The following is a 57,671-nucleotide window of genomic DNA, read 5'->3' on the forward strand; positions in this document are numbered from 1 at the left end:
TCTGAGAGGCTTTCTGTGCGGGCGAAAGGACTTCCCTCGACTGCGCTCGGGATAAACTTCTCGCCCTTTCGCCCGAAAAATCTTTTGAAAATAACTGAAAATAAAAAAGCCTCTCATTTCTGAGAGGCTTTCTGTGCGGGCGAAAGGACTTCCCTCGACTGCGCTCGGGATAAACTTCTCGCCCTTTCGCCCGAAGAATCTTTTGAAATAACTGAAAATAAAAAAGCCTCTCATTTCTGAGAGGCTTTCTGTGCGGGCGAAAGGACTCGAACCTTCACACCTTGCGGCACTAGATCCTAAGTCTAGCGTGTCTACCAATTCCACCACGCCCGCGTTGGTAATTTCAATATGTTTGCTTGTTGTAAGCGGATGCAAATATAAGTATAAGTTTGAATTTGCAAATAGGAAAAGGAAATTTTTTTCCTGTCAACAGCAAAAAAATTTCTTCTCAGATTTGAGATCCAAGATATGAGGATTGAAAGCTTCTCTCCGGTCTCACCCTCATTATCTAAAATCTATTTTTTACCTTTACTTATAACCAAAAGACACAACATGCAAGAAATAAAAGACTACGTTGAAAACAATAAGGAGCGCTTTATTGATGAGTTGATACAATTACTAAAAATTCCTTCTATAAGTGCCGATTCCAAGTATAAAAAGGATCTTTTAAATACTGCCGAAGCTGTTAAACAAAGCTTACTAGATGCCGGTTGCGATGTAGCAGAGCTGCATGAAACCCCGGGACACCCTGTAGTTTATGGAGAAAAGATCATCGACAAAAATCTTCCTACGGTCCTGGTCTATGGTCATTACGATGTTCAACCCCCAGATCCTGTGGAGCTATGGGAGAGCCCACCGTTTGAGCCGGTAATTAAGGAAACTAAAATCCATCCCGAAGGTGCCATTTTTGCCCGGGGAGCCTGTGACGATAAAGGCCAGATGTACATGCACGTCAAAGCACTGGAGTATATGACCAAAAACGATAAGCTTCCGTGCAATGTGAAGTTCATGATCGAAGGAGAAGAAGAAGTTGGAAGTGAAAACCTGGGCTGGTTCATTGAAAAGAACAGGGAAAAGCTGCAGAATGATGTAATTCTAATTAGCGATACCGGGATGATCGCTAAAGACACTCCTTCCATTACTACAGGATTACGGGGATTAAGTTATATGGAGGTCGCAGTCACCGGTCCTAACCGGGATCTTCACAGCGGACTTTACGGAGGCGCCGTGGCCAATCCTATAAATGTGCTGGCAAAGATGATCGCCTCCCTGCAGGATGAGAACAACCGCATCACCATTCCCGGATTCTATGATAAAGTACTTGAATACAGTGAAGAGGAGCGTACCAAAATGGCCGAAGCACCTTTTGACCTTAAGGAATATAAAGAAAAGCTAAATATTGATGATGTTCATGGCGAGGCAGGCTACTCCACGCTGGAACGTGCTTCTATCCGTCCAACTTTGGATGTAAACGGGATTTGGGGCGGATACACGGGCGAAGGTGCTAAAACTGTGTTGCCTTCAAAAGCGTATGCCAAAATCTCTATGAGACTGGTTTCAGATCAGGACTGGAAAGAGATCAGCGCTCTGTTCAAAGCGCATTTTGAAAAAATCGCACCAAAAAGTGTAAAAGTAGAGGTGAATACCCACCATGGTGGCCAGGCTTACGTAACTCCTATTGATACCCTGGAATATCAGGCTGCAAATGACGCTTATGCTGAAGCCTTCGGGAAAGATCCAATTCCGCAGCACAGTGGAGGAAGCATTCCCATAGTTGCCCTTTTTGAGAAGGAATTAAAGAGCAAGACCATCCTGATGGGCTTCGGACTTGACACAGATGCCATTCACTCTCCAAATGAACACTTCGGAATATGGAATTATTTAAGGGGAATTGAAACTATTCCGCTTTTCTACAAGCATTTCACAAAGCTAAAACAAGCGGAAAAGTAGTGATCAGTGGTCGGTGATCAATGATCAGTTTTTATAAAAACTAAATTCAAACCTAACAGGTCTCAGAGACCTGTTAGGTTTTTTTATTAAAGTTTTTCTACTATTCCTAATAAACCCTGTCAGCGGCTTGATGCACCGACAGGGTTTCTATTTTTTTTCATACCTCACCTGCAAGATCTTATTTAAGCCTTCAGAGCTTTATGTTACAGCCTGATAAACATTAGACTAGGAAAATATCGCAGATCATTCTTCGAAAATTTCACCTTCTATGTTTGTAGAATTAAATATTTATTCTACATTTGTAGATATACATCTAAAGTTGTAGAACAAATGCAGTTATCAAAGGCTGAAGAACAACTCATGCAGATCCTCTGGAAACAGGACAAAGCTTTTATGAAGGATCTCATTGAAGCTTATCCTCATCCAAAACCGGCACAGACCACAGTCGCCACCCTCCTCAAGCGAATGCAGGATAAAAATTTTGTAGATTACAAGCAATATGGCAGGTCCAGAGAGTATTTTCCTTTGGTAAGGAAGAAAGACTACTTTTCCAAACAAGTCAACGGGATGATCAAGAATTTCTTCAACAATTCTGCTTCACAATTTGCCTCATTCTTCACCCAGGAGACCGATCTTACCAAGAAAGAACTTGAGGAATTACGAAGCCTTATTGACCGGGAAATTAAAAACAAATAGTCATGGAAATCTATTTTTTAAAAGCTGTCGCCTGCCTCTCAATATTGCTTCTGTTCTACAAGCTATTATTGGAAAAGGAAAACATGCACAATTTTAAGAGATTTTTCCTTCTTATGGTACCAGTTATTTCCTTTGGAATTCCGGCCATTAGCTTTCCCGAATATGTAATAATTTCTTCGAGAGGTACGGCCTCCCTTAGCGAAGTCTCCATTTCTACAGCAGCAGCCAATTTCCCACTTTTTGAAATACTGCTTAGCAGTTTCTATATAATGGGTCTCATTTTCTTCGGAAGCAGATTCCTTATAAATCTGAACTCTCTTCTGAAAAGGGCAAGAAACAATCCAAAAGTTGAAACTTTAGAGGCCACTCATGTCCTTCTAAAAGATGATATAAGTCCGCACACTTTCTGGAGCTATATCTATCTCAACCGGAACAAATTCGAGAACGATCAAATTCCGCAGGAAGTAATGGATCACGAATTGGCCCATGTGAGGCAAAAACATACTGCCGATATTCTGTTCATGGAATTACTGCAGGTATTGCTATGGTTCCTCCCTCTGGTTTATCTGCTAAAAAAGGCTGTGAGGCTTAATCATGAATTTCTTGCCGATAGTGCAGCATTACAGAAAGCAGAGAATATAGGTCTTTATCAGGAAATCCTGCTTTCATTTTCATCGGGAGAGCAGAACAATCTTGTCAATTCAATCAATTATCAGTCAATCAAAAAACGATTTACAGTTATGAAAAAACAACCCTCTCAAAAAGCCATTTTGGTGCGGACAATTATTTTCCTGCCTCTCCTTGCTATTTTGCTCTACAGTTTTAGTAGCCGCGAAACAATAATGTTAGAAGAATATAAACCGAACGACGAATTATTTCAGGAAAAAGCCACGCCCGAAATGGTGACAGATTACAACAAGTGGGCGAAGCATAACAATGAAAATAAAAATGCCTTCGTGAAAGTTGAGGTTTGGAAAAGAATGAAATACATCTACAGTATCATGACTCCTGCACAAAAAAAAGAAGCTGAAGAATTCCCTGACCTTAATCCTAATTATATCATAACTATTGAGGAGGTTGAAAATCACTCCAAAAACAAAACTTCCAGAGAAAGGAATGGAGAAGTTCCGTCTCCACCTCCACCACCTCCCGCTCCACCCGTTTCCGAAGATGGGCAAATACCTCCTCCTCCACCACCTCCTGCACAAGAAATAAAAGATTTACCTGTTCCCCATCCACCCCCGCCATCTCCCGAGGAGGCCATTAAAAAATGGATGAACGAGGACGCTGAATTTTTCTATAACGGAAAGAAAGTTTCAGGAAAAGAAGCTCTAAAAGTAGTACAGGAAAATGATGGAAGGAATCTCAAGGTTAATGTGAAGGATGATGGTTCCAAAAAAACTGTAAGAATATCCGATAATAAGAAATAAAAAAAAGTAGACCTTACCGTCCCTATAGCTATTGGGACTGTAAGACAATAAAAAATAAAAAGCAGACCTCACAGGTTTTGGAAACCTATGAGGTCTTTTCTTATCAAGAACCTAAAGCTCTGTTTTCATCAACCTGAACTTGTATCAGGTTCCAGGAGAAATGAAAATTAAACATGTAAGAACCTGAAATAAATTCAGAAGGACGGGTAAAGGCTTTCCATCCTAAACTTTCTTTACAAACTTCGTAAGGATAACGATCTGTTGACCTTCCACCTTACCTTCGATCTGTTCGGGGTTGTCGTGAACCAGGGAGACTCTTCTTACCGAAGTTCCTCTTTTAGCCACAAGACTGGAGCCCCGCACCGGAAGATCTTTGATCAAAACAACAGTATCCCCTGCTTCGATAGTAACACCATTACTGTCTTTGTGTTCCACACCCCCGGAAGTTTCTCCGGTTGCCTGTCCCGCTTTGGCCCACGCCAGTTGATCCTCCTCCATGTACATCATGTCCAGTAGATCCTGCGGCCAGCCTTCACCTTTCAACCTGTTGAGCATTCTCCAAGCCATCACCTGTACTGCCGGCACAGAACTCCACATACTGTCATTCAGGCAACGCCAGTGTTTGGGATCTGTTTTCTCGGGCTCTTCTATCTGTTCTTTGCAGATACCGCAAATAAGAATGTGATTTTCAAGTCCATCTGGAGAATCTGGAACTGCGTATACTTGTAGATCATCTTTTGAACCGCAAAGTTCACACTGGGATCCGCTTCTTTGAAATAAATCTTGCTCTAGGCTCATGGAATAACGATTTGTGCAAAAGTAAACTTTAAAATGGTTTCACGGCATGGATCACAGATCCGCGCCAACTCTATTTCCAAATTACGATAGCGCGGATTTGCAATCCGTGCTGAGTACAACAAAATAATAATAACTCGTCACGGATCACAGATCCGCGCCAACCCTGTAGTTCGACTCAAGGATAGCGCGGATTTGTAATCCGTGCTGAGCATTCTAATAAATAAAATTGAAAATACAACAAAAGGCAACGTCACGGATCACAGATCCGCGCCAGCTCTGTTCCCAAATTTTGATAGCGTGAATTTTAGTCTTGGTTCTTGATTCTAGCAGCGCAGCGATCTCCTGTCTTAACTATTTTAAACTCCTCTCAATATAAGCCTCAACCATTTCCTCCATAATAGGTAAAGTAACAGTTCCCTGCTCCAGGATCACTTCATGAAATTCCCTGATATTAAAGTCAGTTTCCAAAGCGGCTTCAGCCTTTTTTCTCAGCTCCTTTATTTTCATTTCACCAATCTTATAAGAAACTGCCTGTCCCGGCCAGGAGATATAGCGGTCCACTTCTGTATTAATATTGTGCATGGAAAGGGCAGTGTTTGAACGAAGGAATTCCACCGCCTGTTCTCTGGTCCAGCCCATGGCGTGAATTCCTGTATCAACCACCAGTCGGCCGGCACGCCACTGCTCATAAGTGAGTTTCCCAAAACGCTCATAAGGAGTCCTGTAGATACCCATTTCTTCGGCTAGAGCTTCAGAATATAAACCCCAACCTTCTCCAAAAGCCGATAAATAGAAGTTCCTTCTGAATTTTGGAATACTATCTCCCAATTCCTTGTTCAGTGAGATTTGAAGGTGGTGACCCGGTACTGCTTCATGTGCGGTCAATGCCGGAAGCACGTATAGCGGCCGGTTCGGGAGGTTATAAGTGTTCACCCAATAATATCCCGGTTGCGTATCATCTCCCCCGCCAATATAACGCCCGGTGGTATATTTTGGTGCAATAGCATCGGGAACCGGGGCCACTCCATAAGGTCTTCTGGGGAGCGTTTTAAAGTAGGCGGGCAGCTGCGCGTCAATTCGTTTTGAAATATCCCTGGCTTCCTTTAACAGCTCTTCTCCTGTCTCCGCATAGAACCGTTTATCTGTCCGCAGAAAGTGAATAAAATCCTCAAAGCTGCCTTCAAATTCTACCTCTGCAATGATCTTCTTCATTTCGGCATTGATCCTGGCCACTTCTTCAAGACCCCTCTGGTGGATCTCTTCTGCGGAAAGATTTAATGTAGTATAATAATTCAGGCGGTTTTGATAAAATTCCCTGCCGCGAGGAGCTTCTGAAACTCCGATACTCTTCCTGGCTGCCGGAAGGTATTCCTCTTCAAAAAAGGCTTTTATACGCCTAAATTGTGGGATTACATTATTTGAAACAGCGATTTCTGCTGCCTTTAATACAGAATCCTTTTGCTGCCGACTCAATATTGGCGGAAGGTTTAGAAATGGAGAATAATAATAGCTTTCTTTGGGATCATCAACGAGCTGGTCGTTGTAAGTTGATTCATAACCCTCGAATATTACAGCTGGCTGCAAAATACCTTTTTTGATCCCTTTTCTAAGCAACCCAAGATGTTGATCTACGTACGCAGGAATTGCATTTAGCTTATCCAGGTATTCTTTCACCTGTTTATAATTACTAAAATCCCTCACATGATAAGGTAAGCTCACATGAAATCCGGCATCTGATAACAGCGGATTTAAATACGCCTCATACTCATAAAAATCCACAGCTTCCTGAAGCTTATATCGTAAAAGTTCAGCAGAGATCTTTTCGGTTTCAGATAATTCCTCTCTATTGATCTTTCCCAGCTCTTTAAGCCGCTCTGCCGCAAATTCTGCTTCGTTTTTATAATATTCTTCAGTATACAGGCCCAGCGGATAAGCTTTTTGATCATAACCCTCGTGCTCATCCACCTTTTCGATAACCTGATCAAGGGCTTTGGAAGGATTTTGACTAAAGACCTGAAAATTTAAAAAGACAAAAAGTATGAGGCTCCAAAAAGGGTATTTCATAATCAAATTTTTTAGAAGATTAAATACAACCTATTGCATTTGCAGTTACTTAAATTTAATTACCCTTGATCCTTTCCCAAAGATCAAGAAGGATCTGTTTTCCATCGTCGGGACTTTTTGGTTCTTCTTCGGCCCTTATAGTCCCTTCCTCCGGAATTAGCTTATAGCTAAAGGCGAAGTTCGAATCTTCGTCTGAAGGATTCAGCTTTCCGAAACGCAGGTCATTAAAATATAAAAATCCGTCCTTTTCTGAAATGGTGTACCAGCCTTTTGAGATTTCAATTAAACGTTGCACATTTTTATCCTTTTTGAGACTCCCAAGATAATGCCAGTTCTTTGGCACCGCCTCAAACCTTATCATCTCCTCATCAAAAAAAGAATAATAGCCAATGAGAAAATCGTTCTCTGCTTCGGCATTGGCTGCCCATAAAATGGTATTAAGAGGCGTGGGACGTGTATCAAGCCGGGAATAAAACATTCCCTGCTGCTCCAGGCTTTCTTTAAACTGTTGATGAGCCGTGAATTTCAAAACCAGGGTAAGCATTAAATAACCCGTACTTACTATTAAACCAAGACGATTGAATTTTGCCCTTTTTGGATCCTCTTTTTTCCTGCGCATGGCCAGAATGAGAAAAGTAAGAAAGGGAAGGGTGTATAAAGGGTCAATTACAAAGATGCTTTTAAATGCAAGCCTTATGTCCAGCGGCCAGAATAGCTGCGTTCCCCAGGTCGTGAATGAATCGAGTATAGGGTGTGTGAACAGTCCCCAGAACATAAGCCATGACCAGTCCTTCCAGCCTAAGCCGCTCTTCCTTTCGATCCTGGAGATAAGGTAACCAAAAACAGGCGATGCCAGTACTGCAAAAACTATGGAATGTGAAAATCCTCTATGGACCTCGATCGCAGTAATAGTGTCTGTAAAATTTCCTGCAAGTGCATCGAGATCGGGGATGGTACCGGCAATGGCTCCATACAACATCGCTTTATTCCCCACTTTACGTCCAAGAACTGCTTCGCCTACTGCCGTACCGAGTACTATTTGAGTTAAACTATCCATCTTTTAATTCAAGGTTCAAAATTCAAGGTTCAAGATTATTCCAGAGGTCTCGATTTCGCTCGACCTGACAAAATTAGGCGGCACGGATTGCAAATCCGCGCAAAACTTTTGAGACCTCTCGACTCCGCTCGAGGTGACAACCACTTCTAATTTCGCAATTCTAAAATCTAACTTCAGTCAACAATTTCCATCTTTTTCAGCAGGAAAGAAGCATTCATATTTTGGCAAACTCCTTCCTTAAAGCGGTAGTCGAAATTAAGTTCGTCGTTGATGATCTCGGCATCAAAATAGTAGTTTTTTACCTGCGGCAGCTCTTCTGTCACTTCACAAAGGCTAAGGTCATGAGTAGCGATAATTCCCGTGGAATTGGAGCGAACAAGCTTTTCTATAAATTTTCGGGACCCGATTGCCTTATCGGTGCTGTTAGTTCCCTTAAGGATCTCGTCGAGAATAATAAAATATTTATCGGTTTTGATCTCGTCCACTACAAACTTGAGCCGCTTTAATTCAGAAAAGAAATAGGATTCATCATCTGTAAGCGAGTCTGTTGTGCGCATACTGGTGATAAGCTTTATAGGTGTGTAATGACAGGAAGTGGCACAAACCGGAAGACCGACATTTCCCATAAGGATCTGCAAACTTACAGTTCTCAAAAAGGTGCTTTTCCCGGCCATGTTCGCACCGGTGATGATAAAAAATTGCTCTTTTTCTATAGAAAAGTTATTGGCAATCCGCTTTTCGGGATCCAATAAAGGGTGTGCGAGTTGAGTGGCATCAGAAATATGGGAGTCGTGATGCAGTTCGGGAAAAACATAAACGGGATGATTGAAGGCAAAATTCCCAAGGGAATTATAGGCATCCAGAAATTCTATCGCGCGGAACCATTTTTGGACCACCTGTCCATGTTCCTGGATCCACTTTTCCAGTTTCCAGGAATAACGCAGGTCCCACAGCAAAAAACCATTCCCAAGAACTCCAAAGATCATGTTGTTGCGTTGGTCCAAAGAATCTATAGCTTTGGAAAATTTCTTAAGGATGGCAGAAGCCTTCTGTTTTTCGGAAGCTATCTCATCCTTGTTCTTCCGTAGCAATTCAGATTCAAAAGTGGTGTTTTCAATAAGGCCGAGCAATTGGTAATACTGGTGAAAAGTATCCTGCACCTTGCTTACACTGGAAGAGAGCAGGTTAATGCGCTTTAGGAAAAATCCTGTGATGAGCAGGCCTGCAAAAAACCATAACGCCAGTTCAATTCCCCCAATCAAATCAAGAAAATAAGCAGCTATGACAACCCCCGAAATGGTAGAGAAAAGTAAAGGAAGCCACTTCATAAAGCCGGGAACAAAACCTTTGTAGTTGTTAAGCCAGCCCGTTATTACAGCTGTTCTGGATTCAGTTTTTACAAGCGTAGCCAGGGCAGAGAAATTCTGTCGCCAGTCGGCTTTTTCAGCCAGCTCTTTTACAGCATCCTGCTTCAGGTTGATATTATCAATATCATTTGAAAGCAGCAACTGTGCGAGCTTATCATTTCCTTCCAGCAGCGTTGTACGGTTCAAATACTGAAAAAAAGAACCTTTCCCGAAAAGATCGATATCCTGACTGTATGGATGTAATGGATCGGCGAACTCAGTTCCTGTGGGTAATTGATGAAAATTCCTCTTAAGGACCTCCAGTTCGGTCTCATTGATCCTTATTAACTCCCGGAATTTATCCCGCTCGTACCGCAGATCGGAATGCCTGGAAACAAGTAGTATGAAGATCGCGATCCCAACAAGAATGGAAGCAATAACAGCAGTAGAATTTCCCCAAAAGGCGTAAACAGCATAGGCCACCGCCAAAAAAATAAGGAGTCGCAATAAACTGGATAAACCCAGTTTGCGGGAAGCAGCATGAAGCTGAGTACGATATTTCTCTATCTGGGCATTATAAAAAATTGCGGGATCCTGCATCTAAATCTATAAATTTTGTAATTCCTGCTGAAGTTTCTTTGAAAGACCGGAGACCACCAGCGAGTAAGAATGATCAATAAGTTCTTTGACTAATTTTGGCGGAAGGCTCTCTGTTTGTAAGCTATTCCAATGTTTTTTACTCATGTGATAGGCGCCTTCAATATGATCTGGATATTCATCCCTAAGTGAGAGCGCTTTTTCGGGATCACATTTAAGACTTACCCGAAAAGGAATCGTCTCCAGGGCTGCCAGTGCAAACATTTTCCCCGCCACTTTGAATACCAGAGCATCGGGACCAAAAGGCAACTCTTCGGTCACGCCCCGTTTAGCTAAACAATAAGTTCTAACGGCCTCAATATCCATAGCCCAAAGATAAGAACTTCAGGACAGTTGAGGACCCTGTTCCTTCTTTGTCATTTTCTCTTTTCCAATTTCCCCCAGGTGGGTATATTTAAAGCCTTTTTTGTACTTAAGTCCGTAGCCCAGCATTCTGTCAAAAGCAGCGTGGGAGAACAAAATGACACCAGCCAACTGCAACACCGGAATAAGAAAAAAGGCACCCGCGAGAAAGATAAGAATAGCCAATCCCCTGTGATGAAAAAGATTGTATAAAACTGCTCCGGCTTTATTCCCAAAGGCATAACCAATCATCCCGAGATCTGGTCCCAGGAACAACACCAAAAACCACCACCATTCGTAATGCAGAAATCCAAAGACATAGATTCCCAGAAGGAGCATTGTAAGCTCTTCAAGTTTTAAAGTTGTTTTCATTTTAATTCAGGTTTATAAAGTACAGGTTTGGAAGGCGCAGCATCATTTTCAAAAGATGCGGGTTGGAGGTTGAGGAAATAGAATCCGTCCTCAATTCTTGAAGGAGCGTAAACAAGTTCTGTTATAGTCGCATTAAGTCGGACATTTTTTGGATAATTCCAAAAAGCTTTATGCGCCAGCAGCTTTCCGCCGTCTTCTTCTCTGTCAACAGAAGGCAGATCGATCAATAAATGCTCCACGCCGCATTCCCGGATGTAAATTGCCGCTTCTTCCTGCAAGTAAGGCCAGTTGGAATGGGAATAGTGTTTGCTGCGCTTGGCAATGCTGTTAGGAAGCGTACGAATGATAAGCGCCTGGGCTTCCTCTTTACTAAAATGTGCTTTTATTTGCTCTTTAGTGATCACCTCATCCCCGTTAATCTTAACAGGCTCCACTGAGATCAGTTTAGCGGCAAAAAAGAAGGTTTTGAGACTTTCGTTGATGCTGTGGAACTCGGGGGTGATATGCCCCACGCATTCGGTGTGGGTAGTATGCCCGTGCGGATTGAAATAGATATTATTGAAGTTGACAGATCCACCTTTGCTCACTTTCCCAATCCAGTTTCCTTCCTGTACAGGTGCAATTCTTGGTGCTTTAAGATACCAGGCAACGGGATTTTTGTCGTCTCCCCGTAAACTCAGGGAAATATCCAGGGGTTTGGAGAGGTCAATTTGGTATTGTTGCTGATTGTATATTATTAGGGCCTGCATATTGAAATCCTATAGTTGAATCAAAGATAATGGGATTAATTTTTTGGTGATAGAAGAAGACCCTGAAAATAAATTCAGGGTGACGGATGTCTTTTCTGTCGTCATGCTAAACTCGTTTCAGCATCTCTTTCACATTCCAATTCAAATGGACCCTTAAATAAATTCAGGGTGACGGGTTCTTTGTACCACGTCATGCTGAACTCGTTTCAGCATCTCTTACCGACATTCCATTTCAAAAGGACCCTGAAATAAATTCAGGGTGACGGAGGCCTTTTCTGTCGTCATGCTGAACTCGTTTCAGCATCTCTTTCACATTCCAATTCAAATGGACCCTGAAATGAATTCAGGGTGACGGGTTCTTTGTACCACGTCATGCTGAACTCGTTTCAGCATCTCTTAAGGCCCGATCTGGTGAAAAAGATCTTCTAATTCTGGATTTAACTGCTTTATCAAGTTCCACTTCCATTCTTTATGCCAGTTCTTCAACTGCTTTTCTCTTGCTATTGCCTGATAAATTGCAGAAAACTCTTCAAAATAAACAAGAACTTTTAAGTTGTACTTTTTTGTAAAAATAGAACCTTTACGCGATTTGTGCTCAACTACTCGCTTATAAAGATCTGTAGTAACGCCAATGTATAGCATGGATCTCCTCTCATTCGAAAGGATGTAAACAAAGCTGTTTTTCATAACCAGATCATAGTTTACAAGGACCCTAAAACAAGTTCAGGGTGACGGGTTCATTGTACCACGTCATGCAAACTTGTTTCAGCATCTCTTACCAAGATTCCATTTCAAAAGGATCCTGAAAATAAATTCAGGGTGACAGATTAGTTACTTTACTCCTCCACCCAAAATAGCTCCGAGGCAATACCATCACTCAAAAATTTCCCTTTTTTGGAAACCTGCAACCTCTCCTGATCCCACTCCAGCATTCCGTCATCAACTAAAGCGGCAGCTTCCCGAAGCAGGTAATCTTTATATTTTTTCCCAAAGCTCCTTTCCACCTCATCTACTAAAATCCCCCACCTGGTTCGCAGGCGGGTCATTACGAGCTCATTGTACCTGTCGGTAATGGAAAGCTTCTCAACCTCTGCCGGGATTTCCCCTTTTTGAAGCGCCTTGATGTAGAGTGTATTATTACTAACATTCCATTTTCTGTGAAATCCATCAAAAGAATGTGCCGATGGCCCTATCCCCAAATAAGGTTTCCCAAACCAGTATGCGGTATTGTTCCGGGAAAAGTAGCCGGGCTTTCCAAAGTTGGAAAACTCATAATTATCAAAGCCGGCAGTTGCTAATTTGTCAATCATGATCTCATACTGCTCTTTTGCAGCCTCTTCCTCTACCGGCGCTATCTTCCCTTTTTCTATCATGCTTTTCAAGGCGGTACGCGGTTCAACGGTGAGAGCATAACTGGAAATATGTGGCACTCCAAGCTCAAGGGCAATATCAAGATTTTCCTTCCAGCGGTCGTTGCTCATCCCGGGGATACCGTAAATGAGATCAATGGAGATATTCTCAAAATGCTTTTTTGCCATTTTGATTGATTCCAAAGCTTCAGCTGAATTATGTGCACGGTTCATCAGCTTAAGGTCTTCTTCAAAAAAAGATTGCACTCCAATACTCAGCCGGTTCACAGGAGAAGCTGCCAGCATCTTCAGTTTTTCTTCAGTAAGATCATCGGGGTTAGCTTCCAAAGTTATTTCCGGATCTTTGGTGACTTTATAGTAGTCATGAATAACAGTGAAGATCTGCTGTAATTCTTCGGCAGAAAGTAACGACGGAGTCCCGCCTCCAAAGTAGATAGTCTCTACCTCATCTTTTATTTCATCCTTTCGCAGCTCCAGCTCTTTGCAGATCGCCTTCACCATCTCCGGCTTCTTCTTTACCGAAGTCGAAAAATGAAAGTCACAGTAGTGACAGGCTTGTTTACAAAAAGGTATGTGAATATAAATTCCAGCCATTGTTCAATTTGAAGATTCGAAAATTTGAAGATTTGAAGATGAAATGGAATTTTCTAATTCTCAAATCCTCTAATTTTCAAATTATTTTATTTTCCCCGGATTTTGCTTTACAAAAGCTGCCCAGCCCGAATAATTTTTCCCGATCTCCACTTTTCCGGAGTTATAGAAGTGGCAAACCGCAGCTGCGAGTCCGTCGGTGGCATCGAGGTTCTTGGGGAGGGATTTAAGTGATAGAAGGCTCTGTAGCATTCCCGCGACCTGTTCCTTGCTTGCATTTCCATTTCCGGTAATGGCCATTTTTATCTTTTTTGGAGAATATTCTGTTACCGGCACTTCCCTGCTCAATCCCGCTGCCATGGCAACTCCCTGTGCCCGCCCCAGCTTAAGCATGGATTGCACATTTTTTCCGAAGAAAGGGGCTTCAATAGCAATTTCATCGGGATGCCAGGTGTCAATAAGTTCTACTGTTCGTTCAAAGATGAGCTTCAGCTTGATATAAGGATCATCATACTTTTGCAGGTGCAGTTCGTTAAGTTGCAGGAAAGACATTTTGCGGTTCACAACCTTAATTAGCCCAAAGCCCATGATCGTGGTTCCGGGATCAATGCCTAAAATGATTTTTTCGGTATTCAAAAGCTTCGTAATATTGCAAGATCAAACCTGCCGGTGATGAAATGCCGGGAAATTCAACCGGTTCTTAAATAAATTTATGCGAATAACCTCGCACAAAGCTAATCAATTCTTCTCACTAGTAATCAAGATCCTGGTGGTCCTGGCAGCAGTATCATTTATTTGGTACAAAGTCACCAATGATGAGGCCATGGATTTTGACAGTTTTGTTGATATACTTAATGATTACAGGATCTTTTCCTTTACCAATATAATGGTTTTGATAATTCTCACCGTTCTCAACTGGTACTTTGAGATTCTCAAATGGCAAAATTTAAGCTCCCATGTGCGGGAGAATTCTTTTAAAGCTGCCATGCGCGAAAGTTTGGCTTCTTTCACTGCTGCTATTTTCACCCCCAGCCGTATTGGGGAGTACGGGGCCAAGTGCCTTTACTACACCCGCTCATCGTGGAGAAAGATCATTTTTCTCAACTTCCTTGGAAATACCGCTCAACTTTTCGCCACTTATTTCTTTGGGATTGCAGGACTCCTGTTTCTCATAACTTCACTGGATCATCTTGCTCTTCCCGTATTCAATATTATCCTGGTAACAGGTTTGTTATTTGCGCCATTTATTCTTTATGTGGTTATGAAGAAATTCAGGATTCGGATTAAAGGCTATTCTATTCAAAGACTGGAAGAATCTTTTCACAATGTTTCTGAAAAAATTCGCTGGAACACCCTCATTTTTGCCAGCATAAGATTCCTGATATTTACCCACCAGTTCTATTTCCTGCTGCTGCAATTCAAGGTTGATGTCTCTTATCCATTACTAATTTCGGCTGTATTCAGCACCTATATTCTGGCTTCCATCATTCCCACCATGATCATTTTTGATGCTTTCATCAAAGGTGGATTTGCGGTGTGGATCTTCGGATTATTGCAAGTGCCACAAATCATTGTGTTTACGATAGTTCTTACCGTGTGGATCCTAAATTTTGGCCTGCCCGGTCTTGCCGGAAGTTACTATATCCTTAGGTACAAAAAGTCCAAGCACGCTATAGCATGATCGCGGGAGCTGTAGTTATCACGCTACTTTATGTCCTAACCATGTTGTTTCTCCTTTACGGGTTTACTCATGTGCCAAATTTCTCCGGAAAAAATTCTGCTCCAAAAACCACTTTTTCAATAGTCATTGTCTACCGCAATGAATCTGAAAATCTTCAGCTGTTATTTAAATCTCTTCGGAAGTTGGAGTATCCCCCGGAGCTGTTTGAAATCCTTGCAGTCAATGATGCTTCCGAAGATAATTCAGCAGAATTATGGCAGGAATTCCTGAAGGAATATCCTCAACTCAACATTAGGTTACTGGAGAATATCCGGAAATCGGGCAGTCCCAAAAAAGATGGGCTTGAACTGGCGGTTTCGACTTCAGGAAATGATTATATCGTAACCACAGATGCCGATTGTGAGGTGCCACAGGACTGGCTAAAGGAATACAACTCCCTGATCTTAAAGACCAATGCAGCTGCCATTGCCGCCCCGGTCACTTTAAAGACTGAAGGGTCAAAAATGTCATTTTTGGACCACTTTCAGGAGCTGGATATTTTTAGTTTGCAGGCTGCCACCATTGGAGGATTTGGCGTAGACCTCCCATTTATGTGCAACGGCGCTAACTTTTGCTACTCAAAAGAGGCATTCTTGAAGGTGAATGGTTTCGAAGGAAATAGAGATGTGGCGAGTGGCGATGATGTTTTCCTGTTGGAGAAGTTCCAAAAATCTGGTTTAAAAACAGCATTTTTGAAATCCCGGGAAGCAGTGGTATTGACAGCCCCAACCGGCTCCTGGAGGGAACTTTTCTTCCAGCGAGTGAGATGGGCTTCAAAAACTACAGCCTATAAAAGTTTTTTCTCCAGGGGCCTGGGTATGCTTGTTTTCCTGATGAATCTACTAATTGTCACTTTTAGCATTCTCGTGTTTTTAGGTCTATTACAACCTTCACTGCTGCTCATTTGTTTCCTGCTCAAGTTCAATGTGGATTTCTATCTCATTTACAGCAGCGCAAAATTCTTTAGCAGGGAAAAGGCCATGAAAACCTATTTTCTAAGCAGCTTACTTTATCCCTTCTTTAGCAGTGCTGTTGCAATATTTTCTTTATTCTCTGGTTATAAATGGAAAGGCCGTAACTTTACAAAATAAGGCTCACCCGATTTTTTCTTATCTTTAAATTTATTGTTTTCCCTTAAAATGCAAAAAATAAAAGCCTTCTTATTCGGTTTGTTCTTTTGTCTTGCACTCCCCATGGCTGCGCAGGAAACCTATATTATCAATAAAGATACGCTGCAACTTAACAGGGAAGTAAAGGGACCTCTTAGCCTCTTTTGGGCAGAAGAAGATCATAACTACAGGTACTTTGTGCAAAAGGGCAATCGCATGGTAGAATTGCTCAACCCTAATGGGAACGGGCAATATAAAGAACAGCTTCTTGAATTAACTGCAGATGAGAAAATAAGGACGCAAGATGTTCTATTCGTACTTTACAGCCTGCGGCATTTTACCAACACCTATAATTCTATGGTCCAGGAGGATTATGTCAAGAATGAATCCACCAAAAACATCAAACAGAGAATTGCCTTTTTTGCGGGACTCTCAAATAATATTTACACCGATAATCCTGAAAATATTCTTGTACCGGTGGCAGGCCTGGAATATGAATTTTATGACCCTAATCTGGCGCCACGCCATTCTGCATTTCTTCAGTTGCGGCATAGCTTCAAAGGGAATGATTACCGCTACACCTCTACTCAGCTGTCTATCAATTACCGGTTCAAGGCGCTTTATTTAAAACATTTTGACATTCATGTAGACGCCCGGCTGGCAAGTTTGTTCTATTCAGAAGAGACCATAACAATTACAAATGATGCGGGGGAAGTAGTCGCCGTAAAGGATGACAGCGGCTTTACCTTTACTACACCCTTGAGTTTTGGAATAGGCAGCGATATTAAGGTCACCCCTAACAGTTTTATCACTGTGGGTTATAATGATATTTTTGCCATTGTTCTTGACAGTAACGGCAGGTTTCCTCTTGATTTTACCTTGGGATATAAGTACAATCTTTAGGTGTTGGCCGGGGCTGCGGCGGAAAGATTCAAGAGCCATAAACCAGGACTTTTTAATAAGTTTTCTTTATAGTTCCTGAAAAATCAAAGTTTTCGCAATTCAAATTTCTACAGTCTAACTTCTTGCAAACCTCCTGTGTACTGCTAAATTTTGCTAACCGGTCACTGACCACTGTGCACTACTCTGCCTTAATAACCACCGGCATTCTAAAGGTAGTTTTCACCGGAATACCACGTTTAGTGGCCGGATAGATCTTTGGCAGGGAATCAACACTTTGAGAAAGCCAGGTCCTAATCCCGGGCAGCTGGTCCAGCACCAGAGAGTCTATTTCCATGGAGTCTATGGCCGGCGTACCTTTTTCCGATATTTTTAAGTAGAGGTAAAGGGTATCATCCAAAGCTTCGGTCACAACGGGTTGTTTAGCTTCGAGCCTGGAATAGAAGTATTGTGCGACTTTATTGCCAAAACAGGCTTTTGCGGCTTCAACTTCCATAATATTCCGGCATTCTTCAAAAGCCGGATATTGATCTACTTCATGCCAGTTAAAATCACTAGTCTCTTCTGAAAGTATTTCTTCCGAAGATATCTTTCGCGTCTGAAACTCCTCACAGGAGACAAACAGAAAAGCCAACAGCAGTAAGAATAGAATTTTCTTCATTCGGGACAGAAACTTTTCAAAAATAGTGAATTTAAGGGGTTTGAGGAAAAGTTTTCTACCGTGGATATGACATAATTAAGTCATTATGATCTTAAACTAATTTAGGACAGCGCTAACGAAATTAATTAAAGATCTGTCATGGTCTTTCAAGAAATTAATTTTCTCCCTCTCGTTTTATTTCTCTTTCCCTCAAAGAATAAATTTTGATGCCAAAGACTTTCAGAAATCCACAAATTTTTCGAAATAATTTCCTAATGCCTAAGGGTTTTCGGCAATAGATAAAGCCGAAGGCTGAGCTTCGGCTTTGGTGGCTGAAAATAACATTAAATAAAATGAATTTTTATTTTAGTTTTAATTCTTATCTTCTTCATTCCCCTCTTCTTTAGGTTCAGGCTCGGCAATCTGGAAGGTAATAGGAAGAGAATAAAGTACCGCCACCTCTTTTCCTCCATGAATGGCCGGTTCCATATCTGGTAAATCGTTCACTACTCTTTCAGCCTCTGCACCCAGATCTGGATGTGGTGCTCTTGATCTTACCTCGATAACCTCTCCTTTTTTCGAAACCTTAAATTGAACGTAAATCCTGTGGATACCAGTTAATCCTAATTCTTTCCCCAAGCCTACATTGAAATTTTTATTGACATGCATATTAATGTTCCTGGTCATACATTCTTTTTGTTCCTCCATTGTTTTCAATTCTTCGCACCCCGGAAAAAGGGGAATCTGTTCAACCACGGCAAATGGAATGGGTAAGCTAGGATCAAGGTTCTTTTGTCCTTCTGTAACCACTACCGAAGAAGGAGTTGATGGTGGCTGCGGAGTTTCCGGGGCTGTAACTTCTTTATTCGGGGCTTGTGTCGAACTACAGGAAACATAAGTCAGCATTACTGCCATAAGTGGCAGAATGATTAAAAACTTGAATTTTGACGTCGATCTTGATTTGTTTTTTTGCAACATAACTATTCGTTTTTTGATGATTGAATGATTAAAAAATTGATTGACAAATGAAATATCTTCGGTATTAAAAGCTGAATTGAGGAGCTGCTGGAAATAATCCTGTTTTTTGACATTTTTGACTACCCCGGCATCAGCAATATATTCATGTATGGCTGAAATTTTTGATTGATAGATGTAGATAAGCGGATTGAACCAGAAAATGATCTTCAAAAATTCAAACAGTAAAAGATCCAGTGTATGGTTTTGTTCCACATGAACTAATTCGTGAGAAAGTATCTGTTCCCGCTCTTTTTCTGAAAGTTCGGCTCCCAGAAAGATGGTCTTGTAAAACGTACAGGCAATTTTTGATTGAGGCACCTCCACGATCTTTATGCCGTGGTTTTGCCGGACTGGTTTATGAGAAAAAAGCTGCTTTAAAACTCTGAACTTATTGAAGAAAATACCGAGGCTAAAAATAAATCCGCCGCTGTAGGCAAGTAGCCACCAATTGATGGTTTGTACAGCTTCAGGAGTTTCAGAATTTAAGGTTACAGGTGATTCACTGCTTGCACCTATTAATACTTCCGGCAGTATCACAAAATTTTCCGCAGGAATTGCAGCCTGCAGGAATGGTATCTTTAGCAATGGTAAAAGCATTGCCAGTACCGGAGTTATCAAAAGATAAGCACGATTATAATTGAAAAAGGTCTCTTTCTTTAGAAACAGCTCGAAACCTATTAAAAATAAGAGCTGAAAAGCGACAACCTGTATAAGGTAGTGTAACATAACTATTGCTTTTTGTTGATCTCCTTAAGGATTGATTCCAATTCTTTGGTGTCCATTTTATTCTCTTTCATAAAGAAGGAAACCATACTTTTAAAGGAGCCGTTAAAGTATCCATCAATGAGTTTATTCATACTTTGATTAGTATAGGTCTCCTTATCTACCAGCGGAAAATAGATATATCCTTTTCCCTTTTTGCGATGGTCTACGAACTTTTTGCTTTCCAGGATGCGAACTATAGTGGAAACTGTATTATAAGCAGGTTTCGGCTCCTTCATCTCCTCTATTATTAGGGCGACGTTGGCTTCCTTTAAATTCCAAAGGATCTGCATGATCTCTTCTTCGGCTTTGGTCAATTGCTTCATAATTCTTTCTTTGTTATCGCTAATATATAACTAATTATTTAGTTTGAACTAATCTTTTAGTTGTTTTTTATGTCTGCTCTTTCTCTATCTTAGCCAAAAATTAGTTTTATGGATCTTATTCTTATAGTACTTGCAGGCATTCTTATGCTGGTAGGAATTCTTGGAAGTTTTCTCCCGATGTTACCCGGTATCCCGGTTAGCTGGGCGGGTTTACTATTATTGCATCTAACATCTGCCATACCCATGGATTACGCTTACCTGGGGATTACTTTAATAATAACCATCATTATTTTTGCACTTCAATATGCCATACCGGCTTTGGGCACAAAATATCTTGGAGGCAGTAAACAGGGAATGATGGGAGCGACAATAGGTCTATTTGCGGGAATTTTTATCCCTATCCCCTTTGCTATTCTTATTGCTCCATTTGCTGGCGCCTGTATTGGAGAGATCCTGAACAAGGCCGATTCAAAAACCGCCCTCAAGGCAGCATCGGGTTCATTTATAGGGTTACTGGCATCTACATTTATGGAGTTTGTGGTAACTGCAATTTTTCTTCTGCTTTATATTTATAAAGTATGGGAGTTCAGGACAGTGCTCCTTTAAATTGTGAATCAAGGGATAACTTATTTTCATATCTTTGCCCCTGTTTAAAAAATTGATTTCCTTTTAAAATCCCCGGTTGCTCCGCTACTTTGATTTACTTATTATATGAACTTAGACCTTGTTGTTATTGATGACGATGCAGTCGTCCTATTCCTGCACAAGGTGCTTATCAAAAAAAGTAAGTTTCCTTCAAATGTTTTGGATTTTCTCCATGCACAGGAAGCCCTGGAGTTTTTAAGCCATCATCCCTCTTCAAAGCAACTCTTAATACTGCTGGATATTAATATGCCACAATGCAACGGCTGGGAATTCCTTAAGCAAGTGGCGCATTTACCGCAAGCAGATAAAATTTATGTGGTAATGGTCACCTCCTCAATTAATGAAAGTGACCGAAAAAGGGCTGCAGAGTTTCCCCAGGTTATAGGTTTTCGTGAGAAACCCCTTTCAAAACAGGACTGTGAGGATATCTATATTAAACTTCTTCCTTTGATTATTTCTTAATTATTTTATCATTTCCACACGGTTTCCGCTTTAAACACTAAGTTCTCCTTAAAAGAACCCGGATTTAAGATTAATTTTAAAAAATACCCTTCTCAAAACTTTAATTTAGGTGTATAACCAATTAAAAATCAGATATGAAGAGGTATACTTTATTATTATGTGCGTTATTCCCTTTGAATTTATTTGCTCAGGAAGGAATGGGAGCAGCCGTCCTGCTTGAGGAGACAAATTTCTTCATCGCAGTAGTTGCGGGGGTACTACTCGCATTAGGATTTCAGTTATTATTGACGTCAATTTCTGTGGCCGGAGGAATTACCGCAGTAGGTAACATTCGCAAGAAAGGTCACAGTGATTCCACCAAAGACAGGCAAAAAGCGAAAGATCACGAAGATGACGATAACGATGGTATGAATGTGGGTCAAAAAGTTTCCACAGGCCTTGGCGCGTGGACCATGATCACCACCTCCATCGCCCTGTTCTTTGCAAGTCTGCTGGCTGTAAAATTAGGATTTATAGGTGCAAACTTTATAGGAGCTACTCTTGGGCTGGTAATTTGGGCAGCCTTTTTTATGGTGGTCACATATCTTGAGATCAATATGGTAACCTCTCTCGTTGGAGGACTGGCATCTACAGTTAAAAGCAGTCTTTCATCTGCAGGTTCTGTTTTTCAGAAATCAGATGCAGGAGTGGCCAAAGATATTGCGAAAACAAAAGCGAAATCTGAAGCAAAAGAAATGCGGAAGCAGTTTGAAAAGCTTTTCTCCACACATGACGTAGACAAGAAAGTTGAGGATTATGTCAAAGAACTTAAGCCGCAGCACATAGATATTCAAAACCTGAAAAAACAGATCAAGGATCTTTTTACCGATTTACAGGTTACAGAAAAAGCCGATTTTGACTATCCAAATTCAGTAAAGAAATTGATTTTGGAAGAAGCCGACAAAAGTACCCTTTCCAAAGAAGATAAAGAGGCCGTTAAAAATCATGTGAACAGCATTAAAGATATTGCTCAAAGTGATGCCTCTCCAGAGGAAAAAGCTAAGGCCGGAATTGAAGATCTAACTCCTGCCGACAGGGAGCAGATCAATAAATATCAGGATCAAATAAAAGGTGCTCTTCAAAACACCAACAAAAAAGAGTTGCAACCAGACCAACTGGAGCAAGATCTTAAGAAGATCCTTAATGAGCCCAAACAAGCTACCAATATTGCTAAAGCAAAAGCAAGTGCAATAGATAGAGAGACCCTGGTGAAACTTCTTGCCTCTCAGGACATGGATGAAAGAGAAGCAGATAAAAGAATTTCTCAGGCAGAAAAAGTTCTGAATAAGGTGCAGGCTTACTTTAGTAACGGAAAGGATAATGCACAGGCGAAAAAAGGAGAGTTGCAACAGAAAAAAGGTGATTTGCAGGCAAAAATAAAAGCCATGTTCGCAGGTGGAACAAATGATCTTAAGAGGATTTACTCAGATTTCACTGCTATTTTTCAGGATTCAGGAGCCGGTCCCGATCTAAAATATAAGCTTGAACATTATAATAAGGAAGAAATGATCATAATGATTATCGACCGCACCTCCCTTAGCCGAAGCGAAGCAGAACCTATCGCTGATAAAATTGTAAGTGCGAGAGATTCCGTTATTGAAAAGGCTTATGAGGTACAGATCAAGGTGAACGAGAAAATGGCCGAAGCCAGGGAAAAAGCTCTTATTGCAGCCGAAGAATCCAGAAAAGCAGCCGCAACCGCTGCATGGTGGCTGGTTGCTACGGGAATAGTTTCGGCCGTTGCATCGGCAGTTGGTGGTATGCTGGCACTTGAAGGAATTTTATAGTAGCTCGAAGATATCTGCCGAAGGAAAATCCTTCCGCAGCTTTTAAACAAAGAGAATTAAAAATTAAACATTATGAAACGATTTATTTTATTATTCACATTTCTATTTACAGTAAGCAGTTCTTTCCTGGCTTGTAAAGATGCCGAAAGAGAAGCAGATGAAATAGAAGTGATAGAAGAAGAAATTGAAACTGAAGTCTATGAAGAAGATGAAGTAATGGACGAAGGTTTTGGAGCTTATGACGCCGATGGTGATTCAATGCTCGATGAGAATGAATTTGGAGAAGCAAATAACACCGCTTTTTCTGAGTGGGATGAAGACGACAGTTCTACTTTTGATGATGAAGAATTCTACGAATCAACATTTGGCGTGGCAGATGTCAATGATGATGATATGATAGACGAGAACGAATGGAATGAAGGTAGAAACAACTGGTATACAGATTATGCAGGTGAAGAAGATTGGGACCTGTTTGACAAAGATGAAGACGGCCTTTTAAGTAGTGACGAATGGAATGAAGGGTTTGGAGATTCCAATTGGTTTAATGACTTTGACGAGAATGATGACCGTTTTGTAGATAACAATGAATGGAATTCTGGGTTGTTCGATGACTGGGACGCCAATGACGATGGTTTTCTAGATGAAAATGAATATAACAGCTTTAGGGGAACGACCAGGGAAATGTAATCCCTTGAGTCCCGTCAAATTAATTAAAGCCATCCTTTGGGGATGGTTTTAATTTTTAAAGAAGTTCTAAAAACACCATTTTCAAGGATCATTTTTACAACTTCTTTCATAAGTAATATTAAATTATTGCAAAATTATAAAAATAACGTGAACGGGTGTTATACCTTGGCTCCTTCAAATACTAAATATTGACATATGAAAATCAAAAGTTTTTTTGCATTAATGGCTTTGGGAACTATTTTTTTTACTTCCTGCCGTGATACCGTTACCGAAAGAGAAGTTGTTCGTGAAACAGAGGTGGAAGTAGAAAGAGAAGAAGTCGAGGTGGAAGAGGACAATGAAGGAATCATTGAAAGAACCGGTAAAAAAGTTGACCAGGAAGTTAATGAGGAGATCAACGAAGAAATCGACAAAATAGGAGATGACAACTAAAAATTTGATTTAAAATACGGCTTTTAAGGCTGTTTTATGAAAATTTTAGCAAGCAAAATGCTTATTATGAGCAGGTTTCTATAAATTTGTTAGAACTAATCTTAAAAACACAACCATGAAAAAGTTTATTTTAATCTTTTCCCTCCTGTTCACCGTAAGCTCATCTTTCATTTCGTGTCGCGATGAGCCGGACAGAGGAGATCGAGTCGAAGAAGCTACTGACGAACTTGAAGAAAGAGGTGATGAAGTAGAGGAAGCATATGATGAGATGGACGATGATGTCTAATCTTGTATTAAGGAATATCATTTAATACAACTAACCAACAACCACAGGATCTTTAGATCCTGGAAAACGGCCTGAAGTTCTCAGGCCGTTTTTTTAATGTTTAAGAGTTTTAAATTCACTTTTGAGATCCTCCATAGATTGCTGGAGCTGTTTTAGCAAACTGCTTTCTGAAGGGGCGTCGAGGTTAAAAGTAAGCTTAGAATTCACCTGCCATAACTCCTGGATATCATTTACCCTCACTTCAATTGGTAAATATTCTTCATTGAGAGATATGAGCAGGAGTTTTGAAGGATCGGGTAACTTCTGAAGTTTTTTTACAAGGACTGAATCATATAACACTACCACGTAAATCCTGTTATTGCTGGCTTCTTCAATGGTGGGAACTGCTTTTCCCAGAACCCATTCGCCCGGCCTAAAGTTTGGTAACATACTATCTCCTTCTACCTGGAAGCCCCGATGGGTCGCATTGCGATATTCGGGCAAAGGAATATCAAAAGCCGGAAGCTGTTGGTACCATTCCACATCCTGCACGTTTTGTGGATATCCCGCCGCTGCTTTTACATTTACCAGTACAATGTTCTCTTCCTCTGCACTATTAAGACTTACTACCTTAGGACTTATATCTCCCTTAGTCAACTGCAGGTATTTTTGATTGCTTTCCCCAAACAACCACAAAGGATTGATCGCGAATTGCCGAAGCAGTTCGGCCACTACCTTACCAGAAAGTTTTGTGCGGCCTCTTTCAATATCGGCTGTAGAATTCTTAATGCCCAGCAGCTGGGCAAATTCGGTTTGGGTAAAGTTATTTTCATCCCTTACCTCTTTGAACCGTTTGATTTCTTGTGATACATCTGTTCCCATACTAACAAATTTAATCCTTTTTGGAAAATATCCTATTTGTGCATTGGATAAAATCCTAAAAAGTTGCGTTTTATGGTACAGCAATAAAGAAGTAACATTCTTTTATGAAGGGAAAGAAAGAATAAGCCCTATTTTTCCGTAATGGAAGAACATTACCTGATCCTTGCCGGCCTTGGATTTGCTACCATAATAATGGCGTGGCTGCCCGCTTTTTCCAAAAAACTAAAAATTAGCTCCCCAATCGTACTTTTATTAATTGGCTTTGGGCTTTTTGCTGTGGGGCTGCCTTTAAACTGGCCGGATCCTCTATGGAAGGACGAACATCTCATGTACTTTTCCGAAGCCCTTGTTATCATTTCCCTCATGGGAGCCGGTCTTAAAATAGGTGCAAATTACAGTCTCCGTGCCTGGCGAAAGCCTCTCCTTTTGGTTTTTGTCACCATGCCCATTTGTATGATCTCGGCTTTTTTATTGGGACAATACTTCCTGTTACTCAGTTTACCGTCCAGCCTTTTACTGGCCGCAGTACTGGCTCCTACAGATCCTGTTCTCGCAGCCGAGGTGCAACTGGATGATCCAATGGAGGAAGAAGAAAACGCGAATGATATTAGATTCACCCTCACTGCCGAAGCAGGACTCAATGATGGTATTGCTTACCCCTTCTCTTATCTTGCAGTCCTGGTAGCACAGGCGGGAAGCTGGGCCGCCTTTAATTTTACAGACTGGCTTTGGGATAAATTGCTTCTCAAGGTGGTCATAGGAGTGATTTGTGGATTATTCATTGGATGGTTAATAGGGCATTTGATGGATAGGATCCATAAATATGCAGGGGTAAAAACCTTTGTTGGCTTCCTTGCCCTCTCCCTTACCTTTATGACTTACGGTGTAACAGAACTACTGCATGGGTATGGCTTTCTGGCGGTTTTCTTTGCCGGTTTCAGCCTTAGATATTACGAAAAGGTAGATCAGGATTACAAGAAAAAACTTCACGATTTTGTCCAGGAAATGGAGCACCTGTTTATGGTTATCTATATTTTGTTGTTTGGGGGATCTATCATGAATGGAATGCTCACTTTGACCGATTGGAAAGGAGTAGTATTCGCTTTTCTCTTTGTTTTGATCATTAGACCTGTTGCAGGTTTAATTGGGTTACTTGGGGTAAAAGGAAACTTCAAGAGCAAACTGGCGGTGAGCTTCTTTGGGATACGCGGGATAGGGTCCATCTTCTATTTATCCTGGGCCTTTGTCACCTTTGATTATTTTGGCCACAAAAATGAATTATATGCAATAACAGCATATATCATTTTGATTTCTATTATCATACATGGTTTTACAGCTCCTTCGGTTATAGGTCATTTTAAAAAAAGAGACAGGATGAAGCAAAAAAGCTAAGCATTCCGCAGGATTAACAAATGTTTATAGCTGTAGTGAGAAGTTCTGCTTAATGAATTTCTTATTTTAAGAATGATAACTCAAAAATAAAAGTAATGAGCAGAGATTATAATCCTCCCCGAAAAATGGAAAAACCATCAAAGATCCCTTTTTCAGGATGGAAATCTATAGGGCTTGGGGTAAAAGATGAAATTGGTGAAAACAATGTTTCCATTATTTCTGCAGGGGTTGCGTTCTATGCATTTCTTGCAGTTTTCCCTGCCATTGGGGCCTTAGTTTCGATTTACGGCCTGGCTATGGACCCGCAGAGCCTTCAGGATCAACTACAAACAATCTCTCAAGTAATGCCACAACAGGCTTTCAATATCATAGAATCCCAGCTTGAGGATGTAGTTTCCACATCGGGAAGCGCCTTAAGCTGGAGTTTAATTATAGGGATCCTATTTAGTCTTTGGAGTGCCAACAAAGGAACGAAATCAATGTTCACCGGATTGGATGTCGCTTACGACACCAGTAATGACCGGGGCTTCATAAAGCAAAATGCCCTTACCCTGCTCTTTACATTTGGCACCATCATCCTGGTCATTATTAGCCTGGGGCTCATTGTAATTTGGCCTGCTATTGTTAATTTTATTTCCCTGCCTTCCAGCCTGGAAACGTTGATCACCTGGCTAAGATGGGTACTCCTGGCCGCAATAGTAGTATTTTTCCTGGCTGCGATGTACCGTTATGCTCCCGATAGGAGAACCCCGGCCTATAAATGGGTATATCCGGGAGCGCTCCTGGCCACACTTTTGTGGTTAATCGCTTCCTGGGGCTTTTCATTTTACGTTCAGAACTTCGGAAGTTACGGGGAAGTATACGGCTCTATTTCGGCAGTAGTGGTTATGCTGTTATGGTTGTTCCTAACGAGTTTTATCATTCTTCTTGGCGCCGAATTAAATTCTGAAATTGAAAAATATTCGGGTGTCGGGCGAGGAAAGCATTAATTCCCATTTTCTATGGTAGAAGAGTTCCAGAAATGTCATTTTTAAAAAGCATTCCAGGAATATGACCTACGTCATATTTTCCAATCTGCTCATTTTCAACCTTTGTACCCGGTACGAAACGAGCAATTTTTATGGAGGAACTTTCTTGTTATCACTGTGGTGATACGATTAAGTCATGTGTTAGCTTTGATGACAAGTCTTTTTGCTGCAATGGCTGTAAGACCGTTTATGAAATATTTTCAGAAAACGGACTTTCTTCTTATTATGATATGGAAGCCACGCCCGGTGCGGCACCGGCACAATTTGAAGGGAAATATGACTTTCTTAGCAATGAAAAAATTGCAGATAAACTGCTGGAGTTCAATGACGGGAACATTCAGGTAATCTCCCTGTACATTCCTCATATCCACTGCAGTTCCTGCATCTGGATCCTCGAAAACCTCAACAAGCTAAAACCGGAGATCACCGCATCACAAGTGGATTTCCCGAAGAAAAGTCTTCGTATTACCTACAATTCAGAAAAGTTAAGTTTAAAAGACCTGGTCTTATTTATCAGCAGTATTGGTTACGAGCCCTACATAAGTCTTGATGACACCGAAACCGGAAAAAAGAAGATCAACCGCAGCATCATCTATAAACTGGGGGTTGCAGGTTTTGCCTTTGGGAATGTAATGTTCCTCTCTTTCCCCGAATATTTTGATGTCAATGAATACTGGCTGGAACAATATAAAGGCCTTTTTAGGTGGTTAATGTTTGCTTTTTCCCTCCCGGTAGTTTTTTATGTCGCGCAGGATTACTTTATCTCTGCCTACAAAGGCCTGCGGGCAAAAATCCTCAACATTGATGTGCCGCTCGCCCTTGGCGTACTGGTGCTCTTTGTACGTAGCACATTAGAAATAACTTTTGACTGGGGATCCGGCTTCTTTGACAGTCTTACAGGTCTTGTATTTTTCCTTACTCTGGGGAAATTCTTTCAGCAAAAGACTTACAATTTCCTCTCTTTTGAGAGGGACTACAAATCATATTTCCCCATTGGTATCACCCGCATAAATCCCGACGGGAAAGAGGAGAGTATACATGTGCACGATATTGAAAAAGGTGACAGGATCTTAATAAGGAATGAAGAACTTATTCCTGTGGATGGCATTCTTATCAATGGGAATGCCCGTATTGATTACAGCTTTGTAACAGGAGAATCTGAAGCTGTGCAGAAGGAATCGGGAGATAAATTATATGCAGGAGGGCGGCAGGTTTCGGGCATGATCGAGATGGAAGCTCTCAAATCGGTTTCTCAAAGTTACCTTACAAAATTATGGAGCAATGATGTTTTCCAGGTTAAAAAGGAAGACTCCTTCACCTCTTTCATCAACCATATAAGCAAGTACTTCACTATTGTATTACTTTTAATCGCTTTTACGGCAACAGCCTGGTGGGCATTTTTGGATTTTGCCACCGCGATCAATGTCTTTACAGCAGTATTAATAATTGCCTGTCCCTGTGCGCTTGCCATGTCCACACCATTCACCCTTGGAAACCTCTTGAGGATCTTTGGCAACAAAAAGTTTTATCTGAAAAATGCCGGTGTGATCGAGCAGCTCGCCAAAGCCGATACTTTGATCTTTGACAAAACAGGAACCATCACCTCCAATAAAAAAAGCAGCATTAGTTATGAAGGAATTACCCTTACTGCTGAAGAAGAATCTCTCCTTAAGAACACGCTTCGCGCATCAAATCATCCTTTGAGCCGCAAATTATATGATATGCTGGCCGAATATGATATTACCGCACCCGAAGAATTTCGCGAAGTCACAGGAAAAGGAATTGAAGCCGTACACCAAAAGCAGGCGATGAAAGTGGGATCGGCCGAATTTGTGGGAAATACCGTTCTTGCACCAACCCTTAACACTTCGGTACACATTAGCTCGAACAATGAATACAAAGGCAGGTACGTTTTTTTCAATGAATATCGTGAGGGGGTAAAAGATCTTTTTTCTGAACTGGCTCCACATTACCAGCTTTCCATTCTTTCGGGAGATAATGAAGGAGAAAAGGAGAGACTTGAAAATCTTCTGCCGGTAAATACTAAAATGCTCTTCAACCAAAAGCCGGAGAGTAAGCTCAATTACATTGCCTCTCTTCAACAGAAGGGAAGAAAAACCATTATGGTGGGCGATGGTCTTAATGATGCCGGGGCACTGGCAAAAAGTGAGGTGGGAATAGCAATCTCAGAAAATGTAAATGTCTTCTCCCCCGCCTGTGATGCTATTCTGGATGCAAGCAGGTTTGACAGTCTTTTTAAGTTCATTAAAGCTTCAAAGTCGGCAATGAAGGTGATCAAGATAAGTATGATCCTGTCCTTTTTATATAATGTCGTGGGTCTTTATTTTGCGGTTACCGGGCAACTATCCCCAATTATCGCGGCTATTCTTATGCCTTTAAGTTCAATAAGTATCATTGCTTTCACTACAGTATGCACCAATTTCATTGGCCGCAGGATTTAATCATTCCCCTCAAAATTCTTCTCCTTTTTCACTTTTAATTTTTTTTAAAAAAAAGTTGGGAATAAAAAGGAAAATCGGGTAAATTGGGACTGTGATTAAATTATTTGTTTCCCTGCTATTTGCAGGGAGAGCCAACTAGGAAGCAACCCCCTACTTGCTTCTTGTTGTTTCCTTCTATAAGCTTTCTCCTTACATGCTTTTTTCAAAGAGTTTTTTATTGAAGCTAACCGGGCTACTATTTATAGTTGCTGGAATAGCCTTACGATTTTCATATTTTGAATCTGCTTTCTCTCCCTCCATCTTAGGCGGACTTATTGGCGGGGGATCTGTTCTGCTTTTTGGAATAGGCAGAAAAGAAAACAGGCCATAAAATAAGAGGTTCCAAAAATGACATTTTTGACAGCCGATGAAAAAACCTCCTTACCCTGAGTATCCAAAAATAGCTTCTGAAGAGATCCTTTTCAGAAAGATTAAGCTCGAAGAACTTTCAGAACTTCTCATCATTTCCTTCTACGATGGAAAACAGGCCAAAAATGAAACCGAAGCTGCAGCGATGCTTCACAGAATTGAAAATGATTGTCTCAATGGGGAAAACATTCACTGGGGGTTACCTCTCAGAAAAATTTCAGGATGATCACTTCACTGGAGCGTTTAAACTTCAGGAAAACTAAGAAAGTGGGTGAAGAAGTGCAGTCCGAAATCCTGCGAAAGGGATTTATTCAGCATTAAGAAGACCAAAGAACATGATAGGAAACAGGTACTATTACCGCAAATTTACAGCCTTCCGAATTAAAGTACCTTGAGGAGCATTTGGAAAATGATGCACAGCACTTAATGTTGAAGAAGGACCGGGCTGCATTCTTGCTTCCGGAGGACAGAAGTCTGGATTCGATTCGGGAAATTTGACAGGAGCTCATCCTGCGTTTCAAAGGCTGGAAATTCAAAAGGAGCTTACGCTTTTTAGGATCTAAGAAATTCACAAAGAACCCGTTGCGAAAAAGATCGTAGTAAGGACAACCCGCCAAGCAGAAAGTTTTTATATACGGGCTTTCAAAAAAGGCATTTTAAGAAGATTTCTTGGCGCCGGGTCTTGACCTTTGCCAGATGAAGTTGCACTTATTACCAACTAATCCTAAATTTATCAAAGGTGCTAAATATCATTATTTTACACGCACCGATTTTCTAAATTTAATAATATCTGCCGCCACAATAGAGCAAAGGGAAATTTTGCTTCATGAATCCCCCCTGGCAGTCCTTTAAAAATCAGGAAATATGGAAATGTCCTGGTATCAAATGAGTTCCGAAGAGGTGATGAAGAAACTCGACACCTCCCCCGGTGGCTTGTCATCTGGCCAACACAACAGCAGGCAACAGAAGTATGGAAAAAACCTCCTGCCAAAAAAAAAGAAAATAACCCTCATCAGATTGTTTTTCGCCCAGTTCCTCAATTCACTTATTTATGTCTTACTGGCAGCAGCCCTTGTGGCTCTTTTATTGGGAGAATATTCAGATGCTATTTTTATTTTCCTGGTCCTCCTCGTTAATGCGGGCATAGGTACTTTTCAGGAATGGAAGGCAGAAGAAAAAGCATCTGCCCTGGAAAACCTTATCAAGCTACGCGTCAAGGTAAGGAGGAACAATCAGGTTATTGTGGTTGACAGTGAAGACCTGGTGCCCGGTGATGTCGTTTTGATGGAATCGGGGAACAAGGTACCGGCAGACATAAGGGTAATCAATTACAACAATTTAATGGCAGAAGAAGCTATTCTCACCGGGGAGTCCAAAGCCATAGAGAAAGACAGCAGCGCCATTATAAAAGAAAATGTTGGAGTGCCCGATCAAACCAACATGCTGTTTGCCGGCACCACCATAACAACAGGAAGAGGTACCGGGATAGTTGTCTCTACAGGAATTGAAACCGAGATCGGGAAGATTGCATCTTCCCTTCAGGAACTTGAGACAGGCAAGGCGCCACTGGTAAAGAGAATGGAGATCTTTACGCGTAAAATAACATATATCGTCCTGGCAGCCAGTATGGTCCTGGGAATTATGGGATATTACTTTGGCATTCCTGTAAAAGAGATTTTCTTTTTCGTCGTGGCCGTGGCAGTATCGGCCATTCCGGAAGGTTTACCTATTGCCATGACGGTTGCGCTTTCCATAGGTGGATCTAGAATGGCCAAAAGAAACGTAATCATTCGAAAACTCACAGCCGTTGAGGGTCTTGGCAGCTGCACCTTCATAGCGACAGATAAAACAGGAACCTTAACAGTTGACCAGCAAACCGCAAGAATACTGATATTGCCGGGGCCAACAGCACTCAAAGTCACAGGTGAAGGTTATAACGGCGAAGGAAAGATAGTTTCACGGGGTGGTGACGAAGTTCTTTTAAATGAATCAAGTGATCTCCAAAAGCTACTTAAGGCCGTATCCATATGTAATGAAGGGAACCTCAATTATATTGATGGCAGCTGGTCATTTTCGGGAGATCCCATAGATGTTGCTTTATTGGGCCTCCCTTTTAAAGCCGGAACATCCCCGGAAAAATTTCAAGCTCAAATTAATAAGGTGAAAGAGGTGCCATTTGAGTCGGCCCGACAATTTGCTGCAGTATATTATAAACAGGGGGAAACTGAGGAGCTCCAAATTGCTGTTAAAGGTGCTGTTGAAAAAATAAAGGATCATATAGATGCTAAAAAATATGCTCCTCTTTTGGAAGAGGCCGCCAACCATGCGGAAAGCGGCTATCGAATTATTGCTGTCGCGGGAGGAACTGCAGATAAAATATTACCTGCAGGGGAGCTCCCTCATCTGGAACTGTTAGGGTTTATTGCCCTAATAGATCCATTACGGCCCGAAGCAGCACCAGCAGTGAAAGAATGCCATGCCGCAGGAGTACAAGTCGCAATGGTCACGGGAGATCATCCTGCAACTTCGCTTGCTATTGCTAAAGAAGTAGGCATTGCAAACATGCAGGAGCAAGTCATTACCGGAACTGAATTGAGTTCTATCGAGAACGCTCCCGAAAAGCTGACCAATATCCTACGGACAAAGCGGGTTTTTGCCAGGGTCACACCGCAACAGAAACAAATGATAGTTGAATCCATAAGAGAATCAGGACATTTAATTGCGGTAACCGGAGATGGAGTAAACGATGCTCCGGCACTTAAAACGGCAAATATTGGAGTCGCAATGGGCTATGGAACAGATGTGGCAAAAGACACCGCATCTATTATCATTAGTGACAATAACTTTGCATCTATTGCTGCAGGTATTGAAGAAGGGCGTTTCACCTATAGCAATTTGAGGAAGATCATTTACCTGCTCATTTCCACAGGGGCGGCCGAATTACTCACCATTGGTCTTTCTCTGGCCTTCCTGTTACCACTGCCTTTCCTTCCTGTACAGCTATTGTGGCTCAACCTGGTCACTAACGGGATACAGGATGTTGCCCTGGCCTTTGAAGCAGGAGAAAAAAAAGTTATGCTTCAACCTCCCAGAAAACCTAATGAGCCCATTTTTGACCCGCTCATGATAAAACAAACCCTACTCTCTGCTGCAGTAATAGCATTGCTGGCTTTTGGCTTATGGTATCATTTGCTTAACCAACTTCATTGGGAGGAACAACCTGCAAGAAATGCGGTGCTGATGCTAATGGTTTTACTTCAAAACTTCCACACCTTTAATTGCCGGTCGGAGACCAGATCTGCATTTAGAATTCCGGTAAAAAAGAACCTGGTTTTACTTTTTGGAGTTTTAGGAGCTCAAAGCCTTCATATCCTGGCTTTGCAGACCCCCTTTATGCAAACCTTATTAAGCCTCAATCCCCTTCCACCAAGGCACTGGGTGTACCTTTTCTTTTCTGCTTCTTTGATACTGGTGGCGATGGAATTGTTTAAATTATTAGTTGCCAAAAAAGAAGTTGAAAAACAACGAACCCTCAATGGCCGGGGCACAACAGTATAGAAACAAAAAAAGCTGCTATACAGCAGCCTTTTTTTATCTGACATGAAATCTTCTTAATTCGAAACTTCGGTTTTAATGGCTTCAACTGTTTCTGTGTTATCTACTCCAAGGCCTTCCTGCTGGTGGACCAGTACTCCATCTTCATCAAATACGCTAATGATGTTGGAGTGGGAAAAATCAATGGGAGAGATCTGCTTATAACTCACCGCGAGTACGGTTGCAAATTCCCGGGTATCTTCGGGCGTACCACGAAGGAACATCCAGTGGTCATCTTCCATCACATTTTCTTTAGCAAAGGAATTAAGACGTTGGGGCGTATCGGTTTCAGGATCAATGCTTACCATGATAAACTTTGTTTTGTCGAGATATTCCTCCGGCATTTGCTTTTCAATATTCCGCATATCTGCGATAAGTCTGGGACAGGCGGCTTTACAGGAGGTGTAGATCATTACCATAACCAGTACATTCCCCCGAAGGTCCTCCAGCTGAATATTCTCATTATCCTGTGTGGTCCAGGTGGAGGGCAGATTATAGATAGAAAGTTCGGGAATTTCCTCCTTGATTTCCTTTGTATTTACTGCGACTTCTTCCTTGACATCAGCTTCTTTCTTTTCGGCATTGTTACATGCTGAAAAAAGAAAGACTGAAAGCATTATTAAAACAACTTTTTTCATGATCATAATTCTGATTTTTCAATATCCTGTACACATCTAAACCCAAGGTTCTTGATTGAGTACTTTGCTTTCATGCTTCCGCGGAAGGCATAGCGCATAAAAGCTGCATAGTTCATAAGATCTGTGGCGCCAACTGCCGCCCCTCCGCAAAAGAGGTTATTATCTCCCGTACTATCCTGCCGGGATTCCCCACCAATCATCACAGAGTTAAAATCTGATGTCCACTCCCATACCAACCCGTGAAGGTCGGACACTCCCCAATAATTCCTAAAGGTATTACCTATAGTGTTTTTATATGTGTTGGGGGTTTCATACCAGCTTAAGATAAATTGATTATAAGATTTTTCTTCGCGTGCATCGGGACTGGTTTCATTTGCCATGGCTACATACTCCCACTCATCTACTGTAGGCAATCTCTTGCCCTGGCATTCGCAGTAATTCTTTGCTGCAAACCAGGAGACATTAGTCACCGGGGAATTGGGCATCATGTCATCACCAAAGCTTAAATCATTCTTCCAGTTACGCAGGTAATTATCATCGGCAAACAGCTTTTTCACCTGGGATTTTCTCCAGCGCGGATTCTCTTCAACAAACTTAAGAAACTCTGCGTTTGTAACAGGATAAACATCCATCCTGAAATCTTTCACAGGAACTTCTGTTTTGGTTCCGTAGAGGGGAATAAACTCCCCTCCCTTCACCTCTACCATTGAACCAGACTGGCTGTGAGCCTGGCTCGTGATCATTATCGCGATGCAAAATGCCAATCTGGTTAATGTTTTCATATTATAAAGATAATTATTTTACTTCTTTTACCATTTTCTGAGTAACTTCAGTCTTATTGTTGCCCCAGTTGTTGTACACATAAGTAAGTACGGCAGCAACATCTTCATCTGAAATATTTTGTTTGGGCATAGCACTGTTGTATGCGTTGCCATTCACTTCAATCTCTCCCGTCAATCCAAATTTCACGACCTCGATTGCTCTGTGAACATCGGCATTTAGATAATCTGACTCTGCAAGTGGAGGGAAAGCATTAGGAATACCTGCACCGGTTGCCTGGTGACATGCAAGACAATTTTGAGTATAGATCTGTTTACCTCTTTCCATCTTATCTGCCATCGACATTTCGGCTACCTGCTCTCCGTCATTTGTTTCTTCAGCAACTTCGCTAACAGATGTACCGGGATTATAAATTTTCTCTTCGATTTTACCACCAAAGACTTTTTCATTTTCTTCTCCTTCAACTTTTAGGATACCCAAGGCTCCCTTATTGAAAGCTCTGAAGATCGAGTGGTCAACCAATACCAGGTTACCTGGAACTTCAACCTTAAACTCAACAATGGCAGCGCCACCGGCAGGGATGAGTGTTGTTTGCACATTCTCATTAATCATAGCTCCACCTTCAACATATACTTTGTCAAAGATCTCCCCAATTACGTGGAAGGAAGAGACAAGATTGGGTCCACCATTACCTACGAACAAACGTACAGTTTCTCCAACTTTTGCAGTTAGGGCATTATCTCCTGTTAATCCACCAACTTTTCCATTGAAGACTACATAATCTGCATCTTCATCAATTGCTTTGTCCATACTAAAAGCCTGAAGCCCTCTTTCTCCATTCTCACCTTCGGTATAGAAATCCCCCTGCATTACATAGTATTCTTTATCCACCGGCTCAAGACCACCTTCTGGTTCAACCAGGATAAGACCGTACATTCCATTTGCGATGTGCATTCCCACAGGAGCGGTAGCACAGTGATATACATAAAGCCCGGGGTTCATGGTCTTAAAGGTAAATACGGCTTCGTGCCCCGGAGCTACGAAAGAAGATTCGGCACCACCACCGGGTCCGGTCACTGCATGAAGGTCAATATTGTGAGGCAGTTTTGAATCGGGGTGGTTTTTAAGGTGAAATTCAATTTCATCCCCTACCCTTGTACGAATAAAGCTTCCGGGTACGGTACCGTCAAAGGTCCAGTACACATAGGTTACTCCGTCGCTCATTTCCATTTCTTTTTCCACTACCTCCATATTAACCACAAGTTTGGTAGCAGCTCTTTTTCCAACTGGTCTTGGAACCATTGGAGGAGCAGTCATTTCGGCTTCACTCTCTCCATACACCTTCATTAGTTCGGGATTTTCTTTTGCAGCCACTGCTTTTTCGCAGGAAGTAAACAGACCCGCTACAAGGGCTGCCAGGAAGAAAACGTATACAATACTTCTTTTTGAATTTTTGAAATTTTTCATGATCAGATGTGTTAAATATTAATTTCAGATACAAATGTCCGAATTAAGAACACTCCTGAATATGAGCGTAATCATATATGGCTTAATTTTTTACAAATGCTTTTCTGGCAAAAACCTGATCGAAATCATATTTCCCAAAAACCAATGCCTGTAGCTTTGCCGGATAATAAATAGGTATGAGCGTCATCTATTTACTCCTTACAATAAGCATTATTGTAGCGGTATTGTTTTTCGTTGTTTTTATCCTGGCTGTACGTAGTGGCCAGTTCGACGATGACTATACCCCTTCTGTGCGTATTCTTTTTGAGGATGAGCTTGTCAAAGAGAAATCAACAAAATCGAGTAAAATTAATCAAGACAATTAAAAAATGGAATTGCAACAGTTCTACTACGACAACAAAATCGTTAAAAAGTTCCTTTATGCTACCCTTTTCTGGGGAGTTATCGGAATGTCAGTCGGGCTTCTTTTGGCCTTCTTATTCCTGTTCCCTAACCTAACCGACGGAATTTCCTGGTTAAGTTTTGGACGCCTGCGCCCACTGCATACCAATGCGGTGATTTTTGCTTTCGTAGGAAATGCCATTTTTGCGGGAGTATATTACTCCACCCAACGCCTGCTCAAAGCCAGGATGTACAGTGACATCCTTAGCAGCATCAACTTTTGGGGCTGGCAATTGATCATTGTTGGAGCGGCAATCACCCTCCCCCTTGGGTTCACCAGTTCAAAGGAATACGCCGAGCTGGAATGGCCCTTTGACATTGCGATTGCAGTAGTTTGGGTAGTTTTTGGATGGAACCTTATTGCCACTATTTTTAAGAGAAGACAAAGACATTTATATGTAGCCATCTGGTTCTATATCGCAACTTTTGTCACTGTTGCAGTACTGCACATCTTCAACAGTCTAGCAATACCTGTAGGCTTATTTAAGAGTTACTCTGTTTACGCCGGAGTGCAGGACGCATTGGTACAATGGTGGTACGGGCATAATGCCGTTGCTTTTTTCCTTACCACGCCTTTCCTGGGACTTATGTATTACTTTGTTCCCAAGGCTGCCAACAGGCCGGTTTACTCCTATAAATTATCTATTATCCACTTTTGGTCCCTTATCTTTATTTATATCTGGGCGGGGCCACACCACTTGTTATATTCATCCCTGCCAGACTGGGCTCAAAACCTTGGAGTTGCGTTTTCGGTGATGCTATTGATGCCATCATGGGGTGGTATGATCAACGGACTTCTAACGCTTCGCGGAGCATGGGATAAAGTAAAGACAGATCCTGTTTTAAAGTTCATGGTGGTAGCGATCACGGGCTACGGTATGGCAACTTTTGAAGGACCCATGCTATCCCTAAAAAATATTAATGCCATCGCCCACTTTACAGATTGGATCATAGCCCACGTTCACGTAGGCGCCCTTGCCTGGAACGGGTTCTTAACCTTTGGAATGGTCTACTGGCTGGTACCAAGAATGTTCAAAACCAAACTGTATTCCATTAAACTTGCAAATGCGCACTTCTGGACAGGTACTTTAGGTATTATCCTTTATACTTTACCAATGTATGTTGCCGGTTTTGTTCAGGCTTCCATGTGGAAACAATTCAACCCGGATGGTACACTAGTCTACGGAAACTTCCTTGAGACGGTGACCGAAATCATGCCTATGTACTGGTTTAGAGCTATTGGAGGTAGTATGTATATAGCCGGAATGTTCATCCTTTTATGGAACGTATATAAGACCATTAAAAGTGGTAGTGAAGTCACAGACGAACTGGCCGAAGCTGCACCACTACAAAAAATTAGCAATAGAAGGCTTGCGGGAGAAGGTTTCCATACCTGGTTAGAGCGCAAACCTGTCCAGCTTACCATATTAGCTACTATTGCCATCCTTATTGGAGGTATTATACAAATTGTTCCTACGATCCTGGTGAAGTCTAATATTCCTACTATTACCAGCGTGAAACCCTATACTCCTCTGGAACTGGAAGGAAGGGATATTTACATAAGAGAAGGGTGTGTCTCCTGTCACTCACAAATGATACGTCCTTTTAGAAGTGAAGTTGAACGCTACGGAGAATATTCAAAAGCAGGAGAGTATGTGTACGATCACCCATTCCTGTGGGGCAGTAAACGTACCGGCCCGGACTTAATGAGGGTGGGCGGCAAGTATTCGGATAACTGGCACTTTAACCACATGTACGATCCACAAAGTACCTCATCGGGTTCAATCATGCCGGGTTATAAATGGCTTATTACAGATAAGCACGACCGTTCAAACATAGAGGATAAAATGGAAGCCATGGTAGAACTGGGTGTACCCTATACAGAGGCCGAAATTGCCAATGCACAGGCTCATATGGAGGAACAGGCCACACAAATCCAGGAGAACCTTTATAGCGATCCAGATTTTGTAGCTACCTATGAAGCCGACAAGAAATATGCAGAGGAGCAGGGACTTGACTTTGTGGAAATGAAAGAGCGGGAAATCGTTGCCCTTATCGCGTATATACAGCGATTAGGAACAGATATTAAAGTGGTGAATTCAACAACCTCAAATTAATTATCATGCTAAAATTTGTAAAAGGACATATGGAAAGCATTGCAGGAATAGAGATCTATCCAATATTATCCCTGCTTATATTTTTTATCTTTTTTGTAGCACTTTTCTGGTGGGTATTTACTGCCAAGAGAGACTACATAAGTACTGTAGAACGAATCCCATTAGAAACCGATAACGACCAGAACTCATGAGACATGCCATCCCAGCCTGGATAAGAATTCCAATTTTCTTCCTCATCATTGCGGGAGCTTTAGAATACTTTATAGACTCAGGTGACAATTTTGCCTTTATTGAATTCCCAATGTTATCGCTGGTACTGGCGATGATCCTGCTGTTTCTTATCGCTGCGGAATTTATTCTCGACGCAGTAGAGAACATCATGTTTCAATCACTCTCACCTGAAGCTAAAGAGCGCTATATGGCCGCCCAGCAGAAGCGAATGGAGAAATACGATCTTAAAAAGATCTACAGGAAACTTGCAGGTACCCGCCCAATTTCAGAAGAAAGAGATCTGGAACTGGATCACAACTATGACGGGATCAAGGAACTTGACAATAAACTTCCACCATGGTGGCTTTATTCCTTCTATGCTTCCATCATTTTCGCTTTTGGATATCTTGCTTACTACCACATTTTGGGGGGAGAAAACCAGCATATGGAATTTGAAGAGGAAATGGTTGCAGCAAGACTGGCAGTGGAAGAATACAAAAAAACAGCACCAGACCTGGTAGACGCCGAAAGCGTAGAGCTGCTAACTGATGCCGCAGACCTGGACAAAGGGGCTGCCATTTACCAGGCCAATTGTATGGCTTGCCACGCTGCCGACGGAGGTGGTGGAATTGGACCAAACCTTACAGATGAGCACTGGATCCTGGGAGGCGGGATCAAGAACGTATTTAATACAGTTAGTGAAGGTGGACGTGCGGGTAAAGGAATGATCGCATGGAAATCTACCCTTAGACCAACAGAGATACAACAAGTATCGAGCTATATTTTAAGTTTACAAGGCACCACTCCAACCAGTCCAAAAGAGGCCGAAGGTGAGATCTGGACAGAGTAAATCACATTTTTCAGGAGTAAAAGCAGTAGGAAGTGGAGAAACCAGGAAATAACTTTAGAGATAGAATAGGCACGATGAATGACGAAGGCAAACGCGCCTGGGTCTATCCTAAAAAACCAGACGGCCGGTTCTATAAATATCGTACCCGGTTAACCTGGTTCCTGCTACTTTTCCTTATTGCGTCCCCTTTTATCCATATTAATGGGAACCAGTTCATGTTGTTCAATGTTCTGGGACGGGAATTTTACATTTTTGGACAACCATTCTGGCCTCAGGACTTTTACCTGGGAGTGATGGCAATGATCATTGGAGTACTCTTTGTGACCCTTTTCACCTCTGCCTTTGGAAGGATCTTCTGTGGCTGGATCTGTCCCCAGACCATCTTTATGGAAATGGTCTTCAGAAAGATCGAATATGGCATAGAAGGCGACCGTGGAGCGCAAATGAGACTTGATAAACAGGAATGGAACAGTGAAAAGATCAGGAAAAAAGGATTAAAATGGTTTTTGTTCTTTTTGATCTCCTTTGGAATCGCAAATGTCTTCCTGGCCTATTTGGTTGGAAGCAAAAAACTGCTGCAGTATGTGACTGAAGGTCCACTGGAAAACCTGAGTACCTTTATAGCTCTGCTCATCTTCACAGGGGTATTCTATTTCATCTTCTCCTGGTTTAGAGAGCAGGTTTGCACCATAGCCTGCCCTTACGGAAGATTACAAGGGGTGTTACTTGACAAAAAATCTGTAGTTGTTGCCTACGATCACAAGCGGGGGGAACGTACACTAGGAAGATCAAAATTTAAAAAGAATGAAGATCGGGCCGCGCTGGGCAAAGGGGATTGTATCGATTGCTTACAATGTGTCAACGTCTGCCCTACCGGGATTGATATCAGGAATGGAACTCAACTGGAATGTATCAATTGTACCGCCTGTATTGACGCCTGCGACATCATAATGGAAAAGGTGGACCTGCCAAAAGGGCTCATCGGCTTTTATTCCGAAGAGAATATTGAAAAGGAGGAGAAGGTTAGGTTCAATTCAAGGATGAAAGGATTTGCTGCTATCCTGTTTGTGCTGGTGGGAATACTTTCAGGAATGTTGTTTATAAGGACAGATGTGGAAGCGACAGTTCTAAGACTTCCGGGACAGCTTTATGAAACCCAGGATGATAATGTAATTAGCAACGTCTACACCTTTAAATTAATAAACAAGACAATGAGCACTTTTGACGATGTGCATTTCGAATTACTCTCGCACGACGGAAAAATTGAATCTGTAACTCACGATAAAATTGTAGTCCCCGAAAAAGGGCTTGCAGAGGGAACTTTATTCATTAAGATCCCTAAGTCTTTGCTGAAGGATGAAAAGAACAGTGTAGAGATTGGGATCTATAATGGGAAGAAGCTTTTAGAAACTACCAATACAAATTTTATGGGACCCAGGAGCTTTAGGTAACTTCCCATAAGAGCTAAAAAAAGAAAAGATGCTGGTAAAAGAAATATTATCTGAATTACCCACCGCTACAAAAATTGTGGTGAGAAGATTTGATCAGGAAGCAGGTTCTCATGTTCTGGCTATTGGTTTAAATAAAAATGTGAAACTGCATGAGCATAAAAGTGATATTCCGGCCAGAATTTTGGTCATCAAGGGAAGCATCATTTATGTAGCAGGAGGTAGAAAAACTTCTCTTTGCCTTTATGACGAACACGTAATTCCTATTGGAGAATATCATTCTGTAGAACCACAGGAAGACAGCATTTTCCTGGTAATAAAAAAATAATATTATGAAAATATCCTGGGGTACAGCCATAGTGTTGGCAATGATAAGTTTTATCGCTTTTATTATGTTCTTTGTAATTACAATGAGCACAGATGATAAATACAGCCACGACCTTGTTGTGGAAGAATATTACAAAAATGAACTCACCTTTGAGAACCAATTGGATAAGACCAGGAATGCCTCAAAATTGTCAGAAAATATTAACCTGAAAAAAACTCCTGAAGGACTGGTGGTGACTTTTCCTCAAGAACTAACAGCATCAAAAATTACAGGAAATGTGTTCCTTTACCGGCCGTCTAACAAGCAGTTGGACTCTGAGATTCCTCTCTCATTGTCTTCACATCAATTGCTCGTACCTGAAAGAAGCTTGATAGGCGGCCGCTGGAACATTATTATAGACTGGGAGTACCAGGGCGATAAATTCTATTTTAAAGAAGATATCATTTATTAATGCTCTATTCTGCCTTCATATTAGGTATTCTTGGAAGTTTTCACTGTATAGGCATGTGTGGCCCTATAGCTTTTATGCTGCCGGTCTCACGTGAAAATAAAGTGCTTAAATTCTTCCAGATCTTTCTTTACCACATTGGAAGGCTTTTTTCATACAGTATAATTGGTCTTGCCTTTGGGTTGATAGGAAAAAGCCTGAACCTCTTTGGCATTCAGCAGCAGTTGTCAATAGGAATTGGAATCCTTATGATCCTGGTGATCCTCCTGCCATCCAAAAAACTGCAGAGATACAATTTTTCACAACCTTTATATCGTATCGTGGGAAAAGTCAAATCTTCTCTGGGAGCAGCTCTTAAGAAAAGAACCCCCGATACTTTTTTTACGATAGGATTTCTCAATGGTTTTCTCCCCTGCGGACTCGTTTACATGGCTGTGTTTGGTGCCATCGCAGCTGGTGGGATTACAGAAGGCAGCCTTTATATGCTGCTGTTTGGCCTTGGAACCATCCCTCTAATGACCACAGCTGTTTACTTTAGTAGCCTGTTGGGCGGCAAATTGAGAAATAAGGTGCAGCGGTTGATCCCTGCTTTTGTAGTTCTCATGGGGCTGCTCTTTATAATAAGAGGAATGGGGCTGGACATTCCTTATCTATCCCCGGCCCCTGCAACGGCTATGGTGGAAGCCTCCGCCAGTTGCCACTAATTCCCGAGTCTTTTTAGAATCTGCTGGTTTGGAGTGGAAATCATTTCTGCCTTCCGGACATATTTATCCGGTTTTTACATTTAAACCCACCCCACAATTGTTAAAATTTATTAAAACTATTTTCAAAAAATCCTTCTTTTTGGAGCTTTGGGGCAAAATATGATGGGAAAAATATGAGCATTATCAGCTTTTTGAAGGAGCTACAGGGAAAAATAACCGCCAATGCTCTCATTTTGCTGCTATTATAGGAAAAGTTAATATGAACTTAAATATATCTAAGACAGGTTCAAGAATTTCGTCGAAACCTGACCCGCGTCATACTGCATACTTCATTTCTACCCCATCTTTGTATCATAATTAAAAACAAAAATCATGAAAACAACAAAGAAATTTTCCTTAGGACTTGTAAGCTTCCTTCTAATGGTTTTTTCAGTTCAAACCTCAATAGGACAGAACTTCAATATCAATAAAGGAGCATCAAATCTAAAAGTGCTTGGGACATCAAACATCCACGATTGGGAATTAGATGCAAAAGATTTCCAGGGAAACCTAAAAGCTCAATTAGAAGACGGACAATTGGTAAAGATTGATGAGTTAAACTTTGCTGTTGTTGCCGAAAGCCTTAAGAGTGGTAAAGGAGGTATGGATAAGAATACTTACAAAGCCCTTGATACCGATAAGCACCAGAGGATCACATTCCAACTTCAAAATGTTAAGAACATCGATTGTACCTCCAAAACAAATTGTAAAGTAACCACTTCCGGATACCTTACTATCGCAGGGACAAAAAAATCGGTAGAACTAATTTTTGACGCAAAAGTAACCGGAGATAAGATAACATTGTCTGGAAACCATAAACTTAAAATGACAGATTTTAAAGTGGATCCTCCAACAGCAATGTTCGGAACAATTACCACCGGCGATGAAGTAAACATCAAGTTTCAAACTGTATTCACTAAATAATTAATCAAAAGCAAATTTTTAAAATTCAACTATCAACTTTTTAATTTATCAAAATGAAAAACTTAATTAAATATTCCGGTATTGCTCTCTTGATGGCCATAGGTTATCAGGCACAGGCACAAGATGTAGATGTATTGGTTGTGGAAGATGAGAACACCACTCTTTGGGACAGAAGCCTTCCTAACTATAGATATCCAGATCAACGCGGCATCAGCACGTTCGAACCTAACAAAGACATCGTTTATGGTGATTTTGAAGGAGTACAGGTGAGACTGGGTGGAGCATTCGCACTACAATTCCAGGGACTTGACCAGGAAAACACTGCCAATACAGTACATGAACTAGGTAAGGATTTCAACCTTGCTACTGCAAACATGACTTTTGACATTTTGCTTGCAAAAGGAGTTAGAGTACACCTTAACACCTATCTTTCTTCTCAACACCACCCGGAAGCTTATGTAAAAGGTGGATACCTTCAGGTAGACAACCTTGACTTCATCAGCGAAGGTCTGGCTTCAGGTCTAATGGAGCATTTGAGAATTAAGTTTGGTCACATGGAAAATAACTATGGTGATGCTCACTTTAGAAGATCTGATAACGCAATGGCTCTTTACAACCCATTCGTTGGAAACTACCTAATGGACAGCTTTACTACAGAAGTAGGTGGAGAGATCTATTTCTTCAATAACGGATGGTTAGCTATGGGAGGATTTACTAACGGTAAATTAAACCAGTCTACCGTTGGAGAAGGTCACACCAGCCCATCTTGGTTAGCAAAAATTGGATATGACAAACAAATCACTGAAGATTTCAGATTCAGATTAACTGGATCTCTATTCCACGCTCCACATAACAATGGAAGAGGTATTTACCTTTACAGTGGAGACCGCGCAGGTTCAAGATACTACAATGTTATGACTGGTCCTGACGGCGGAGACGGCTTTAGAGCTGGTAGAATCAACCCAGACCTTAAGAACGAAATGACTGCTTTCATGATCAACCCTTTCATCAAAGTAGGTGGACTTGAATTCTTCGGAATCTACGAATCTGCATCTGGAAAAAAAGTATCTGAAACAGATGACAGAACTTTCAACCAATATGCTGGTGAACTTATCTACAGATTTGGTGCAACTGAAGACTTCTACGTAGGTGCACGTTACAACACTGTAAACGGTGAACTGGAAACTGGTGATGATGTTACTATCAACCGCTTCAACGTAGGTGGTGGATGGTTTATGACCAAGAACATCCTTACAAAAGTGGAATATGTAAACCAGGAGTATAACGACTACCCAACAGGAGACATCCACCAGGGAGGAAAATTCAACGGATTCAACATTGAAGCAGTTATTAGCTTCTAAACATAAGATTCGTTTGAACTAGCCGAAAATGGGGGAACTAAAATTCCCCCATTTTTTTTATCTTTAAAAAAATGAAAAAAATTGCGTTTGTATTATTGGTGCTTTTTTGTGGTGCGGTAACACACGCACAGAACTTCCAAAAGAGAGAAATTACGGTTCTGCCTTCCAGCGACCTTACAATCATTGGAGATTCCAACATTGCAGCTTTTCAATGCGAGTTTGACAATTCTTATCTTCAAGACTCCCAGAATATTTCCTATAACCAAACAGGAAATAAGATCGAATTTCAAGGAGCTGTTCTTATTCTTAACAACAAAGGTTTCGACTGTGGAAGCAAAGGCATCAACCGGGACTTTCACGATCTCCTGGAGACCGATGACCACCCACAAATACTATTAACCCTCAACAAAGTAGTTCTTTCTTCACCTCAAAAAGGTATGGCAACTGTTGGCATCACCATAGCAGGAAAAGAAAAATTTTATGAGGTGCCTGTAACTATCAAAAATGCTGCAATAGCAGAATTTAAAGGAAAACTCCTGTTAAACATTAAAGACTATGGACTTGAGCCTCCAAAAAAGCTCTTTGGAATGATCGTCGTAAAAGATGTAATTGAAATAAAATTTGATCTTCTTGTAAAAAAATAAGCAACTATGGAATTATTATCTGCTGCCGAAGCTGTATCACATGTAAAAACGGGGGATAGGGTCTTCTTCCAGGGAGCGGCTATGACCCCAAATATTCTTATTGAAGCCCTTGTTGACCGCTACAAAGAACTCAAAGATGTGGAGATCTTTCACATCCATACCGAAGGACCTGCCCGTTACACCCAAATACCATACAGGGAATCCTTCAGGCTTAACAGCTGTTTTGCTGCCGGAAATGTGAGAGACTTTGTAAACTCTGAATACGGAGCTTATATCCCAATTTTCCTTAGCGAGATCCATTTGTTATTCAGAAGAAATATATTACCGCTGGACGTAGCCTTTATACAGGTTTCTCCTCCAGATAAACATGGCTTTTGTTCCCTGGGAGTATCGGTGGATATTACCCTGCCTGCAATTCAAACTGCCAAAAAGGTTATTGCACAAATAAATCCACAAGTACCAAGAACCCACGGCGACGGAATTATACATATAAGCAGGATCACTGCCGCAGTAGAGACAGATGTGCCATTACATTCGCATGAACCAACAGAAGCTTCTGAAATTGAGAAGCAAATTGGAAAAAATGTAGCCGAACTTATTGAAGACGGTGCTACCCTGCAAATGGGAATTGGCGGAATTCCCAATGTCGTTCTCAACAACCTCATGAACCATAAACGGCTGGGAATTCATACCGAAATGTTTTCTGACGGAGTTTTACCCCTTATTGAAAAGGGAATTATTACAGGAGAAGAAAAAGAGGTGAAAACCGGGAAAATTGTTACCTGCTTCGCTTTGGGATCCCCAAGATTATACGATTTCATTGATGATAATCCCATAGTTCATTTTAAGGAAGCCGCATATACCAATGACACTGCCATAATTAGGAAAAACCCAAAGGTTACTGCCATTAACAGCGCAATTGAAATAGATCTTACCGGCCAGGTTTGTGCAGACACGATTGGCACCTATCAATACTCGGGCGTTGGGGGACAAATGGATTTTATTCGCGGTGCTTCCCTTTCAGAAGGTGGTAAGGCTATTATCGCATTGCCATCGGTTACGGCAAAGGGAATTTCAAAGATCGTCCCTAATCTTAGAGAGGGAGCAGGTGTTACCACCACCAGGGCTCACGTTCACTATATCGCTACTGAATACGGTGTGGTGAATCTTTACGGGAAAAACCTGAAACAGCGGGCTAAGGCTCTAATTTCCATCGCTCACCCCGATCACAGGGAGGCTCTGGAAGAGGAGGCTTATCATAGGATCAATAAAACACGCTAGCGAAAAAAGCTTTCTAAAACAGGCATTTTTGAGTACCTTTATTATGCTTAAAAAAAGGAAAATATGAAAAGTAACTTCAGCGAAATCATCAAGGACAACAAACCTGTACTTGTAGATTTCTTTGCCGACTGGTGTGGCCCGTGTAAAACACTCGCGCCTATCCTAAAAGATGCCAAAGCCGACCTGGGTGAAAAGGTTAAGATCGTTAAAATCGATGTGGATAAGAATCAAGCCCTGGCCGCAAAATATCAGGTGCGGGGGGTGCCTACATTGATCCTTTTTAAGAATGGGGAACAATTATGGAGACAATCGGGCGTAGTTCCAAAAGGAGATCTGGTTCAGCTTATCAACTCCCACCAGTAGGTCTATGATAGATGAAAACCTGTTGCTTAATCATGGGGCAAAAAGAGTGACCTTTTCCAAGGGGGACCAGTTGTTTCGGGAAGGAGAGAGCGCCCTTAATTTCTACCAGATAGCTTCAGGAGAAATTAAAATGAATAACTACAATGAAGACGGCAAGGAGTTCATTCAGGGTATTTTCTCAATAGGTCAAAGTTTTGGTGAACCACCACTGCTGGCAAATGTCAAATATCCTGCAAACGCCGAAGCTATTTCAGATTCCGAAGTTTTTCAGCTTACAAAAGAGCAATTCCTTGAACTACTTTCCTCAAATCCCCGGGTACATCTAAAAATTACCGAAACCCTGGCAAAACGACTTTACTACAAAGCCATTATGGTTTCAGAAATTTCAAGTCAGGAACCGGAACATCGTATCTTAAGGATAATTGATTATTTAAAACACGTGGATAAGGTGGAAGGCCAGTTTGCATACCGGCTGGATCTTACCCGGCAGCAACTTGCCGATCTTACAGGCCTAAGGGTTGAGACTGTTATCAGGGCCACAAAGTCCCTGGAGAAGAAGGGAGAACTACAGATAAAGAAAAGGAAAGTTTACCGGTAAAATCTCATAATCAACTTTTTATGATCATTATCAGGGACAATAATGTCCGCTTTTATGATCCTAATCATATGATCTCCTCACCTATCCCTTTAATTTTACAGCATAATTAAAATGATAATGGTATGAGACTTTATAACGATCTTTACAAGGATTTTGAGGAACTTTATGTAGGATATTCTGCGGTAGCTGTAATTCTTTCAAGTTGTTTAGGTGCAGCTGCGGCTATGGTGATATTGATGAATGGACACGACTTCCTGCAAATGTTCCAGTTATTCCTGGTGGTTGCAGTATGTATGGTCTACCTGGTGACAGTGCTGGCGCAGTTGAAACCTAAATTTGTATTTAATACTTTAATTGTAAGTTTACTTGTAAGTACCATCCTGCTTTTGATCAATGTGGCAATGCGCTACTAAGAGAAAGAACTTTTTATGAAAAATGATATACAAAACCGGGAGGATGTTTTCCTCCTGGTTTCTACTTTTTATACCAAGGTAAGAGCCAACCAAAAAATAGGGCACTTCTTTAATGAGACCATTGAAGACTGGCCGGCGCACCTGGAAAAGCTTACCGACTTTTGGGAAACCAATCTCTTCATGGTAAGTAAATTCAGAGGAAATCCTATGCGGGCACACAAACAGGTGGATCGGGAATTCAACAACAGCATTGAGCAGGAACATTTTGGGGAATGGCTTAACATGTGGTATCAGACCATTGATGAACTATTTGAGGGAGACAGGGCAAACATTGCTAAAAATAGGGCAAGAAATATGGCGCACAATCTCTTTATGAACATTTATATGAGTAGGGAGCAATAGCTTTTAATTCCAGCCACCAATTTCAAAGTTTCAATATACTGGTTAGCGAGAGGAATTTTCTTGTAACAGTCCGGCAAATCATATGCACGGAGTGAAACAATTTCTTTCACTAATCCTATACCTTTTTTTCTGGTTAACCTGAGCAGATTTCTATTTAAGGAAATTAAATCTAGACCGGGTTTTAAGTTTTAGAAGTTAAATTACTGTTATTGACCGGTAAAGCCTTCTACACAAATCTTACCTTTTAAAGAATTAAAAATTTAAATTATGGAATTACAGGATAAGGTGGCGGTAGTTACCGGCGCCAGCAGTGGCATAGGTAGAGCAATAGCAAAAGCCCTTTCGGAAGCCGGCTGTAAGGTGGCATTAGCCAGCCGTAGTGTAGATAAGTTAAGAGATCTACAGGAGGAGTTAAAACATAAAAGCCTTGTGGTACGCATGGACGTCAAAGATTCAGAAAGTGTACAGGGTGCTTTCAAAGATATTTGGGACGAATTTGGGGAAGTGCATATTTTGGTGAATTGTGCCGGAGTAATGCCCCTCACCTATTTAAAGAACCAGCATTTGGAGGAGTGGCTGGAGACAATTGAAGTCAATGTAAAAGGAACATTAAGGTGCATCAACGCAGTCCTGCCTGCAATGAAGAACCAGCTAGACGGTCACATAGTGAACATAGCATCTGTTGATGGAATAGAGGTTTTTAAAGGCGGTGCGGTCTATGGAGCTTCCAAAGCGGCGGTCATCGCTCTTTCCCGGGCTATGAGAATGGAACTCTCTCCCGAATTCAACATAAGGGTTACTTCCATTGAACCGGGAACAGTGGCGACACATCTAAGGGAGGATATCACCGATAAAGAACTGCTCGATGAAAAAAATTATTCTGAAGACGAGCCTAAACTAGATCCAAAGAATATTGCCGATGCAGTTCTATACGCAGTCACCCAACCGGACTCGGTTAATGTTAATGAACTATTGATAAAACCTACAGGCAAGGCTTAAAGGGTTAAAAAATTGTTATTTGGAAAGCCTTTAACGCAGGATATTTCAATTCTTCACGATCTTGCTATCGAATCTTAAAAACCAACAAAAATGAACTTGAAGAAAAATGCAACAGATGCAGGTGAAAAAGTAGTAAAATTATGGGCTGCTAAAAAAGGTCTTCAGTGGACCGGAAGTCTCCTTAAGTGGGGTGCCATCGCTGGAGCCGGATATTTCGCCTATACTCTTGTAAGAGACAATAAAGACGAGATCAAAGCAAAATTATCTTAACATAGACAACTGTTGATAGTTGAAGGCTGCGGGGAAAATTTTAATTAGTCATAATGACCGTTTTAAAATTTTTTCTGTCGGCCTTTTTTGTTTTAAGATTTCTATATTTCCGGTCTTTGTGCCTAATCGAGAGAAGAAAATAATTTTAGCAGAATAAAGAAGTTAAAATGAATTTTGAAAATCATCTTTTCAAAATATTCTTAAGTTCGTTTTTTCTAAAATTTAAACCAGACCTAAAATATCCTTCTTCGAGAATTATTTCAGGAATCAATAATGAATCAATCCGCTAAAGTAAGAGAGCATACATATCCTGGAAGCTCATCAGCCCTCTACCGTATCATTGAATTATTGTTACCCATTTTTCCCTCAATAAGTTTACCCAAGCTGCTTCTGTATCCTTTTTAATAGCTCATCCACATCAAAAGGTTTGGCTATAAAATCATCTGCACCTTCGGTTCTGCTGATATCGGCATGAGCAGACATTAACACTACAGGAATTTTACTGGTTTTTTCCCCTTTCTTTAATTCCCTGCAAAGATCCACCCCGTTTCCATCGGGTAGCATAATATCCAGCAGGAAAAGATCTGGCACTTCTCCAGGTATAGCTTTATGAAAAGCTCTTGCCGTAGGGAACGTCTTTACAGCGTACTGTTGACTTACTAATAAAAATTCTATTAATTCTCTAATTCCGTCGTCATCTTCTACAATAAATATCTCTTTCATATCAACTTTTTTTCAGGAATTAATTAAATCTATTTTCCTAAATCGCTTTTTCTTTTTTTAGTTCTTGTACTGCCAATGGAAGGGTAAAGGAAAATTCAGACCCCTCACCATATTCACTGCTCACCTCAATTATTCCTCCATGACGATCAATGATCTGTTTGGTGAGATAGAGTCCCAGGCCAAGGCCACTAATCCCTTTTGTATCCTCTGCCCTGTAAAACCTGGTGAATAATTGTTGTCGTTGTTCCCCGGTTAATCCTATCCCTTTATCCCTTACCCTTACGGTCGTTTTTTCATTGACCACCTCAAGATTTATGAAAATCTCATCAGCTTTAGGAGAGTACTTAATGGCATTGGTGATAAGATTAAGGATAGCCTGCTCAATACGTTGCCTGTCACCTCTAATGATGACCGGGTTATTTCCAAGATCTTCAATTACCCGGTGTGACTGAGAAGAGTAAGAAAAGGTTTCGATAATTTCTCTCAACATTTCCTTTATATCAAAAACCTCAATATTAAAATTAAGCTGCCCCGATTCTATTCTTGACATATTCAATAAATCTTCCACCAGGGTCTGCAGCTTTTCAACCTGGTAAAGGGATCTGTCCACAAACAACTGAGACATTTTATCGGCTTCCTTTTTTGCAAGTACCTGCAAATATCCTTTAATTGTAGTGAGCGGGGTCTTGAGTTCATGACTTGCAAGAGCTATAAACTCATCTTTTTTCTCACTCAGGGATTTTACCTGTTCAAAAAGTTTTGAATTGTCCAGGGATACTGCTGCCTGGGCAGCAATATTCACCACAAGCAATTCGTGTTCCTCTGTAAACTTCCCGGCTTCGGGATGCCCGTATAGCAATCCGCCAATCACACTTCCCGATTTTGAAATTACCGGAATAGCCAGGTAACTCGCCACCGAAAAATGGCCTTTTGGCATACCTTTAAAAGGCGCATTTTTTCCAAAATCAGCATGTTTGGTGATATCATCTACCCTCATCACCTTTTTGTCTCTAAAGGTGGGTAAGAATATATCTGTATGCCGAGGCATCGCCATGTTATCAAAGATCTTTCGTGGTGCACCCGAAAGAGTAAACAATTTGAATGAATTGCCTTTTTCATCAGAATTGTTATAGAAAAAAGCTCCGAATCCTGCACCTGTGAGGAGAGTGGTAGCATCGGTAACCCGTTGAAGTATCCCCTGCACATCAAGATTTTCTGAAATACTTTTTCCAACCGTATTCAGCGTTTCCAGGTTCTGTATGTATTTTTCCATAGCCGCCTGGGATTCGATACGAGAAGTGATATCCCGGGCAACTTTTGAAGCCCCGACTATATTGCCTCGTGAATCCTTTACAGGTGAAACAGTGATGGACACAGGTATCTCCCCGCCTAATTTATGTTTTCGAATAGTTTCAAAATGTTCGATTTTAATCCCACGTTTTATTTTATCCAGGATCACATTTTCTTCGCTAAGGCGTTCTTCGGGAATAAGAAGCTTGATGGAGCGACCAATCACTTCCTCTTCGGAATGTCCAAAGATCTCCTGGGCACCCCTGTTCCAGCTGGTAATTATTCCCTGCAAATCTTTACTAATAATTGCATCATCTGAAGATTGCACTATGGCCGAAAGAGTTTCCTTCTTTATGTGGTCCTTCTTTTGTTCGGTTATATCTACAAGGGTATTATGAGCTCCCTGCAATTTCCCGTTTTTGTCGAATAAAAACCGTGGGAAAACCAATAAATTTTTGAATGTTCCATCGGGACATTCAATGTTTATTTCGCTCTTTCCCTCTTCTTTTCCAGATTTTATAATCCTGGCAATTGGGCTCTCCTCCAAAGGCATGGGAGCACCGTCGGGAGAATACATTTTCCAGGAGCCACACCATGATTCATTTTGCAAATAGGGAGTTCTGCCCCATAACTCTACAGCAGCTTTATTGAAGTAGGTTAACCTCCCTTTCACATCACAGGTACAAACGGCAACCGCAGAATCCTCCAGTAGTTGACGGAACTCCACATCCATTCCTCCTGGTCCACCTATACCTGGCTTATTTTTGATCTGCATCTCTTTTTTATTTATAGGGTGCCAAAAGGGGCAATTTGACCTCAGATTTCTGTAAAGAAAATCTGGTAACAAAAATTTAAAGATAAGTTTTACATAAACAATTGAGTAGCAAAAAATAAATCTTATAATTCATTTAACACCAGCATCAATCCGGATTGATCTCAAAAGGGATCAATATCAAAAGTTATGTAGGAATTGAAGTAAAGGTAAATGTTTGCAGCAAAGTGTTATAAAACAAAAAAGCCTTTCCCTTAAAGGTAAAAGCTTCTCATTGGTTTACTTCTAAACCCAGGTAAGTCAAAGACTTTTCACAAACAAAACAACTAATTTTTATTGCCAAAAAAAGCTCCCCAATGTGAGGAGCTTCATTTGTTTCCAAATTTTTGGTTCCAGTCAACCTGAAGCTTTAGTTCCTGCATTGTAGATTAAGAAAATACAAAATTATTATAGCGGCAACAACCCACCACTAAACTAAAATTTTAAAAGGTCCTTTTTGTAGGTTAATTATTTTTAACTGTTCAACTGTGGTCAGGGAAACCTTGATCTCAATTTCCCTGCATATTGTATTGAAGCTAAACTAACTTTAAGGTACAGGTAAGCTAGATTTTATTGATTTAATCCCATTTTGGAATCAATACTTTTCCTGGTCTTTTAATAATCTCTTTATGTTTTTATTATGCCCGTAAAGCACCATTATGTCATATTTATGGAGAATTGTTTTTGCCGACGCTACTCCCTGGACATTTGAAACCTGTCGGTCTGCCCCAATTTCATTTTTTTCTCTTGTAATTTTTATTGTGGTGAGAACGATAATATCATACTGCCGCTTAAGACCTATTTCCTCGAGAGTTCTGCCATCAAATTCCTCAGGAACTTCCGTCTCAATAATGCTGTAATCGCGATTAACTTCAAAGGAGTCTACCACTCCGGAAAGGTTGAGTTTCTTCGCCCATCTTTCGGCTGTTTCTTCCTCAGGATGTATTATTTCATCCACGCCCATAGCTTGCAGAACCATCTCCTGGAGCGGTGAAACAGCCCTACTTATGAGTCTTTTAACGTGCAACTGCTTCATAAGAGCGGTCGCCATAATGTTTGCTCCTTTGTCCTCCCCTATTCCTATAATAACAACGTCAGTATCTTTTAAGGGCAAACTGGATACTGCAGTAATATCTGTAGAATCCAGGTTTACTGCGTGAGTTATTTTATCTTTTATTGCTTCAACTTTACTCATGTTGGAATCAACTCCAATCACTTCATTACCCAGTTTCGTCAACTTTTCTGAAAGAGAGGCGCCGAAATTTCCAAGACCTATTATTATATATTTCATGTTTAATTCATTAGAATTTCTTCCTGTGGATATCTATAATTCAAATACTTAACCCTCCTTAAAAGAGCGATTAAAATAGTTAACATGCTCACTCTCCCAATGAACATTGTAGCTATAATTACCATCTTTGAAGCTGAACTAAGGTGGGGAGTTATTCCTAGACTGAGACCAACTGTACTATAGGCCGAGAAGCTTTCAAAGGCAATGCTGAGCAAGGTCTTTTCTTCATCAAAGGATGCTATTAAAAAAATTGATGTTCCAATGACCATAAGAGACAAAGCCACAATTGCAAAGGCCCGTCTCATTGACTGATCAGATATTTCTCTTCTGAAAACTTCTACCCGATCCTTGCCACGAGCCAGGCTGAAAAAATTAAGGGTCATTAAAGCAAAGGTGCTTGTCTTTATCCCACCTCCTGTGGAACCAGGAGAAGCTCCAATCCACATGAGAATAAAAATGATCATTAAGGTGGAAAAGTTTAAGGCAGTCATATCTACTGAATTAAATCCCGCTGTTCTTGGGGTAGCCGCACCAAAAAAGGAGACCACCAATTTCCCAAACCAGGAATGTTCCTGTAGAGTATTATTGTATTCAAAATAATAAAACAGGATTGTTCCTACCAGAAGTAGTGCAGAGGTTGTTACCAACACAATCCTGGTATTTAAGCTAATTACCCATGGAGTATAAACTGAATTGGCCGGGTGTTGCAGTTTCACATATTGATTCTTCAGGAAATATCGAAAATACTTGTAAAGGTTGAAAAGAATGGGAAACCCAATACCCCCCAGGATAAACAGGGTAACCACAATCAGCTGCAGCGGATAGTTGAACTTAAACTCAGGCTCATACAAACTGTTCTCGAGGGTGGAGAAACCCGCATTACAAAAACCGGAAATACTGTGGAAAATTGAAAAGAAAACTTGCTCAAAAAAGCCTTCAACGGTTCCTGCTTCCAGACTAAAGAAAATAAATACCGCTCCAACAGCCTCAACGGCTAGTGTAAGTAGAATGATCTTCTTAAGCACACTAAATACTTCTCCAATCTTTTCTGAATTCGTCATATCCTTTAGCATGATCTGGTGCTCGTAAGAACTCTTGCCGCGGAAGAAGTAGGAGAAATAACTGGCAAAGGTCATAATTCCCAGTCCTCCCAGTTGAATAAGGATCAAGATGACGGTTTGGCCAAGACCGGTAAAATAAGTTCCGGTGTCAACAACAATCAGACCTGTTACACATACAGCACTGGTTGCAGTGAAAAGTGCATCCACGGCAGATATCCCTTCATGAGTCGCTCTTGGCAGCATCAACAGAAGTGTTCCAATAAAGATTAATCCCAGGAAACTTGCGATAAACAATTGTGCGGGATTTAATACTTCACGGTTAAAATTCAGCCGGAGAGTAGAAAATTCCCTGACAAAATAAATTAGAAGGGCCAGGTAAAGCCATCCCATGTTGTTAAAAAATGCAAGACTGGGAAAGGTCTCAAGGAGAAAATCGAGTTTAATAAGGATCAATAGTATATTGAGGAGTAAAATGATCCCGTCGAAAATGTGGACTTTGAGAGGGAACTTTTCTTTTGATACCCAGTACCTTACAAGTATAGTAGTACTACCTATAAACAGAGTTACAAGATAAAAATCTGTAAGGTAAAGTTCTGTTTCTGATCTATGGGTGAAGCCAAGATCGAATATGATGAGACATATTGTTAAGAGACTCAACCAAAAAGAAAACTTTTTTAATACGTCAAGCCTACTCTGAATTTTTTCCCGTCTCTGTTTTTCGGTTAATTTCAAAAAATCACAATTAAATTTGACCGGAGCGTGAACATTGATCCAGCCAAATCACCAATGCAATGATCAGGATCATTATAATAATCGCAGGCCATTTGAGATGTAAAAAACCATCTGAACCTTCCCCGTCTGATTTACTCATCTTGCTCATGATCTATAATAAACAAAGGTACTGGGGAAAATATAAGGAGTGTGTAAGGATTTGGTCGAGAGTATAAAGATTTTATAAAGATCAAAGAAACCTGTAACCTACTCCACTTTCGGTAATAAAATGTACCGGATGGTTAGGATCCTTTTCAAGTTTTTTTCGAAGTTGTGCAATGAATACTCTCAAATATTGTGTTTCCGTCTGGGCACCAAGCCCCCAGATAGTTCTTAACAGGTATTGGTGTGTTAACACCTTTCCCTGATTTTTGGCTAAAAGAACGAGGAGATTATATTCTGTAGATGTAAGTTTTACAATTTCCTGATCCCTGTAGACCGAACGGGAGGTAAGATCGATCTCAAGATCATCTGAAAAAATATTTTGTTGTAATTCAATTCCCTGGTTAAGCCGGATAGAAGAACGTATTCTGGCAAGAAGTTCTCCGGTTCTAAACGGTTTCGTTAGATAATCTGTCGCACCGCTGTCCAGAGCTTTTACAATATCCTCTTCAGAATCAATAACTGATAAGATTATTATGGATTTCTCGAACCAATTCCGCAGTTCCTTAAGTACCTCATGACCACTTATATCGGGAAGGCCAAGGTCAAGAATGATAAGTTCGGGAGGATGATTTGCTGCCAGGTGAATTCCTTCGGTTCCGTTAGAAGCCATAATCGCCTTATAATCATTGCTTTCCAAAACGATCTTTAGTAATTTTCTTATCTGCGGTTCGTCATCAATTACAAGAATCTCCCCTTTATTCATCGTCTATAGTGGTTAAATTTGCTTTCTGGGCAGGTATATCAATTGTAAATTTCGCTCCACCTGCAGGTGCATTTTCAAGAGTTATTGATCCATTGTGAGCTTTCACAAAGCCTTTGGATATTGAAAGTCCCAGTCCCGTTCCTCCCGCCACA

Annotated in this window: 58 protein-coding genes and 1 tRNA gene (1 of these 59 running past the window's edge); 35 read left to right on the forward strand and 24 right to left on the reverse strand. The window is 41.0% G+C overall.

The window, feature by feature from the left end; genetic code table 11:
- Window positions 1-251: 251 nt before the first annotated feature.
- Window positions 252-333: transfer RNA gene (locus OU683_RS03130), tRNA-Leu, on the reverse strand.
- Window positions 334-552: 219 nt separating this feature from the next.
- On the opposite strand from OU683_RS03130, the gene OU683_RS03135 reads away from it, so the two are divergent.
- From OU683_RS03135 to OU683_RS03145, 3 genes are all read left to right on the forward strand, one after another.
- The gene (locus OU683_RS03135; RefSeq protein WP_268135059.1) at window positions 553-1,950 is read left to right on the forward strand and encodes a dipeptidase; all 1,398 of its coding nucleotides are present in this window, start codon (window positions 553-555) and stop codon (window positions 1,948-1,950) included.
- A gap of 330 nt (window positions 1,951-2,280) precedes the next feature.
- Window positions 2,281-2,646: a BlaI/MecI/CopY family transcriptional regulator gene (locus OU683_RS03140; RefSeq protein ID WP_268135061.1), complete on the forward strand. Its 366-nt coding sequence runs from the start codon at window positions 2,281-2,283 to the stop codon at window positions 2,644-2,646.
- A gap of 2 nt (window positions 2,647-2,648) precedes the next feature.
- The gene (locus tag OU683_RS03145; RefSeq protein ID WP_268135063.1) at window positions 2,649-4,076 is read left to right on the forward strand and encodes a M56 family metallopeptidase; all 1,428 of its coding nucleotides are present in this window, start codon (window positions 2,649-2,651) and stop codon (window positions 4,074-4,076) included.
- A gap of 222 nt (window positions 4,077-4,298) precedes the next feature.
- On the opposite strand, the gene OU683_RS03150 is transcribed toward OU683_RS03145, so the two are convergent.
- From OU683_RS03150 to ruvC, 10 genes are all read right to left on the reverse strand, one after another.
- A complete protein-coding gene (locus tag OU683_RS03150) occupies window positions 4,299-4,874 on the reverse strand; it encodes a PhnA domain-containing protein (RefSeq protein WP_268135065.1) in 576 nt (191 codons plus the stop codon).
- A 351-nt stretch (window positions 4,875-5,225) separates the two neighbouring features.
- Window positions 5,226-6,938: a DUF885 domain-containing protein gene (locus OU683_RS03155; protein ID WP_268135067.1), complete on the reverse strand. Its 1,713-nt coding sequence runs from the start codon at window positions 6,936-6,938 to the stop codon at window positions 5,226-5,228.
- Between the two features lie 55 nt (window positions 6,939-6,993).
- Window positions 6,994-7,995 carry a metal-dependent hydrolase gene (locus OU683_RS03160; protein ID WP_268135069.1) on the reverse strand — a complete coding sequence of 334 codons (1,002 nt, stop codon included), beginning with the start codon at window positions 7,993-7,995 and terminating at the stop codon, window positions 6,994-6,996.
- A gap of 173 nt (window positions 7,996-8,168) precedes the next feature.
- Complete coding sequence (locus tag OU683_RS03165; RefSeq protein ID WP_268135071.1) at window positions 8,169-9,941, reverse strand: MutS-related protein; 1,773 nt, start codon at window positions 9,939-9,941, stop codon at window positions 8,169-8,171.
- Between the two features lie 6 nt (window positions 9,942-9,947).
- On the reverse strand, window positions 9,948-10,304 hold the full coding sequence (locus OU683_RS03170) for an MmcQ/YjbR family DNA-binding protein (RefSeq protein ID WP_268135073.1): 357 nt from the start codon (window positions 10,302-10,304) through the stop codon (window positions 9,948-9,950).
- Window positions 10,305-10,322: 18 nt separating this feature from the next.
- The gene (locus OU683_RS03175) at window positions 10,323-10,712 is read right to left on the reverse strand and encodes a DUF4260 domain-containing protein (protein ID WP_268135075.1); all 390 of its coding nucleotides are present in this window, start codon (window positions 10,710-10,712) and stop codon (window positions 10,323-10,325) included.
- Window positions 10,709-11,461: a cyclase family protein gene (locus OU683_RS03180; RefSeq protein ID WP_268135077.1), complete on the reverse strand. Its 753-nt coding sequence runs from the start codon at window positions 11,459-11,461 to the stop codon at window positions 10,709-10,711. The genes OU683_RS03175 and OU683_RS03180 overlap by 4 nt, the downstream gene beginning before the upstream one ends.
- A gap of 396 nt (window positions 11,462-11,857) precedes the next feature.
- Window positions 11,858-12,148 (reverse strand): GIY-YIG nuclease family protein, encoded by a 291-nt coding sequence (locus tag OU683_RS03185; RefSeq protein WP_268135079.1) that lies wholly within the window; start codon window positions 12,146-12,148, stop codon window positions 11,858-11,860.
- 149 nt (window positions 12,149-12,297) lie between these two features.
- Window positions 12,298-13,425, reverse strand: a complete 1,128-nt coding sequence (hemW, locus tag OU683_RS03190; protein WP_268135081.1) for a radical SAM family heme chaperone HemW — start codon at window positions 13,423-13,425, stop codon at window positions 12,298-12,300.
- A gap of 81 nt (window positions 13,426-13,506) precedes the next feature.
- Complete coding sequence (gene ruvC, locus OU683_RS03195; RefSeq protein ID WP_268135083.1) at window positions 13,507-14,058, reverse strand: crossover junction endodeoxyribonuclease RuvC; 552 nt, start codon at window positions 14,056-14,058, stop codon at window positions 13,507-13,509.
- Between the two features lie 76 nt (window positions 14,059-14,134).
- Between ruvC and OU683_RS03200 the strand changes: the two genes are divergently transcribed.
- The 3 genes from OU683_RS03200 to OU683_RS03210 are packed head-to-tail and all read left to right on the forward strand — an operon-like array spanning window position 14,135 to window position 17,154.
- Complete coding sequence (locus tag OU683_RS03200) at window positions 14,135-15,103, forward strand: hypothetical protein (protein WP_268135085.1); 969 nt, start codon at window positions 14,135-14,137, stop codon at window positions 15,101-15,103.
- Between the two features lie 41 nt (window positions 15,104-15,144).
- The gene (locus OU683_RS03205) at window positions 15,145-16,233 is read left to right on the forward strand and encodes a glycosyltransferase family 2 protein (RefSeq protein WP_268135087.1); all 1,089 of its coding nucleotides are present in this window, start codon (window positions 15,145-15,147) and stop codon (window positions 16,231-16,233) included.
- Window positions 16,234-16,281: 48 nt separating this feature from the next.
- A complete protein-coding gene (locus OU683_RS03210) occupies window positions 16,282-17,154 on the forward strand; it encodes a hypothetical protein (protein WP_268135089.1) in 873 nt (290 codons plus the stop codon).
- A 178-nt stretch (window positions 17,155-17,332) separates the two neighbouring features.
- Here the strand turns inward: OU683_RS03210 and OU683_RS03215 are convergent, their stop codons facing one another.
- The 3 genes from OU683_RS03215 to OU683_RS03225 all read right to left on the reverse strand — a co-directional run bounded on the left by OU683_RS03215 (window position 17,333) and on the right by OU683_RS03225 (window position 19,896).
- The gene (locus tag OU683_RS03215) at window positions 17,333-17,812 is read right to left on the reverse strand and encodes a hypothetical protein (RefSeq protein WP_268135091.1); all 480 of its coding nucleotides are present in this window, start codon (window positions 17,810-17,812) and stop codon (window positions 17,333-17,335) included.
- Between the two features lie 351 nt (window positions 17,813-18,163).
- A complete protein-coding gene (locus tag OU683_RS03220) occupies window positions 18,164-19,534 on the reverse strand; it encodes a M56 family metallopeptidase (RefSeq protein ID WP_268135093.1) in 1,371 nt (456 codons plus the stop codon).
- 2 nt (window positions 19,535-19,536) lie between these two features.
- Window positions 19,537-19,896 (reverse strand): BlaI/MecI/CopY family transcriptional regulator, encoded by a 360-nt coding sequence (locus OU683_RS03225; protein ID WP_228916165.1) that lies wholly within the window; start codon window positions 19,894-19,896, stop codon window positions 19,537-19,539.
- Window positions 19,897-20,004: 108 nt separating this feature from the next.
- Here OU683_RS03225 and OU683_RS03230 point away from each other — a divergent pair, with 108 nt between their 5' ends.
- From OU683_RS03230 to OU683_RS03255, 6 genes are all read left to right on the forward strand, one after another.
- Window positions 20,005-20,502 carry a DUF456 domain-containing protein gene (locus OU683_RS03230; RefSeq protein ID WP_268135097.1) on the forward strand — a complete coding sequence of 166 codons (498 nt, stop codon included), beginning with the start codon at window positions 20,005-20,007 and terminating at the stop codon, window positions 20,500-20,502.
- Window positions 20,503-20,607: 105 nt separating this feature from the next.
- Window positions 20,608-21,003: a response regulator gene (locus OU683_RS03235; RefSeq protein ID WP_268135099.1), complete on the forward strand. Its 396-nt coding sequence runs from the start codon at window positions 20,608-20,610 to the stop codon at window positions 21,001-21,003.
- 134 nt (window positions 21,004-21,137) lie between these two features.
- The gene (locus OU683_RS03240) at window positions 21,138-22,829 is read left to right on the forward strand and encodes a hypothetical protein (protein WP_268135101.1); all 1,692 of its coding nucleotides are present in this window, start codon (window positions 21,138-21,140) and stop codon (window positions 22,827-22,829) included.
- A 72-nt stretch (window positions 22,830-22,901) separates the two neighbouring features.
- Window positions 22,902-23,516 (forward strand): hypothetical protein, encoded by a 615-nt coding sequence (locus tag OU683_RS03245; protein WP_268135103.1) that lies wholly within the window; start codon window positions 22,902-22,904, stop codon window positions 23,514-23,516.
- Window positions 23,517-23,711: 195 nt separating this feature from the next.
- Window positions 23,712-23,948 (forward strand): hypothetical protein, encoded by a 237-nt coding sequence (locus tag OU683_RS03250; protein WP_268135105.1) that lies wholly within the window; start codon window positions 23,712-23,714, stop codon window positions 23,946-23,948.
- Between the two features lie 115 nt (window positions 23,949-24,063).
- Window positions 24,064-24,234 carry a hypothetical protein gene (locus OU683_RS03255; RefSeq protein WP_268135107.1) on the forward strand — a complete coding sequence of 57 codons (171 nt, stop codon included), beginning with the start codon at window positions 24,064-24,066 and terminating at the stop codon, window positions 24,232-24,234.
- Between the two features lie 93 nt (window positions 24,235-24,327).
- Here the strand turns inward: OU683_RS03255 and OU683_RS03260 are convergent, their stop codons facing one another.
- Window positions 24,328-25,095 carry an XRE family transcriptional regulator gene (locus tag OU683_RS03260; protein WP_268135109.1) on the reverse strand — a complete coding sequence of 256 codons (768 nt, stop codon included), beginning with the start codon at window positions 25,093-25,095 and terminating at the stop codon, window positions 24,328-24,330.
- Between the two features lie 141 nt (window positions 25,096-25,236).
- Here OU683_RS03260 and OU683_RS03265 point away from each other — a divergent pair, with 141 nt between their 5' ends.
- The 5 genes from OU683_RS03265 to OU683_RS03285 all read left to right on the forward strand — a co-directional run bounded on the left by OU683_RS03265 (window position 25,237) and on the right by OU683_RS03285 (window position 33,943).
- The gene (locus tag OU683_RS03265; protein ID WP_268135111.1) at window positions 25,237-26,487 is read left to right on the forward strand and encodes a cation:proton antiporter; all 1,251 of its coding nucleotides are present in this window, start codon (window positions 25,237-25,239) and stop codon (window positions 26,485-26,487) included.
- 95 nt (window positions 26,488-26,582) lie between these two features.
- Window positions 26,583-27,476 carry a YihY/virulence factor BrkB family protein gene (locus tag OU683_RS03270; RefSeq protein ID WP_268135113.1) on the forward strand — a complete coding sequence of 298 codons (894 nt, stop codon included), beginning with the start codon at window positions 26,583-26,585 and terminating at the stop codon, window positions 27,474-27,476.
- 131 nt (window positions 27,477-27,607) lie between these two features.
- Complete coding sequence (locus tag OU683_RS03275; RefSeq protein ID WP_268135115.1) at window positions 27,608-29,977, forward strand: heavy metal translocating P-type ATPase; 2,370 nt, start codon at window positions 27,608-27,610, stop codon at window positions 29,975-29,977.
- 406 nt (window positions 29,978-30,383) lie between these two features.
- Window positions 30,384-30,611 carry a hypothetical protein gene (locus OU683_RS03280; protein ID WP_268135117.1) on the forward strand — a complete coding sequence of 76 codons (228 nt, stop codon included), beginning with the start codon at window positions 30,384-30,386 and terminating at the stop codon, window positions 30,609-30,611.
- A 638-nt stretch (window positions 30,612-31,249) separates the two neighbouring features.
- Window positions 31,250-33,943 carry a cation-translocating P-type ATPase gene (locus OU683_RS03285; RefSeq protein ID WP_268135119.1) on the forward strand — a complete coding sequence of 898 codons (2,694 nt, stop codon included), beginning with the start codon at window positions 31,250-31,252 and terminating at the stop codon, window positions 33,941-33,943.
- 53 nt (window positions 33,944-33,996) lie between these two features.
- Here OU683_RS03285 and OU683_RS03290 read toward each other — a convergent pair whose 3' ends face one another.
- Genes OU683_RS03290 through nirK form a run of 3 tightly spaced genes read right to left on the reverse strand, consistent with a single transcriptional unit; the run spans window position 33,997 to window position 36,864 of the window.
- Window positions 33,997-34,617, reverse strand: a complete 621-nt coding sequence (locus OU683_RS03290) for an SCO family protein (protein ID WP_268135121.1) — start codon at window positions 34,615-34,617, stop codon at window positions 33,997-33,999.
- Window positions 34,618-34,619: 2 nt separating this feature from the next.
- Window positions 34,620-35,399, reverse strand: coding sequence for a formylglycine-generating enzyme family protein (locus tag OU683_RS03295; protein ID WP_442800847.1), 780 nt, complete (start codon window positions 35,397-35,399; stop codon window positions 34,620-34,622).
- 13 nt (window positions 35,400-35,412) lie between these two features.
- Window positions 35,413-36,864 carry a copper-containing nitrite reductase gene (nirK, locus tag OU683_RS03300; protein WP_268135123.1) on the reverse strand — a complete coding sequence of 484 codons (1,452 nt, stop codon included), beginning with the start codon at window positions 36,862-36,864 and terminating at the stop codon, window positions 35,413-35,415.
- 176 nt (window positions 36,865-37,040) lie between these two features.
- On the opposite strand from nirK, the gene ccoS reads away from it, so the two are divergent.
- The 18 genes from ccoS to OU683_RS03390 all read left to right on the forward strand — a co-directional run bounded on the left by ccoS (window position 37,041) and on the right by OU683_RS03390 (window position 50,704).
- Window positions 37,041-37,229, forward strand: a complete 189-nt coding sequence (ccoS, locus tag OU683_RS03305) for a cbb3-type cytochrome oxidase assembly protein CcoS (RefSeq protein ID WP_228916138.1) — start codon at window positions 37,041-37,043, stop codon at window positions 37,227-37,229.
- Window positions 37,230-37,232: 3 nt separating this feature from the next.
- The gene (gene ccoN / locus OU683_RS03310) at window positions 37,233-39,422 is read left to right on the forward strand and encodes a cytochrome-c oxidase, cbb3-type subunit I (RefSeq protein WP_268135127.1); all 2,190 of its coding nucleotides are present in this window, start codon (window positions 37,233-37,235) and stop codon (window positions 39,420-39,422) included.
- A 5-nt stretch (window positions 39,423-39,427) separates the two neighbouring features.
- Entirely contained in the window at window positions 39,428-39,613 is a 186-nt protein-coding gene (locus tag OU683_RS03315; RefSeq protein WP_268135129.1) for a CcoQ/FixQ family Cbb3-type cytochrome c oxidase assembly chaperone, read from the forward strand.
- Window positions 39,610-40,482, forward strand: coding sequence for a cbb3-type cytochrome c oxidase N-terminal domain-containing protein (locus tag OU683_RS03320; RefSeq protein ID WP_268135131.1), 873 nt, complete (start codon window positions 39,610-39,612; stop codon window positions 40,480-40,482). The genes OU683_RS03315 and OU683_RS03320 overlap by 4 nt, the downstream gene beginning before the upstream one ends.
- A 32-nt stretch (window positions 40,483-40,514) precedes the next feature.
- Window positions 40,515-41,933, forward strand: coding sequence for a cytochrome c oxidase accessory protein CcoG (gene ccoG / locus OU683_RS03325; protein WP_268135133.1), 1,419 nt, complete (start codon window positions 40,515-40,517; stop codon window positions 41,931-41,933).
- Window positions 41,934-41,961: 28 nt separating this feature from the next.
- Window positions 41,962-42,258, forward strand: coding sequence for a hypothetical protein (locus tag OU683_RS03330; RefSeq protein WP_268135135.1), 297 nt, complete (start codon window positions 41,962-41,964; stop codon window positions 42,256-42,258).
- A 4-nt stretch (window positions 42,259-42,262) separates the two neighbouring features.
- On the forward strand, window positions 42,263-42,709 hold the full coding sequence (locus OU683_RS03335) for a FixH family protein (protein WP_268135137.1): 447 nt from the start codon (window positions 42,263-42,265) through the stop codon (window positions 42,707-42,709).
- Complete coding sequence (locus OU683_RS03340; RefSeq protein ID WP_268135139.1) at window positions 42,709-43,410, forward strand: sulfite exporter TauE/SafE family protein; 702 nt, start codon at window positions 42,709-42,711, stop codon at window positions 43,408-43,410. The genes OU683_RS03335 and OU683_RS03340 overlap by 1 nt, the downstream gene beginning before the upstream one ends.
- A 372-nt stretch (window positions 43,411-43,782) precedes the next feature.
- Window positions 43,783-44,373 carry a YceI family protein gene (locus OU683_RS03345; RefSeq protein ID WP_268135141.1) on the forward strand — a complete coding sequence of 197 codons (591 nt, stop codon included), beginning with the start codon at window positions 43,783-43,785 and terminating at the stop codon, window positions 44,371-44,373.
- A 53-nt stretch (window positions 44,374-44,426) separates the two neighbouring features.
- Window positions 44,427-45,734: a hypothetical protein gene (locus OU683_RS03350; protein ID WP_268135143.1), complete on the forward strand. Its 1,308-nt coding sequence runs from the start codon at window positions 44,427-44,429 to the stop codon at window positions 45,732-45,734.
- Window positions 45,735-45,805: 71 nt separating this feature from the next.
- Window positions 45,806-46,378, forward strand: a complete 573-nt coding sequence (locus OU683_RS03355; protein ID WP_268135145.1) for a YceI family protein — start codon at window positions 45,806-45,808, stop codon at window positions 46,376-46,378.
- A gap of 6 nt (window positions 46,379-46,384) precedes the next feature.
- Window positions 46,385-47,659 carry an acetyl-CoA hydrolase/transferase family protein gene (locus OU683_RS03360; RefSeq protein ID WP_268135147.1) on the forward strand — a complete coding sequence of 425 codons (1,275 nt, stop codon included), beginning with the start codon at window positions 46,385-46,387 and terminating at the stop codon, window positions 47,657-47,659.
- 63 nt (window positions 47,660-47,722) lie between these two features.
- Entirely contained in the window at window positions 47,723-48,022 is a 300-nt protein-coding gene (gene trxA / locus OU683_RS03365; RefSeq protein ID WP_268135149.1) for a thioredoxin, read from the forward strand.
- A gap of 4 nt (window positions 48,023-48,026) precedes the next feature.
- Complete coding sequence (locus OU683_RS03370; protein ID WP_228916110.1) at window positions 48,027-48,620, forward strand: Crp/Fnr family transcriptional regulator; 594 nt, start codon at window positions 48,027-48,029, stop codon at window positions 48,618-48,620.
- A gap of 122 nt (window positions 48,621-48,742) precedes the next feature.
- The gene (locus tag OU683_RS03375) at window positions 48,743-49,033 is read left to right on the forward strand and encodes a hypothetical protein (protein ID WP_268135153.1); all 291 of its coding nucleotides are present in this window, start codon (window positions 48,743-48,745) and stop codon (window positions 49,031-49,033) included.
- A 15-nt stretch (window positions 49,034-49,048) separates the two neighbouring features.
- Complete coding sequence (locus OU683_RS03380; RefSeq protein WP_268135155.1) at window positions 49,049-49,435, forward strand: group III truncated hemoglobin; 387 nt, start codon at window positions 49,049-49,051, stop codon at window positions 49,433-49,435.
- Between the two features lie 267 nt (window positions 49,436-49,702).
- Entirely contained in the window at window positions 49,703-50,434 is a 732-nt protein-coding gene (locus tag OU683_RS03385) for an SDR family oxidoreductase (RefSeq protein WP_268135157.1), read from the forward strand.
- 90 nt (window positions 50,435-50,524) lie between these two features.
- A complete protein-coding gene (locus OU683_RS03390) occupies window positions 50,525-50,704 on the forward strand; it encodes a hypothetical protein (RefSeq protein WP_268135159.1) in 180 nt (59 codons plus the stop codon).
- Between the two features lie 375 nt (window positions 50,705-51,079).
- On the opposite strand, the gene OU683_RS03395 is transcribed toward OU683_RS03390, so the two are convergent.
- From OU683_RS03395 to OU683_RS03420, 6 genes are all read right to left on the reverse strand, one after another.
- The gene (locus OU683_RS03395; RefSeq protein ID WP_268135161.1) at window positions 51,080-51,427 is read right to left on the reverse strand and encodes a response regulator transcription factor; all 348 of its coding nucleotides are present in this window, start codon (window positions 51,425-51,427) and stop codon (window positions 51,080-51,082) included.
- Window positions 51,428-51,464: 37 nt separating this feature from the next.
- Window positions 51,465-53,492, reverse strand: coding sequence for a PAS domain-containing sensor histidine kinase (locus tag OU683_RS03400; protein WP_268135163.1), 2,028 nt, complete (start codon window positions 53,490-53,492; stop codon window positions 51,465-51,467).
- 631 nt (window positions 53,493-54,123) lie between these two features.
- A complete protein-coding gene (locus OU683_RS03405) occupies window positions 54,124-54,819 on the reverse strand; it encodes a potassium channel family protein (protein WP_268135165.1) in 696 nt (231 codons plus the stop codon).
- Window positions 54,820-54,821: 2 nt separating this feature from the next.
- Window positions 54,822-56,537 carry a TrkH family potassium uptake protein gene (locus OU683_RS03410; protein ID WP_268135167.1) on the reverse strand — a complete coding sequence of 572 codons (1,716 nt, stop codon included), beginning with the start codon at window positions 56,535-56,537 and terminating at the stop codon, window positions 54,822-54,824.
- A 304-nt stretch (window positions 56,538-56,841) separates the two neighbouring features.
- Complete coding sequence (locus OU683_RS03415) at window positions 56,842-57,519, reverse strand: response regulator (protein ID WP_268135169.1); 678 nt, start codon at window positions 57,517-57,519, stop codon at window positions 56,842-56,844.
- Window positions 57,512-57,671 carry the end of a sensor histidine kinase gene (locus OU683_RS03420; protein WP_268135171.1) on the reverse strand. It continues 911 nt past the right edge of the window, so the window shows 160 of its 1,071 coding nt (coding positions 912-1,071); its start codon lies beyond the right edge, outside the window; the stop codon is at window positions 57,512-57,514. The genes OU683_RS03415 and OU683_RS03420 overlap by 8 nt, the downstream gene beginning before the upstream one ends.

Origin of the sequence: Salinimicrobium sp. TH3, from assembly GCF_026676115.1 — a bacterium.
Classification (GTDB): Bacteria; Bacteroidota; Bacteroidia; order Flavobacteriales; family Flavobacteriaceae; genus Salinimicrobium.

Bases quoted from the DNA above. Each gene is read 5' to 3' on its own strand.
- OU683_RS03175 (WP_268135075.1), bottom strand. From the start codon at position 10,712: ATGAAAACAACTTTAAAACTTGAAGAGCTTACAATGCTCCTTCTGGGA.
- OU683_RS03335 (WP_268135137.1), top strand. From the start codon at position 42,263: ATGAAAATATCCTGGGGTACAGCCATAGTGTTGGCAATGATAAGTTTT.
- OU683_RS03295 (WP_442800847.1), bottom strand. From the start codon at position 35,399: ATGAAAACATTAACCAGATTGGCATTTTGCATCGCGATAATGATCACG.
- OU683_RS03385 (WP_268135157.1), top strand. From the start codon at position 49,703: ATGGAATTACAGGATAAGGTGGCGGTAGTTACCGGCGCCAGCAGTGGC.
- OU683_RS03155 (WP_268135067.1), bottom strand. From the start codon at position 6,938: ATGAAATACCCTTTTTGGAGCCTCATACTTTTTGTCTTTTTAAATTTT.
- OU683_RS03260 (WP_268135109.1), bottom strand. From the start codon at position 25,095: ATGGGAACAGATGTATCACAAGAAATCAAACGGTTCAAAGAGGTAAGG.
- OU683_RS03185 (WP_268135079.1), bottom strand. From the start codon at position 12,148: ATGAAAAACAGCTTTGTTTACATCCTTTCGAATGAGAGGAGATCCATG.
- OU683_RS03150 (WP_268135065.1), bottom strand. From the start codon at position 4,874: ATGAGCCTAGAGCAAGATTTATTTCAAAGAAGCGGATCCCAGTGTGAA.
- OU683_RS03290 (WP_268135121.1), bottom strand. From the start codon at position 34,617: ATGAAAAAAGTTGTTTTAATAATGCTTTCAGTCTTTCTTTTTTCAGCA.
- OU683_RS03240 (WP_268135101.1), top strand. From the start codon at position 21,138: ATGAAGAGGTATACTTTATTATTATGTGCGTTATTCCCTTTGAATTTA.
- ccoS (WP_228916138.1), top strand. From the start codon at position 37,041: ATGAGCGTCATCTATTTACTCCTTACAATAAGCATTATTGTAGCGGTA.
- OU683_RS03360 (WP_268135147.1), top strand. From the start codon at position 46,385: ATGGAATTATTATCTGCTGCCGAAGCTGTATCACATGTAAAAACGGGG.
- OU683_RS03345 (WP_268135141.1), top strand. From the start codon at position 43,783: ATGAAAACAACAAAGAAATTTTCCTTAGGACTTGTAAGCTTCCTTCTA.
- ccoN (WP_268135127.1), top strand. From the start codon at position 37,233: ATGGAATTGCAACAGTTCTACTACGACAACAAAATCGTTAAAAAGTTC.
- OU683_RS03245 (WP_268135103.1), top strand. From the start codon at position 22,902: ATGAAACGATTTATTTTATTATTCACATTTCTATTTACAGTAAGCAGT.
- OU683_RS03320 (WP_268135131.1), top strand. From the start codon at position 39,610: ATGAGACATGCCATCCCAGCCTGGATAAGAATTCCAATTTTCTTCCTC.
- OU683_RS03165 (WP_268135071.1), bottom strand. From the start codon at position 9,941: ATGCAGGATCCCGCAATTTTTTATAATGCCCAGATAGAGAAATATCGT.
- OU683_RS03390 (WP_268135159.1), top strand. From the start codon at position 50,525: ATGAACTTGAAGAAAAATGCAACAGATGCAGGTGAAAAAGTAGTAAAA.
- OU683_RS03170 (WP_268135073.1), bottom strand. From the start codon at position 10,304: ATGGATATTGAGGCCGTTAGAACTTATTGTTTAGCTAAACGGGGCGTG.
- OU683_RS03235 (WP_268135099.1), top strand. From the start codon at position 20,608: ATGAACTTAGACCTTGTTGTTATTGATGACGATGCAGTCGTCCTATTC.
- trxA (WP_268135149.1), top strand. From the start codon at position 47,723: ATGAAAAGTAACTTCAGCGAAATCATCAAGGACAACAAACCTGTACTT.
- OU683_RS03395 (WP_268135161.1), bottom strand. From the start codon at position 51,427: ATGAAAGAGATATTTATTGTAGAAGATGACGACGGAATTAGAGAATTA.
- OU683_RS03205 (WP_268135087.1), top strand. From the start codon at position 15,145: ATGTTGTTTCTCCTTTACGGGTTTACTCATGTGCCAAATTTCTCCGGA.
- OU683_RS03415 (WP_268135169.1), bottom strand. From the start codon at position 57,519: ATGAATAAAGGGGAGATTCTTGTAATTGATGACGAACCGCAGATAAGA.
- OU683_RS03250 (WP_268135105.1), top strand. From the start codon at position 23,712: ATGAAAATCAAAAGTTTTTTTGCATTAATGGCTTTGGGAACTATTTTT.
- OU683_RS03230 (WP_268135097.1), top strand. From the start codon at position 20,005: ATGGATCTTATTCTTATAGTACTTGCAGGCATTCTTATGCTGGTAGGA.
- OU683_RS03220 (WP_268135093.1), bottom strand. From the start codon at position 19,534: ATGTTACACTACCTTATACAGGTTGTCGCTTTTCAGCTCTTATTTTTA.
- OU683_RS03350 (WP_268135143.1), top strand. From the start codon at position 44,427: ATGAAAAACTTAATTAAATATTCCGGTATTGCTCTCTTGATGGCCATA.
- OU683_RS03265 (WP_268135111.1), top strand. From the start codon at position 25,237: ATGGAAGAACATTACCTGATCCTTGCCGGCCTTGGATTTGCTACCATA.
- OU683_RS03400 (WP_268135163.1), bottom strand. From the start codon at position 53,492: ATGCAGATCAAAAATAAGCCAGGTATAGGTGGACCAGGAGGAATGGAT.
- OU683_RS03405 (WP_268135165.1), bottom strand. From the start codon at position 54,819: ATGAAATATATAATAATAGGTCTTGGAAATTTCGGCGCCTCTCTTTCA.
- OU683_RS03275 (WP_268135115.1), top strand. From the start codon at position 27,608: ATGGAGGAACTTTCTTGTTATCACTGTGGTGATACGATTAAGTCATGT.
- OU683_RS03280 (WP_268135117.1), top strand. From the start codon at position 30,384: ATGAAAAAACCTCCTTACCCTGAGTATCCAAAAATAGCTTCTGAAGAG.
- OU683_RS03270 (WP_268135113.1), top strand. From the start codon at position 26,583: ATGAGCAGAGATTATAATCCTCCCCGAAAAATGGAAAAACCATCAAAG.
- OU683_RS03370 (WP_228916110.1), top strand. From the start codon at position 48,027: ATGATAGATGAAAACCTGTTGCTTAATCATGGGGCAAAAAGAGTGACC.
- OU683_RS03315 (WP_268135129.1), top strand. From the start codon at position 39,428: ATGCTAAAATTTGTAAAAGGACATATGGAAAGCATTGCAGGAATAGAG.
- OU683_RS03200 (WP_268135085.1), top strand. From the start codon at position 14,135: ATGCGAATAACCTCGCACAAAGCTAATCAATTCTTCTCACTAGTAATC.
- OU683_RS03255 (WP_268135107.1), top strand. From the start codon at position 24,064: ATGAAAAAGTTTATTTTAATCTTTTCCCTCCTGTTCACCGTAAGCTCA.
- OU683_RS03340 (WP_268135139.1), top strand. From the start codon at position 42,709: ATGCTCTATTCTGCCTTCATATTAGGTATTCTTGGAAGTTTTCACTGT.
- OU683_RS03380 (WP_268135155.1), top strand. From the start codon at position 49,049: ATGAAAAATGATATACAAAACCGGGAGGATGTTTTCCTCCTGGTTTCT.
- OU683_RS03285 (WP_268135119.1), top strand. From the start codon at position 31,250: ATGGAAATGTCCTGGTATCAAATGAGTTCCGAAGAGGTGATGAAGAAA.
- OU683_RS03135 (WP_268135059.1), top strand. From the start codon at position 553: ATGCAAGAAATAAAAGACTACGTTGAAAACAATAAGGAGCGCTTTATT.
- OU683_RS03180 (WP_268135077.1), bottom strand. From the start codon at position 11,461: ATGCAGGCCCTAATAATATACAATCAGCAACAATACCAAATTGACCTC.
- nirK (WP_268135123.1), bottom strand. From the start codon at position 36,864: ATGAAAAATTTCAAAAATTCAAAAAGAAGTATTGTATACGTTTTCTTC.
- OU683_RS03375 (WP_268135153.1), top strand. From the start codon at position 48,743: ATGAGACTTTATAACGATCTTTACAAGGATTTTGAGGAACTTTATGTA.
- OU683_RS03215 (WP_268135091.1), bottom strand. From the start codon at position 17,812: ATGAAGAAAATTCTATTCTTACTGCTGTTGGCTTTTCTGTTTGTCTCC.
- hemW (WP_268135081.1), bottom strand. From the start codon at position 13,425: ATGGCTGGAATTTATATTCACATACCTTTTTGTAAACAAGCCTGTCAC.
- OU683_RS03145 (WP_268135063.1), top strand. From the start codon at position 2,649: ATGGAAATCTATTTTTTAAAAGCTGTCGCCTGCCTCTCAATATTGCTT.
- OU683_RS03140 (WP_268135061.1), top strand. From the start codon at position 2,281: ATGCAGTTATCAAAGGCTGAAGAACAACTCATGCAGATCCTCTGGAAA.
- OU683_RS03210 (WP_268135089.1), top strand. From the start codon at position 16,282: ATGCAAAAAATAAAAGCCTTCTTATTCGGTTTGTTCTTTTGTCTTGCA.
- OU683_RS03160 (WP_268135069.1), bottom strand. From the start codon at position 7,995: ATGGATAGTTTAACTCAAATAGTACTCGGTACGGCAGTAGGCGAAGCA.
- OU683_RS03330 (WP_268135135.1), top strand. From the start codon at position 41,962: ATGCTGGTAAAAGAAATATTATCTGAATTACCCACCGCTACAAAAATT.
- OU683_RS03225 (WP_228916165.1), bottom strand. From the start codon at position 19,896: ATGAAGCAATTGACCAAAGCCGAAGAAGAGATCATGCAGATCCTTTGG.
- OU683_RS03355 (WP_268135145.1), top strand. From the start codon at position 45,806: ATGAAAAAAATTGCGTTTGTATTATTGGTGCTTTTTTGTGGTGCGGTA.